This is a genomic window from Methylocystis sp. B8 (assembly GCF_005771425.1).
GTDB lineage: Bacteria > Pseudomonadota > Alphaproteobacteria > Rhizobiales > Beijerinckiaceae > Methylocystis.
The window spans coordinates 1-56834 of record NZ_VBTZ01000011.1; the positions used below are offsets into that span (position 1 = coordinate 1).

Consider the following 56834-nt stretch of genomic DNA (forward strand, 5'->3'; position numbering starts at 1 on the left):
AATCAAAATGCGGTGCCCCATCTCCGCAAGCGCCGCCAAGGTGTTCTGGGACGTCGTCGATTTGCCGATGCCCCCTTTGCCGTAAAAAGCTATCTGACGTAGTGACATCTTCGTCTCCTGTTGTTCCTTCACCCGCGCCCACTCTCGTGGCGCGCCATTCCTAGATTTTTGGAAACTGGTCGCGGGCTATGGGAAGGAACACATCGCTCGGCGTGGCGTAGGCGTGCGTTCAGCCCTCACTCGCAAGCGCCAACGAAGCAACCGGTGTGCCAAAAGGTCGCGAGCGAGGCCTTATCTCTGTTTTTAAAGAATTATATCGCCATCTTTCCAAGCTGCTGGCGCGTCGCTTCGCGCTCTGGCGCGCCTTCCTGTTTTCGTTGTCCGCGCGGGATCGAACAATTGTTGCGTAGTTTGCGACAATGGACATGCGGCTTCGCATGTTCGCCCCCGGGACAGCCGCCGAATGGAACGCCGATTGCTTGTCAAACGCGCATTCACAACCGTTGCTTCCTTCAGGAGGACGCCGCATGCAGATTGGTGTCGAGACGTCGAAGGCTGTCGATCAGCGCCGCGTTTTCGTCGTGGACGAAGACGAAATCACCCGCGCTGCGCTGCAATTCATGCTCCACGACGAGATCGAGACGCACGAACTTGCCGACATCGAGGAAGCTTACGAGAAGGGCGTGGATTGGCTGAAGCCCGACGTTATCCTTCTGGGCGTAAGCTTCATAAAGAGCAGAGGCGTCGAGCTGCTGCGGGAAATCTCCGACCGCTTTGCGGGCGTGAGGGTTCTCGTCGTGTGCGATCCGGCGGATGAAAAGCTGGCCGTCGAGGGTATGAAGGCCGGCGCTCATGGCGCTCTGGTCAAGCCGCTCAAGATCGAGGCTGTTCGGGAAAAGGTCGATACGGTGCTTGGGCGCGGCGGCGCCAAGCCGCTCGTGCAGTTGAGCCTGCTCTGACATTCGGCGCGATCCGCCCTTGCTTCCGATGGGCCCATGGCGAGACCGCGGAGTCTGCGTCTGGACGTCGTGCGACTCCAGGACGTCCTAATAGCGAGAGGAGCGAATGACGCCTTTGCTGGCCGCAAGCGCAATGGGTCGGTGCGCTGAGTTGCGCACGCTGATTGCGCAAGGCGCCGATCTCAGCGCCACGACGGTAGACGGCAACAACGCTCTCTGGCTTGCCGCCGCGAATGGGAGTCTCGAGGCCATCCGGGTTCTGATCGACGCCGGAGTTGAGGTCAATCATTGCAATCCAGATGGCGCTACGGCGCCGATCTACTCGGCGTCGGCGGGCAAGGCGGAGGTCGTGGCGCTGCTGTTGCAGCACGGGGCCGATCCTGCACTGGAGACGATAGATGGATTCTCAGCCTGCGATCTCGCCGCGAACATTGAGTGTCTAGCCCTGCTACGAAAGGCGCGCCCTCGCCAGGTCGCAGGCGCGGCCGACGCTGCGGATCAAATCACCTAAGCACGGCGAGAAAGAATATGAACATCGACGAAATCATCGAAAATTTCGAGCTCCTCGACGATTGGGAGGACCGGTACCGCTATGTGATCGAGCTCGGGCGCGGGCTCACGCCACTTGAGGAGGCGCTGAAGACAGACGAAAATAAAGTGTCTGGGTGCGCGAGCCAGGTTTGGCTTTCGATGACAACCAAATTTCCGGACGGATCGGAGCCGACGCTTACTATATTCGGCGATAGCGACGCACACATCGTTCGCGGTCTAGTGGCGATTCTGATTGCGCTCTACTCGGGAAAGAACATAACCAAAATATTGGAAACGGATCCCATGGCGCTTTTTGAACGGCTGGGGTTGAAGGAGCATCTGACTCCGCAGCGATCGAATGGATTTCGGTCGATGGTCGCCCGCATCCGCTCCGAAGCCAGCGCCGCCCAGGAGACGGCGCGCGCTCTTTCATAATCCTCCGCGACGCCGTCAACCTATGGTCGTCGCGGGGGATGCTCGAAGGGCGGTTTTCGCCTTACCGCGTAAGGATCATAACCAAACGGTCGACGCGCTGGCCGCCTTTGAGGTGGGAGGTGAAAATCTCGTCGATATCCTCCTGCGTCGTCGGGCGGTACCAGATGCCTTCTGGATATACGACCATCAAAGGGCCGGCAGAACAAAACCCCATGCAGCCGGCGGCAGTGAATCCAATTTCTCCGGAGCCTTCGGTTTCAACGAGTTTTCCTAGCCGGTCCCAAAGCGGCTGCGCCCCATTCGCGCCGCAGCTGCCGCGTGGATGAGTCGGAGGCCTCTGCGTGTAACAGGCGAAGACATGGCGCTTATAGAGCTGAGGAATCTCGAATTCATCATCCGGCGTGTCCGACATTGCGCGTTTTACCTTTCGAGATCGGCCTGGCGGCCGAAAGACGCATTTCTCTCAGACGCATTCATGGAAGCGTTCACGCCGCCCAAAGCAAGTTCCAGTCCAAGGGGCTCGCGACTGGCGCCCGCCTTGCTTCAACGGAAGACAAAATGAGGCGTTGGCCGTTTCGGCGAGCTTGCTTCCGATATCGGCGGCGCGCCCCGACGAAGCTCCTTCGCAAGTGACGGAAGAATGCCGTGGAGACACAGACCGTGCTTCAATCTGTTGCCGAGCCGAGCGGTAGCGACGCACGCGCCGAGCCGCGCCCTGACGCAAAGACTCTGTACGAGGCTGTCGTTGCAGCGCTACGCACCGTGTTCGATCCGGAGATCCCAGTAAACATTTACGATCTCGGCCTCGTGTACAGAATCGACGTCATCGACCAACGTCATATTGATGTCGATATGACGTTGACGGCGCCGGGATGTCCGGTTGCCGGCGAGATGATGAACATGGCGAAACGAGCCATTGACGGAGTCGAGTTCGTCTCGAGTTCGAAGGTCAACCTGGTCTTCGACCCGCCGTGGAACCAGGACATGATGTCGGAAGAAGCCAAATTGGAGCTTGGCTTTCTTTAAATTGTAAAAAGCGCTCAGCGCCTAGGCGCCGGCTGTTGACGAAGGAAAACACGGTTCCCGGCACGAAATTCGCAGTATGGCCGTGGGCAGACGACTGCGACTTCGCTTCGCCGTGGGAAGGCATCGCCTGCATGAAGACGCGAGGCTGTCATCATGATTGAACTCACTTCTCAAGACGGACATCATTTCTCGGCCTATCGAGCCGATCCGACCGAGACGCCAAAAGGCGCTGTCGTCGTGCTCCAGGATTATTCTGGAGTGAGCCCACACATACAAAAAGAGGTCGACGCCTTCGCGGCGCGCGGCTATGTCGCGATCGCGCCGTCTCTCTTCCAAAGGGGGCAGAAGACGGAGGCCGCAAACGCTGAAGAGGGCGTCGAGATCGCCAAAGCAGTTCCAGTCGAGACGGCCTTGCTTGACGTTCAGGCCGCCGTGGACTCGGTTAAGAGCGCCGGCAAAGTCGCGCTCGTCGGCTATAGTTGGGGCGGATATATCGCCTATGTCTCCGCGAATAATCTAAACGACGTTGCTTGCGCCATCGGCTATTACGCAGCCGGTCTGACTGACGAGCACTCAGAAAAGCGCAAGATTCCAACGCTTCTGCATTTTCCTGAGGATGATCCTGCGACGCCTCTCGAAGGCATCAAGCAGTTTCGGGCGACGCGCCCCGATGTGAGCGCCTTTTCCTATCCTAACGCCAAGGACGGCTTCAATTTCAACACGGCCGACAACTTCGACGCCGAATCCGCCGAACGGGCAAAGGAGCGCACGCTCTTTTGGATTTCGCAATTCGTTGAAGGTCAGCCGCCGATCGCGCTGAAGAACGCTGGGATGTATGCGCAAGCCAAGACCGAAAAGAAGAAGAAAAAGAACGACGACATGGGTCCGCCCATGGACTGAGCGGGAAGCGAAATTTGCGGGTTCGTGACGCCGGCGGCCGCGTCACAGCCTTCATGTGCATTGCACAGCTTGCGTCGACGCATAGAGCCGATTCGGCCGAGCCTCGATGAGGCAACGTCGAACTTGAATATATGCGCGAATATATGCGCGTCAGCGCAGTTCGTGTTGCGTCACTCGCTCAGCAATGCCGCTCGATCTCGGAAGCATAGAGTCGCTCTGGACTTTCAAAGTTCAGAAATCTGATGATATAGCGCGCGAGCGGCGTGATGGCGCCGCCTGCCGCGAATAATCCCAAATTTCCGGAGCATCACGCTTTCGCGATCTGATTATGCGGGATGCTCTTCTTGTCGAGAAGCGCCGCCAATTCTCCTGTCTGAAACATTTCGCGCGTAATATCACAACCGCCGATGAACTCGCCTTTGACATAAAGCTGAGGGATGGTTGGCCAGTTCGAGAAGGCTTTGACGCCCTCACGAATGTCTCCGTCGGCCAGTACATTGATAGCCTTATAGGAGGCGCCCATCTGACTGAGAATCTGGACGACCTGCATCGAAAAACCGCATTGGGGAGCTTGCGGCGTTCCCTTCATGAAAAGGACGATGTCCGCACTCTCAATCGCTTCTTTGACTCGCGTGGTTGTATCGGACATTTGCGCGCTCCAACACGAATTGCACCTTAGTTCGGCTCGAAAATTATGGCGCTTGCGTCGTCAGCGCCAGGGCATGTAATTCGCCGCCAAGTTTGTCGCCCAAAGCGGCGTTGACCAGCTGATGCTGTCGCACGCGACTTAGTCCCTTAAACGCCGACGATGTGACGGTCGCGGACCAATGGTCGTTGTCGTCGGCGAGCGCCGTCAACGCCGCCACCGCGTCCGGCAGCGCGGTCTTGATAAGACTTTCAATATCTTTCGCAGACATCGGCATGGTTATTCCTTCCGAGTCTTCTCGCGTCAGTCCCGAACAGCTTTCAGCCGTCCAGCGCTGGCGGCCAACGGCATGCAAAATAGGCGCCCAATTGTTTGGGCGCGTCTTTAGAACTTTGCCCTGCCTGCGACTTCGACGAGCTTGACCGACTATGGTTCGCCGTTAGGATCAGCCGCCGCCGGAACGGCAAACCACATAGAAAAGAATAACAGGGGCAGGAAATGATACGCGAATTTAAATATAAGGGTGAAACCTTCAGAGTTAATGCGCATGGCATACCGGGTCATGAAGAAGTGTTCATCATTCACCTCGTGGACGGCGAGGAGTTAGGCGAAATCTCTATCGATCGGATGACCGAAGAAAACGACACGAACGCTCCGATCGAGGCGATTTGTGTGATGCTATGTGATAAGTTGATCACTGAGCAAGATATTCAATGCGCCGATCCAACAGCAGCATTCGTATGGGTCGAGGGCAGGCGTGTGCGGGACGTGCTTCCGAGCAATGACGCCGCCGCTGTCGATTGACTGTTCGCGCCATAATTCTGGTTGCTCTCTCGACTCTCATTGTAGTGTTGACGTGGGTCTCGCTTGCGGGACAGACGTGCTGCCGAGCAGCAGGAATTGACGCGCGGGGAGCGCATGCGCTGTAGGCCTCGTCTACTTGCGCTCCCCAATCAACCTGTTGACGGCTCCGCTCAAGCGTGCGGGAACGCGACTAACATCGTAGCCTCACCAGTTTGATTCTGGTCTGGTCCCCATCAATCGCACACAGCTCTGATAATTGAAGGGAGCGCGAATCCGGTGACGAAGTCCGCATGCCATTCGCGAGGTGGGAAATTTTGGAAGCGCGAATGGAGAAAGTTTGAAGGTGAAAGGATACGCGCCTTTCATTATTCTCGATTGGAACCGCCATATCGGCGGACACGAATTTGGAGGAGCAACGCCAATGGCATGGTCGCAACCCACTATCGTTGAAATCTGCGTCGGCATGGAAATCACGAGCTACGAATCGGCTGAGATCTAATCTTTCGTCTTCTCGAGGCCGGGGCCAAGGCAATCTTGGCTCTGCAACTCGGGAAACGAATGCTCAGCGCCCAGAAAAGTCAGTACGCAAAAGCGTCGCCGTCGTTAAGATGGCGACGCTTTTGTCTGTTGGACAGATTGCGACGCTCTTCGCGTCCAATCACGCGAATATTCGACCTTGGCGACGTCGCCGAATACCCAATTCCCGTTCTTCGGACTTCGGGCCGTTCCGCTGCGCGAGGGAAGGGATCAGGATCTTCCTAGGTAAAGCGCTCGGTTGCTTTGTCACTCACGGCATTGTGCTGCTAGCATATTGTTTTTGAATGTCTTTATTGTTCAGAGCGCTTGCTCTACGAAAATTTGCGCCTAATCTGGAGAGAATCGAACCGCGAGGAGAAGGGCATGGCGTGTAGCGGTTTCCGTCTGCAGCTCGAAGGCTATGGCCTCACGACGGCGAATATTCTCTATCGTCTGCCGGATTACCCGAAGATCATCCAGTCATACGTCTGGCAGGAGTATGATCTCCATCCAGACTTCCCGGAACTGCGCAAATTCCTGGATTTCTGGAGGCGTAGCCTCGATGGCCCCCTCCATTCCGTTATCGTCGCGCACGCAAATCTGATCAAACCCGCCGAGATGAAGCTGCTCGACGGCGAATTTAGCGTCCACTGAGGGGGCGCCTTGCGGAACGAGCTTCGGCGAGACAAAATCGCCGAAGGTTTGGAGCGGGGCGGGCTGTGAGGGACGAAGCTGATCGAAAGTCTTGGGCGGACGTCTTGGAAGCGGCGGCGGCGATCGCCGTCGTGGTCGCGGCTTTCCTTTTCGCGAGGCAATATCGGGAAAGCCTTTCCATCGAGGAAGACGCTGAGCCGCTCTCGCTGACTTTGCAGCGCGAAGCGGCGGAAGTGAACGCCACCCTTCCCGAAATGGTCAGCGAAGGCGTTCGCCTGGATAAGACGACGGCGGGGCCTGGCAACATCTTCAATTACAACTATACGATTGTCGACGACGAAGCGGCTCGAACGCTGATCGGGAACGCCAAAAAACTCGCCGAATTAAAGAGCCAGTTGCACGAACGCGTTTGTCTGACCATGCCGCAACATCGCACCAGCGGCGCCATTATCAGATATTTTCTGAAGGACAATAAAGGCGAGACGATTGCGGACGTCATGATTGACGCTAGCGACTGTTAAGAAGGGCGGGCTGACGCGCCGCGCCATCGAGCCACGAATTGTCCAGCTGCTGTGGATCGGCTGCGGCCAAAAACTGTTTCGCTGCGGCTTAAGCGTTGTCCGAGGATGTGTGCGCCGCGCATCGCCGATGATATAGACGAGATCGTGCAGTCCCATATCATCGAAGGAAAGCCGGTCGAAACGGCTGATTTTTGCGCCGCAGCCATAGAGACGCCGGACGCCGTCGAGGGGGCCGTAGCAGAAACTAGTTCTTAGGAGCCATGGCATGAAAATTTCCGCGCGTAACTGCCTTCCCGGAACCGTTAAACATATTCAAAAAGGCGCGACCACGGCGCATGTAACGATGGACGTCAACGGATTGACGGTCACGGCTTCAATAACCAACGAATCCGTTGAGGAGCTCGGACTTCGCGAAGGATCCAAGGTTAAGGCGGTCATCAAGTCTTCCGACGTGATGATTGCGGTCGACTAAAATTCGCAGGCGGGCGATGGAAGCTATTGCGCTGGAATGCGCGACGGCTTTCCATCGGCGCCGACGAAGGGAAATAGCCCGGCCTGGAAGCATTGCGTCATGTGAGCGGCTTTGGCGATGGCCTGCTCGGCCTGCTTCTTCGGCAGCGTCTCATTGGCGCTTTCGCTAAAGAGTTCGAGCCAGCGCGCAAAATGCTGCGGCTCAATCGGAAGATTAATATGCGCGGCGAAGGGATGACCTTGGTAACGATCCGTTCCGAGCAAGGTTTTGGACCAGAAATTTGCGACGATCCCCATGTGCTCGTCGAGACCGTCTATGGCCGTAAAGATCGGCCCTAGCAACTGGTCGTCGGCGCCCTTGGCATAGAAGCGGCGCACGCAGTCGTCGATCGCAATCTCCAACTTCGCACATTCAGTTGCGTCTCCTATCGGGGCAATGTCGGGTTCCATGGCGTTCTCCCTCAACGACTAGCGCTTGCCGCCGTCTCGCTCAGCGAGTCGACCTTGTCGCGCACGAATTCAGCCCGCAATGGCTTCGCCATAAATCCGTGCGCGCCAGCGGCGACGCATTCCTGGCCGAACCCGCTTGAAATCTGATCGACGATGACCAGGATTTTCGCTTCGGGGATGCGCGTCAAATATTCCTGAATGAGATCCAGGCCGTTGGCGCGTATGACGCCTTCGGCGAGCACCAGCAGGCCCGGTCTTATTTCCTTCACCTTTGCGAGCGCGCCGGTTGCGCTCTCTAGTTCATGCGCCTCATATCCATCGCGGAGCATGAATCGGATGGCCGCGCGCGAGTTTTCGTTGTCGTCGACGACGAAAACACGCGTACTTTCAGAAACTTGTATCGCGCTCCGCACGAAAAGTCTCGCTCGGCGTTGACCAAGAATATTCAACGAGCAAGTTACATGCCGCGTGAAGCTGGGCTCAAAAGGTCAAAGCGTGAACGCAATGGACTCGACGCCTCTGTGGGCGTCGCCGCCAGCCTTCACCTCGTCTGCTCTATTCGCCGTGCGCAGCCGCCCGCGTGCAACAAAACGCTCTACAGTGCAGCGTTCCAAGCGCGAGCATATTTTCGCGAGTTCTAAACACTGTCGGCGTGTAGCTTCTTGGTGTTCTGTATCGCCGCCGCCGCCTCTATTTCAATCCACCAATCCTGAGCCTAGTTTGGAATTAAAACGTTTCCAAACTAGATCTGTGGTAGAAAAGTGACAATCAAATACAAAATACATTTGCATGTGACTGAAACTATACAGATTACAATGCTTCCATTCAGCTGTTTCTTCGATTGACCGCCGCCGTACCGAAATTTAGCTTCGGTCAAGTCTTCGCAGACGCGGAAGATGATAACGCATAATCCTCCCCGGCGGTTCCAAATGAGCGACGTAAAGTCTCCAATTTCTCTTCGAATGTTGACTCAATCGCTTCCGAGGACACGCGCCGGTGATTTGTCGTCGGTAAAGGCGCTGAGCGTCGCAGCGGCGCTTGCATCAAGCGTGAGCGCTTCAGCTTTGGCGCAATCCGCCGCGACGACGTTGCCTCCCGTCAAAGTCGACGCGCCGCAAGAAAAGCCGCGCGCGGCCATGCCGTCGAAACCCAAGCCAGTTCTTGCTCAGCCGCGTCAAGCGCGACAGCCGGGCGCCAATTCTGCAGCGGCGGGCAATCAGCAAGGCGCGCCCGGCGCTTCGAGCGCAGCCGGTCAGGGCGCAGGCGCGGGAGGCGTTCCGATCTTTGTCACGGCGCCGAACGCCAATCCTTACGCCGATCCGGTCGCGCCTTATAAGGTCGACCGCCTGGCGTCGACGAAGTTCACTGAGCCGGTGCTCAATACGCCGCGCACGATCACGGTGCTGAGCAAGGAAGTGCTCGACGACAAGAATGCGTTCACTTTGCGCGAAATCGGCCGCAGCACGGCGGGCGTGACGCTGGGCACGGGCGAAGGCGGCAACGCCTTCGGCGACCGCTTCTTCATTCGAGGCTTCGACGTTCGCAACGACATTTTCGTCGACGGCATTCGCGATCCTGGCGTCAGCATTCGCGAGAACTTTTACACTGAGCAGGTTGAAATTCTGCGCGGTCCCGGGTCGACATTCGCCGGCCGCGGCACCGCAGGCGGCGCGATCAACATCGTCACTAAACAGGCGACCGATCGCGATTTTGTCGATCTCAACACGATCGGCGGCTTCTCCGATCACATGAAGCGGGTGACGCTCGACGTCAACAAGGCGATCAGCCCGATCCTCGCGGTGCGCGTCAACGCGCTTTGGCATGACTCGAATGTCGCTGGACGCGGATTTATCACCGACTACCGCGACGGCGTCGCCGGCTCGGTGGTGTTCAAGCCGCTGCCCGACCTGACGCTCACGGGACAATATACGCACGTTTATCAGAAGGGTTTGCCAGACTTTGGCGTGCCGTACAACAGGGTTTGGAATCGGCCATTCCCCGAAGGCGTTATCCCACGCTACAACTGGTATGGTTTTGTCGACCGCGACTTCCAGGCGGCGGTGCAAGACTTCGGCACCTTTACGGCCCATTACCGCTATAATGACAATCTCGTCATTGATAATCGGTTCCGACAGGGCCGGTCCGTTCTCGATTACATCGGGTCCTTGGCTGGAAGCGCCAACCTTTTTGCCGGGACCGTGAATATCGGCGCGCAAAGCCGCTATCAGGTCGTCAACATACTCGACAACCAGACCGAGGCGACCATTAGGCTCGAAACCGGCCCCATTAAACACGCGCTTGTCGCTGGCGTCGAATTTGCGCGAGAGGGCGTGACGCGCACCAATTACCAGGGCCTTTCTTCGGAGCTGAACGGAATCCCTTCTGGCAACACCATTACTTGCAACCTCTATCTGCCGTGCACCTATCTACCGTTCCTGAACACGCCCTATCGCAATCCGAATCCGACGCGCATCGCCGTCGACACCAAATCGGGCTATCTGATCGAGACTGCGAACTATCAAGATGTCGTGCTCGTGAACGGCGGCGCGCGCTTTGATGCATACGACATCACGAGCCGCACTGAGACTCTTTCGACTTTCGCCGAGAATCATTCGGGGCTGTTCAATTGGAACGCCGGCGTCGTCTTCAAGCCGTTCCCCAACGTCAGCGCTTATGCCGCCTACGCCACCTCGGCGACTCCTGTCGGCGCGGAGCTCGACGGCAGCGCCGCGAATTACGGCGGCTTGAATACAGCGGCGCAAATCTTTCCTCCCCAAATCAACAAGGCTGGAGAGGTTGGTCTGAAATGGGAGCTGTTCGACAGGCATCTGCTTGCGACCGCCGCTTTCTTTCGGACGGATGTGACTGGCGCGCGAGAAGTGAATTCTGGCGTCACTACCGGCAATGCCGCTTATTTCGTCGATGGCATCGATCTCGAAGCTGCAGGCAATATCACAGATAGGTGGATGATCCTTGGCGGTATCGTGCTGATGGAGTCGCAAGTGACCAGCTCCTATGCGCGAACGAACATCGGTCTTAAACTTGCCAATATCGCGCATGAATCCTTCAGCCTGCTGTCGAAGTATAAGGCCGGCGAATTGCTTGGCCTTGCGCCAGACGTGCTCGAAATCGGCGGCCAGGCGATTTATCGTTCCAGGATCTATGGCGGCAACAATATCGTCGCCAACGGCGGCTCAGCGTTCAACGCCTACGGCTGGCCCGCGCCGACCGCGGCAAATCCCTTCCTGAACGTGCCCACTGTTCTGCCTTCATACTGGCGCTTCGACCTCTTTGCGGAAGGAAAGATTGGTCCCAACATCACCATGAAGCTCTCCGTCAACAATCTCTTCGACCGCACGATCTATGACGCCTTCTATCAGACCGCGACGCCCTTCGTGCAGATGTCGCCCGGCCGCGCCGTTTATTTCGAAACGCGCGTCTTGTTCTAGGAGCCGCATCGATGCTTGCGCACATACGAGGAGCGCTCGAAAAGGATGACGTCGCCGCCATTCGCGAGGCGATGAGGCAGGCGAAGTGGGAGGGCGGCGACTCGACCGCGGGCGCGAACGCTGGCGAGATGAAGCGCAATCAGCAGCTTCCGCCAGACTCCGAACTCTCACGCACGCTTGGAAGTCGGCTACTCTCCGCGCTCCTCGCCAATCCCGCCTTTGTTTCGGCGGCTGTCCCGCTTCGCGTATATCCGCCGCTCTTTAATCGTTACGGCGTCGGTGATCACTTCGATCCCCATGTCGACAACGCCATACGGGGCGACGCCGTGACGGGCGCCCGCATTCGCGTCGACCTCGCTGCAACCTTGCTGCTCTCAGAGCCTGAAGAATATGATGGCGGCGAACTGATCGTCGAAGACATTTACGGGTCGAGAAGATTTAAGCCGCCTGCTGGCGATCTCATCCTCTATTCGGCCGGCAGCCTTCATATGGTGACGCCGGTCACGAGCGGCCTGCGTTTTGGCTCATTTTTGTGGCTGCAAAGCATGATCCGTGCTGATGAAGCGCGCAGCCTCGTTTGCGATCTCGACGAGTCGATACAGGAACTCGCGCCGCGCGTGGATTCAGACGATCCGGATCTGCGCAAGCTCGTGACCGTCTACCACAATCTCATCCGTTATTGGGGAGAAGCATAGCGCCGATGCTGATTTGCATACCAGAAGTTCTTTCCAAGCAGCAGGTGGCGTTTTTTCGCGCAGCCATGGACAAGGCGCCTTGGGAGGATGGCCGCTCGACAGCCGGCGCACAATCCTCTCTGGTGAAGAACAATCTCCAACTGCCGCAATCCGGAGAAGTCGCCCGGGAACTTGGCGAACATGTGCTCGAGGCGCTTGCGCAGTCGTCCATGTTCGTCTCGGCGGCGCTGCCGCACAAGATTTTTCCGCCGCTCTTCAATCGCTATGGCGTCGGTCAGAACTTTGGACTGCACGTCGATAATGCGATCCGCGGCATACCCGGAACGCCCATTCGCATTCGTACCGATCTTTCTTGCACGCTGTTCCTCTCTGAAGCGGAAGAATATGACGGCGGAGAGCTGGTCATAGAGGATCGAGTGGGTCAGCAGGAGGTGAAACTTCCTGCTGGCGATCTCGTGCTTTATCCTTCAACCAGTCTTCATCTTGTTCGGGGCGTTACGCGCGGCGAGCGCATCGCTTCTTTCTTTTGGCTGCAGAGCATGATTCGCGACAATGTGGCCCGCGCTTTGCTCTTCGATCTTGACCAGGCGATTCAATCACTGACGACGAAGTTTGGCGCTGGCGATCCGGCTTGCGTCAAACTCTCTGGCATCTATCACAATCTGATCCGCACATGGGCTGAAGCATGAAAAATCTTTTGCAATTTCTGGTGATCTCAAGCGCCGCGCTTCTTCTTGCGCAAAACGGCGCAGCGGCGCAGGCAAATCATCCGGCGCTTGACGCGGCGATTGCGGCCAACAAGCCTCACGATCTTTCTGTCTGGACGATGTTCGTCAACGCCGACATCGTTGTGAAGATCGTGATGATCGGTCTGCTGCTCGCCTCCGTCGCGACGTGGACGATCCTCATCGCCAAAACGATCGAGTTGAAACGCGCGCGCGAACGCGTTGTGGCGGCGATCGGCCGTCTCTCGGAAGCGCGTGGGCTTTCCGAGGCGCGGCTGGCGCTTGGCGGCGGCGATCGTCTGACTCAGTCCCTACTCGGGGAGGCGACCCGGGAAATGAAGCTGTCGTCCGACATCATCGCGGCCCCGGGCGTGAAGGAGCGCATCGCGGGCTGTTATGCGGAAATCGAGCGCGCTCAAGCGCTCGCTATCAAACGGGGCACAGGACTGCTCGCCTCTGTCGGATCGACCGCGCCATTCATCGGTCTTTTCGGCACGGTCTGGGGCATCATGAACAGCTTCATCGGCATCTCGAAAGCGCAGACGACCAACCTCGCCGTTGTTGCGCCCGGCATTGCTGAAGCGCTGCTTGCGACGGCGATCGGTCTTTTCGCCGCTATACCGGCGGTGCTGATCTACAATCATCTTGCGCGCCAGGCGACGGCCTATCTCGAACTCGTCTCCAATCTTTCCGGCGAGTTGCTTCGCATTGTCTCGCGTGATCTCGATCGCGCCGGACACGCCGCAACGAAAATTCATGCGGCGGAGTAGCACATGGCCGTTCATCTCAAGAGCGATCTTCAGGAAACGCACGAGATCAACGTCACGCCGTTCATCGACGTGATGCTCGTGCTGCTCATCATCTTCATGGTGGCGGCGCCCCTCGCCACCGTCGATCTTCCCGTCGATCTGCCGGCCTCCAACGCGGCGCCTCATGAGAAGCCCGATAAGCCCGTCTATGTGACGATTCAATCCGATCTTGCGCTCGCTCTTGGCGAAACGCCGGTCAAGCGAAAGGATCTTGTTTCAGCGCTTGACGCGCATCTCGGCGACAAATCGAAACGCATTTATCTGCGAGCGGACTCCGCTGTGCCCTACGGCGAGATGATGGCGGTGCTAGAGAGTCTGCGCGCAGGCGGCTATTTGCGCGTTGCGCTCGTTGCGCTGGACGCTGGCGGCAAGGAGCCTTCCGCGCAATGAGCGCCGCCGCCGCTCTCCAGAATCCGCAATCGAACGGCAAGCTTTGGGGCGTCGCCGTCGCTTTCGCAGTGCTTCTGCATGTCGGCGGCGCGGTCGCCGCACTGGTGACTCTGCAGGGCGATGACGAGAACGCTTCCGGCGCGCCGGCGATCGAAATATCTCTCGAGCCTGCCGCGCCGCGCGACGCCGAGGCCGCGGATCTGCCGCCCGGACCTCTCGCTCACGAAGCAGCGGCCGCGGCGCCTTCCGCCGCCGCATCCGAGGCGAAGGAGGCGAAAGAGGAGCAGATAGCGCGGACAGAAGCCGAGGACGCCGAACTCACGCACAACACCACCCCGGATAAGCCGGTCGAGGACGAAAAAAAGGTTCAGGCCCAGCCAGTTGTTTCCGCTGAGTCGGCGGCGTCCGAAGCGACGGCGCCGCCCAAGTCCGACGTTGAGCGAGAGTCCGACAAACCGGTATCGCCGGTCCAGGGCGCTGACGTCAAAGCGAACGCGATTAAGCTCACTTGGCAAAAGGCGCTGCTCTCCCATCTCAACCGCCACAAGCGCTATCCGACGGCGGGCGGCCGTCGAACGGCCGAAGCGAGCATCTCATTCACGCTCGACCGGCGAGGCCATGTCGTGAGCTACAGCATCAAGCGTTCAGCGGGACATCCGGCTTTTGACGAAGCGGCGCTCGCGATGATGAAGCGCGCCGATCCTGTCCCAGCGCCGCCGCCAGTTATCGCCGATGAAGGATTGACCTTCGAGGTTCCGGTGCAATTTCGCGCCGTCGGAAAATAAGTTGCGTATAGTCATGCTGACGCAGGCAGATTGATCGACGCTTGGCGAATGGCGAGATCGACAGTCGAACCTAAAGCTTGTGGGAGCTAACTTGAGTTCTCCACAGGGCATTTTGCCTGCCAAGCTTTTCTATTTCTTAAATAATTAAGAGCATGGTCGGAGCAGATTTTCGAATCGGCGCTTCAATAATCCGTGTGGGGGGCTGCTCATGTCGCCACATGAAAAGCGAGCGATATGGACGGAAGCGGCAATGAGACAGAATCAATTGGCATGCGAGGCGCTCGATTTGGAGCGAAGCGTCATGCGACTCGGCGAACAGCTCAGAAGGCAATTTTCTGATGTCACTTCGGAGCCTCTGCCCGAAGACATGCGCGTTCTCCTGGAAGAGCTGAGCCAGGCGGCTGAGTGAACGATGCAGATGGGCGCTCGAAGCTTAATGCGCCTTGCTTGAACGATCCGTGAAATCCAGTTTCACGAGAAGACCTTTAATATCCTCCGGCGCTGGCTTCAGGATCAAATCCAGATAAAGGAGCGAAAAGCGTTTTCCGAGCGCTTCGCTCATTGAGCGCAAAAGCAGCGCTTTCTTGCCTTGCCTCGAGCCGATTTTCGGTGAAGCGATTGTCATGGCGAACGTTCCTCTGGTTTGAAGAGCGACTGCCAGGCGGATAGCTCATCGCGCGTGTCTTTGCCTGCGAACAAGCGTTCGGCCGACTGGTCGGCAAGTCGGAAAGGCGCGCCGCCCCTAACCAATCGTGACCTGCCGCGCTTCGAGCGATATTCGATGATGAACGGGCGAACGGCTTTCTTCATAGATGAACCTTCGTCTGGAGAGCGCCGGCAAGGATCAAACTTTTGGGTGACGCCAAATGTTCCGGCTTATGACTGTCGGGTGCGAACCATTAGTGTGCGTATTTGCAAACTTCGAAAAAGAAACGCCGGCGAATTGACTCGCCGGCGTCCTGCAACGATGCGCTGCCGTTAGTGGCGCGACATCCAGTCATCGATCTGCTTTTTGGCTTTGTCCTTGGCCACGCCGTAGCGCTCCTGGATCATGCCTTCGAGCTGCTCGCGGTTGCCGTTGATCCGCGCAATATCGTCGTCCGTGAGCTTGCCCCATTGCTCCCTGACGTTGCCTTTGAATTTCTTCCAGTTGCCTTCGATCGTGTCCCAGTTCATGGATGTCTCCTAATCAGGAGGCGGCCGCAATCGCGGCGGACGCCTTCGAAAGCGAGCCCGGGCCTAGCTTTCAAGACCTTTTTAACCTTTGGCTCGCGCAAATGTTCCAACCCGACTTGCGTTCTCGCTCAAATTTAAAATCCGCCTCGCTAGAGATAAGTATTTGCGCCGCTCGCTGAGCTTAAGGGCCTTGGCTATGGCGCGCGGCCGACCCCTCAAAGGTACGCATTTGCGCTGAGCGGTCGTGAAGCGTTCGGCATATATGCGGTACGCAGTTGCGTAGAAACTGGCGTGCGCCGTCTATCCCGAAAACCTCGAAATTCGTCCATTTTGCCAATCCGTTAGGACGGCTCGGCGACAGCCAGAAGCGAATTGCGGGGACCTGTCATCAGGGCGTGAGCAAATCGCTCTACGGTCAGAATATTTATTGAAGGACTTCCCCGAGCGCGGCGGGAAGACCGCGCCCTGACCGTCGGCTTTTCGTTCAACTGACGGGCACATCAGCCGGGCGCTTTTTTAGCCTTTCGAAGAGAATGGGTCGCGAATGTCTTAATTTCGGCAGGTTCGAGCTTTGCTTTCGTTTCGCTGGACGCAAGCAGGAGGATGATGCCGTGTGCACGGTGGACAGCGCGCTGCAAGACGATTGCGTGAGAGTCGTTCAAAGGCGCGACGATGAAGGCGCCTATATGATTCGGATCGGGACGCTCGAGACCGTTGTCACCATTCGACTGCGTCGGACCTGGGGATCGCGAACGGCCTATCGCCTGAGCCACGCGATAAAAACGCCGCGCCAACCAAGCCCTTATTGGAGCTGCGCGCCAGAAGCGGAAACGCCGGGCGACGCATTGCGCAAGGCGATCAGCGGTTTCACGATGCATTATCGCAAGGCCGTCGGCGAAGGCTATGCGCCAGCCGAAGACTGGCTCGTTCCAGCCGGAAATTAGTAGACGAAATCGGGAACATCGGTGACGCGCCGCCAGGCAACGGGCTGATCGTTCTTCAGACTGTTACGCACCGGGCAAAGCAAGGCGGCGTTCGTCCAGATCTGCGAATGGCAGGTCATGGAGGTGTCGGTCGGCGGCGTTCCCGCGTTGGACGAAACTTCGACGGCGGTGTGACGATATCGACAGTCGATTCCCAATATGGTCACGTTGTGCCGGCGCTGCCGACAAGACCGGCTGCGCCTCAATGGAGTGCGTCACGGCCTAGCCTGACGTCGAGCGAGCTGTGCGAAGAGGTAGCTTGCGATCAGTCCCAGCGCCGCGAACAAGGTGACGACCAAGAACACGTGATTGTGTCCGGCTGCTCCGGGCGACCGGTCGAGTAGGTAGCCCATGAGCGGTCCCATGAAGATATCAGGCGCGTAACCGATGACCGATAGAAGCCCGACAGCGAAACCTGTCTGCTCCAGTGGAATTCCGCCATCCTGCATGATAGCGAAATAGAGGCCACGGAGCCCAAAAATTCCAACGCAGGTGAAGATTATCGTCAGAACGAATGCCCACGCCATACCGGCGCCAACAAAGCCAGAGGCGAGAACGGAACTCCCTACTGCGAGCAGCACGAAACAGATGACGGTCAAAATTGGGGCGCCAATCCGCTCGGCAAGATAACCGGCGCCGGTCGCCGCGACCGGTCGTATCCACAGCGATATGGCGCCGATGCGTATTGCGTCGACTTCATTCAGCCCAATGACCTGGTTCGCGTAGAGCGAAAAGTCGTCGATCGCTTTGAAGCCGACATAAGCGCAAAGAATAATCGCAGCCTGCAGCCAGACAGACGGCATGGCGAATAGGCGGGCGTCGCGGCATAGAGATATGGCGCTTCGCGGCGGCGCTTTGCGTTCCGGCAGCGCGAACCAGATCAGCAGGGCCGCTCCGCAGGTTATCGCGGACAGCAACAGAATGACCTGCCGTAATGAGTCAGTTCGCTGCGCAAGACTGGCTGTCGCGCTGTCTTCCGGCAGCAGCGCGGCGAACAGGAACACCATGATCGACGCCATCACGGCGGCGAGCGCGCCTCTGCCGCCCTCAAGCAAGCCAAACGCGCGACTTTGGGAAAAGTCGAGTCCCCACTCACGCGTGGCGCGGATCAAGGGCGACCAGAACAGCGCGATCGTGGTGATTCCCCAATATCCGTACAAAATCGCCAGAGTTGACGAAGAGGGAATCGCCATCATCACAAGTCCGCCGGCTGCAGTGGACGTTAGCGCAACGAACAACATCGTGCGCGTCGCAAATCGATCAGCAAGCAGGCCGCCAAAAAGATACGCAGCTATTGCAACAACGCCATAAGCCGAATAGGCGGCGCCGAGCTCAAGATTAGTTACGTGAAACACGTCAAGCAGCGTCGGCCTGAATATCCGGGCCAATCCGAAAGGCAGCAAGAAAATCGACTCCCCGGCGATAATCAGCGCTGCGATCGCCAAGTATCGCCCGGGCGCATGCTCCCGACGGGCGGAAGCGGGCGCAGGCGGCCTGGGCTGCGCCGGCGATGTAGCGTTCTTATTCAACGTGGCGCATCTCAATCGCTCCGTCCTCAATCATTAGGACCTGAAAGCGCTGATGCATCTTAGGAGCCGGACCTTCATTACAGGACTACCAGGGCGCGCCGCGCCGGATCCCTTAAGTGAGACCGTCGCGTAGATGATACACAAAGCCGCATCCGCCTTGCGACGGCTTGAACGGCTAAGTTTCACAGGCGTATGATGTCTCCCATTAAAGGCGCGTCGGCGGCGGAGCGCTTCAAAGATGAACAAGATTACGACGAGTTCGAACACGGGCGCGCCTATAGAAACGGGCGCGACTTTAGAAACGCGTCCACTGCTCAGACCCCGTTGGCTGCATCCCGTGTCGACCGTTTCGGTCGTCGGGATATTCGTCGCCTTCTTTGCTTCGGGAATCTATTGGCCACAGTCGCCAATCATTGACCTGGGCGGCATTAGCGCGGACCTCGTCCCGGAAGGCGTTTCCTTGGACGCGGGCGATGCAGCGCCTGAGGGGGATTCGCTGGACGATCCCTTGCCGATCGAAACGGCGTCTCTCACCGAGGAGGGTATGGAGGAGTTGATCTCCGATGAGCAGCCACCCCCTCTGATCATGCAGCCCGACGCGGTTCCGATACCCGCGAAAAAAGAAAAAGCGGAGAAAAAGGAAAAGTCCGAGAAGCCCAGGAAGGTTGACCAGAAGGCCCAGGAAAGACGGGAAGCTCAGAATGACAGCCGTCGCGCGGCTGAGAACAACCGGCGCTACGGCCTGCCTGGAGGCGGCGGAATGGGATCAGGATCCGCTCGGGTGGCTGGCAGGTTTGGACTGCCAGGAGGCGGCGGCGACGGTTCGGGTCAGGCGACGTGCCTTGCTCAGATCGCAGCTTCAATTCGCGGGCACACTCCCGCATCGACGAGCCTTGGACCGGGAACGGTCTACGTGACCTTTTATGTGAACGCGGGCGGCGGCATATCAGGCATTTCAGTAACCGGCGGCAGCCCGGCTCATGCAGCGCTGGCGCGGCGCATCGTCGCCTCTGCGCGCGGTCCGAGCAGCTGCGGGCCCGTGTACGCGCGACAGGGCATTACTTTTCAATAAGGCTTAGCCTCAACGCCGCAGGAGAGCATTGCAATGAATCTCGCGCCAATGTCGCCGATCGGCATGTTTATTTATGCGGCCCCCGTCAGCAAAATTGTTATGGCGCTGCTGCTCGCCGCGGCGGTCTGGACTTGGGTGCTCATTATTGACGGCGTTTTCGTTCTGTTGCGGGTGTCCAAGGCGCTCGATCGCGTGCGCGCCGGCGGCGATATTGGCGTCCTCTGGCCGATCGAGGCCGCCGCGCAGGAGGCGTCGCAAACTGAATTGCCCAACGAGACCGCTCATCAGAAGCGCGACCGCGTCTTGCAACAGATGAACCGGGCGGCGCGCGAGTTCATGCTCGACGCCGAAGGCGGGCTTCCCGTTCTCGCAGTCGTGGCTTCAGCAGGCCCGTTCGTCGGCCTTTTCGGCACCGTTTGGGGCATCATGTCGAGTTTCTCTGGAATCGCTCAGACCCAGGACACAAGTCTCGCGGTGGTCGCACCCGGCATCGCTGACGCGCTCGCTGCAACCGCCTACGGGCTTGCCGCCGCCATTCCGGCCGCCATCGGCTACAATAGAATGGGCATGGCCTTCGGCGATCTCAGAGAAAAATTAAGCCGTTACGTCAAATCCTATGCGAGTTCGGTCGCCTAGCCGCGAAGCGGCGCCCATCTTGGCCAGCGAAGCGTCCTCAATTAGAGTTTCGCCGCTTATAAATTTAGCGAGGCCAATAATGAGCGATCAGTCCAGCGAGCAGGCGGCGCTCGAAAGAGCCAATCTCGACGCGAGGATCGCCTTCGCGGCCGCGAGCTTTCTCCTGGCATACGCCTTCGCAGCGCTGCTTGACCGCGTTGGCGCGCCGGAGCGCTTTGTCGGCGGGGCGCCGCCTTATTTCACCATTCTTGGCCTCGGCGCGCTCGGCTTCCTTCTGCATTCGATGCGGGTGTCGGTTTATTACACCGCCGGCCGGGCGTTGCCCGCCGCTTACGCAGGCTTCGCTAACGCCGCCATCGTGATCGCTCTGCTGCTTCCCTTTGGCGCACGGCTTGCTGGACAGAGCTGGGCTATCGGAGCGATCGGCGGCGTGTTCATCGGCCTCGCCGCAGCGGGGCTTTATTTTGGCCCGCTGCTGCGCAAGACCGGCGTTTTTTCAATTTCGGAGCTTCTTTGCGCGCGCTTTCCGAGCGCCGCGACGCGGGTGGGCTTCATCGGCGCGGTGGCGTTGTCGTCGACGCTTCTCGCCGCCGCCGGCGGGTTGATCGCCGTCAATGCGCTCGTCGAGCTCACTGGCGCCAACCGGGCGTTTGCGGCGTTTCTTGTCGCGGCGTCGACGCTTATTATCGCTGGCCCGGGCGGGCTTTCGGGCGTCATGTGGGCGTCGGCGGCCGCCGCTGGCGTGGCGACCTTGGGGTTCGGCTGGCCCATCGCCGCCCTCAGTCTCCACGACGCCTTGCCGAGCGGCCTAATTTTTGGCGGCTCAGCTTCGACGGAGGCTGCGCAGCTACTGGTAAGCTGGCGCGTCGCGCCCGCCCCGATGGGCCTTATAGCTGAACTTGCCACGACCTTGGCGGCCGCGCTTGGCGTCGCCTCGCTTGCTCCTGTCCTGGCCGCTTCGTTGGCGACGCCGGACAGGAGGAGTGCGCGCCGCGCCGGCTATTCGGCGCTTTTCTGGAGCATCGTTATCGCCCTTCTGGCGGCGGCGGCGATGGCCGTCTCGGCGCTGTCGCTCGCCCGCGCCACCGTGGGACAGCCGCCGGAACGCCTGCCGCGAACGGTCTATCAAGCGAGCGAGCGGGGTCTGATTAGCGTTTGCGGCTACTCTGTGCGTGGACCCTCCGAGGCGCAACGGGCCTGCGCGGCGAAAGGATACGCCCCAGGCGCGCCCCTTGCCGCATCCGACATTCGCCCGATCGACGGCGACTTTCTGCTCGGCTTCCTCCCCCAGGCGGCGGAGCTTGGGGCCGCTTCTTCTGGGCTGATCGCCTCGGCGCTCGTGGCGCTGGGGCTCGCGCTCGGCGCATCGGGGCTGCAAGCCTGCGCGACGGCCTTCGGCCATGACGCGCTCTATCGGCTGCGCGGCGAGATCGACCTGACGAGCCGACGCCTCGCCGTCAATCGCATCACGCTGGTCGCCGTTTCGACCCTGGCATACGTGGCGGCGGTCGCCGGCGTCTTCACGCCAGGCGCGCTCGTCGCCGCGGCGCTTGCAGTATCCGCGTCCTGCCTGGCGCCGTCTCTTGGCCTTGCCTTTTGGCCGCGCGCCGGCGATCGCGAAGCGCTTATCGCTGTGTGCGGCGGCGCTGTCGGCCTGTTCGCCGCGCTCGCCGTGGCGGAGACGCCCAATCGATTCGAAATTTATGCGCTCTGCGCGCTTGCAGGCGCGACGATCGGCGGCGCGTTCGGCCTGATATCGGGGCTAGCATCGCGAAGCGACAAGCCGGCGGCGCGGGCCTTCATCACCCGCATGCTGCGGGGCGACGCCCAGATGCTTCAGCCCGATAAGGGCGCTTGATTCCGGTTGAATCGCTGTGGTTTGCCAAACCCCTACCGTTCGCCTCAAAACCTGCTATAAGGCCCTCGCACGCCCCGGCTCGCCGGGGCGGCTCCGTTTTCGCGCGACCCTGCTGGACGACATCCCGGCCCTGGCCGCAGAGCGCGGATCACCCCTAAAAACAAGGACTATCCGATGTCGATCACGGCGGAGCGCAAGCAGGCGCTCATCAAGGAATATTCCACCAAGGCCAACGACACGGGTTCGCCCGAAGTGCAGGTCGCGATTCTCACCGAGCGAATCGCTAACCTGACCGAACACTTCAAGACCCATGCGAAGGACAATCACTCGCGTCGCGGGCTCTTAAAGCTCGTCTCCCAGCGCCGCCAGCTGCTCGACTACGTCAAGGTGCGTGACGAAGGGCGCTACAAGACGCTGATCGAGCGACTCGGCATCCGCCGCTAACCGCAAGCGCGCAAAGGCGGCGCCGATGCGCCGCTTTTGCCATTACGGAGCGCCAGAGAGGGCGCTCGCTACGACCAACGCGTAAAGTCATGGCAGGATCGCCGGACGCTGCGTCGACGCTTTAAGAAACATCGCTGCCGCAGCTTCTCGCCGTCTTGCTCATGACGAACCGCAGGTTCATCAGAGAAAGACCAGCATGTTCCAGATTCATCGCGAAGAACTCGAATGGGCAGGGCGCAAGCTCGTGCTCGAGACCGGCAAAGTCGCACGTCAGGCCGACGGCGCCGTCATGGCGAGTTGGGGCGAAACGACCGTGCTCGCAACCGTCGTTTCCGCCAAGGCGCCAAAGCCCGGCCAAGACTTTTTCCCGCTCACCGTCAACTATCAGGAAAAAGCCTTCGCCGCGGGCCGCATTCCCGGCGGCTATTTCAAACGCGAGGGCCGTCCTTCGGAGCGTGAAACGCTGGTTTCGCGCTTGATCGACCGGCCGATCCGCCCGCTCTTTCCGGATGGTTATCGCTGCGACACGCAGGTGATCGTGACCGTTCTGTCGCATGACCTCGAAAACGATCCTGACATTCTGGCTATGGTCGCGGCGTCCGCGGCGCTAACGCTTTCGGGCGTGCCCTTCATGGGACCTGTTGGCGGCGCGCGCGTCGGCTATATCAACGGCCAGCTCAAGCTCAATCCGACGATCGAGGAGATGAAGCTCTCAGATCTCGATCTCATCGTTGCTGGCACGCAGGACGCCGTGCTGATGGTCGAGTCGGAAGCCAAGGAGCTTTCCGAAGAGACGATGCTCGAAGCGGTCATGACCGGCCATCGCGGCTTCCAGCCCGTGATCGACGCGATCATTCGCTTGGCTGAACGCGCCGCCAAGGACCCGCGTGAACTCGCTACGTCCGATACGAGCGAAATTTCGAAGGCTGTGGCGGAGATCGCCGAGGCTGATCTGCGCGAAGCCTATAAGAACACGGTAAAGCAGGAGCGCTATGCCGCGGTTGATGCGGTGAAAGCGAAGGTGATGGCGGCGCTCGCGCCGGAGGGCGGCGAGTCGAAGTTCTCCAAGGAGCAGATTGCAGAGATCTTCAAGGAGCTTCAAGCTAAAGTCGTACGCAACAATATTCTCGACACCGGCCTGCGCATCGACGGTCGCGACGTGAAGACTGTGCGTCCGATCGTCGCCGAAGTCGGCGTTCTTCCGCGCACGCATGGCTCCGCGCTGTTTACGCGCGGCGAGACTCAGGCGCTTGTCGTTGCGACGCTGGGCACCGGCGAAGACGAGCAATATGTCGATTCGCTCGAGGGCACTTATAAGGAGCGTTTCCTGCTCCACTATAACTTCCCGCCCTATAGCGTTGGCGAGACGGGGCGCATGGGTTCGCCCGGCCGTCGCGAGATCGGCCATGGCAAACTCGCATGGCGCGCCCTTCGTCCGATGCTGCCGGCGGCGGCCGAATTCCCGTACACGCTGCGTGTCGTCTCCGAGATCACCGAGTCCAATGGTTCGTCTTCGATGGCGACGGTCTGCGGCACGTCGCTCGCGCTGATGGACGCCGGCGTGCCGATCAAGGCGCCGACGGCCGGCATCGCCATGGGCCTCATTCTCGAAGGCGAGCGCTTCGCCGTGCTCTCGGACATTCTCGGCGACGAGGATCATCTCGGCGACATGGACTTCAAAGTCGCCGGCACAGGCAATGGCGTGACCTCGCTGCAGATGGACATCAAGATCGCCGGCATCACCGAGGAAATCATGAAGGTCGCGCTCGCTCAGGCGAAGGACGGCCGCATGCATATTCTCGGCGAAATGGCGAAGGCGATCGCAAGCTCGCGCGCCGAACTCGGCGAATTCGCGCCGCGTATCGAAACGATGAAGATCCCGACTGACAAAATCCGCGACGTCATCGGCTCGGGCGGCAAGGTCATCCGCGAGATCGTCGAGAAGACCGGCGCCAAGATCAACATCGAAGACGACGGCACGGTGAAGGTCGCATCCTCCGACGGCAATTCGATCAAAGCGGCGATCAACTGGATCAAGTCGATCGCCTCTGATCCAGAGGTCGGCATGATCTACGAAGGCACGGTCGTCAAGACCGCCGACTTCGGCGCCTTCGTCAATTTCTTCGGCGCCAAGGACGGTCTCGTTCACATTTCGCAGCTATCGAAGCAGCGCGTGAACAAGACGACGGATGTCGTGAAGGAAGGCGACCGCGTGAAGGTCAAACTTCTCGGCTTCGACGACCGCGGCAAGGTGCGCCTCTCGATGCGCGCCGTCGATCAAGAGACCGGCGAGGACCTCGAGGCCAAGGAAAAGGCCGAACGGGAAGCCGCAGCGGCGAGCGAAGGGTAAACCCTTAAAAGGGCGGCTTCTCAGAAGCCGCCCTTTTCTTTGGCCAAGCCAAGTCTTTGGCCAAGACAAGTCATTTTTCACAAAGCTCGTCGACGCGGCGTCGCCAGGGGTCATTCGCCACTCGGAGAAACTCGCCATTCCCGCGCCTTGCCAAGCCCGCGACGCGCCCTGTCTATAGGCGGGTAGCAACAGAGGCGAACAATGGACGATGAGCTGGAAGCGGCGGCGCTCGTTGAACAAGAGCCTGCTCTTTCGATTGACGTTTTCGTCCTCGCCCGACTCGCTGTCACGCTCGCCTTCATCTGCGCCGCGCTGCTGGTCGCCGCGCCTTTCCTGCCTGCGCTCACTTGGGCGCTTGTGCTTGCGGTTCTGTTTATTAGTCCTCACCGTCTATTGGAGCGCTTTTTGCCGCCTTCCGTCGCGGCCCTTGTCTCTATTCTGATCGTTGGCCTTGTTGTCGTGGGACCGCTGTTGCTCGTGATCGAGCGGATCGTCAGCGAGGCCGCCGCAGGCGTCGACTATGTCCAGAAAGCTGTGCAGCAAGGCGACTGGCAAACGATGCTCGATGCGCATCCTTGGCTCAGCAGTTTTCAAAGCTGGATCGAACGCAGATTTGATCTCCAGGCAATTTTCTCGCAGCTCGGGGCGTTCTTCACCAATATCGCCGCAAATGTTTTACGCGCGTCGACGGGTCAGATCATCACGACCCTGCTCGCCTTTTATCTTCTCTTCTTTCTCTTGCGCGACAGAGCGGTGGCGCTGCAGACGCTTGTGCGGTTGTCGCCCTTTTCAAATCTCGAAACCGGCAAGATTATCGTGCGCGTTCGGGATACGATTCACGCGATCATTTTCGGAACTCTGGCGGTCGCAGGTTTGCAGGGTCTCCTTGGCGGCTTCATGTTCTGGGTGCTCGGCTTGAACTCGCCGGTGCTCTGGGGCTTGATCATGGGGCTTGTATCGATCGTGCCGGTGCTCGGCTCCTTCGTCATTTGGATTCCGGCGACGATCTACCTTTTGATCGAGGGCCGGTGGGTCGCGGCCATCATTCTCGGCCTATGGGGCGGTGTGGTTATCTCCACCGTCGACAATCTTGTTCGGCCGCTGCTCATCGGCGACAGCATGCGCCTACACACGGTTCCGGCTTTCATCGCGATGCTCGGCGGCCTTCAGCTGTTCGGCGCTTCGGGCCTTGTCATTGGCCCGATCGTCATGGCGCTCAGTTCACTGTTGCTGGAATTCTGGCGTCGTCGGGTCGGACCCGATCAGCCGACCTAGTTCAACCGCTCGCCTAGTGAGCGACTCTCGCGTCTTGTTCGAACTCCTGTTCGAGCGCGGCGATCAGCGCCGATTGATCGGCTTCAAGCACGCTGGCGTTCTGAGTAAAAATTAGAAAACAGCGGAGTCGCTTGCCCGGAAACAACGGCGCGACGGCGGCGCGGTAGAGCGCGAGCTGACGCAAATGCGCGCCTTCAATCTTGGCGCGCGGCCGTCCCGTCTTGAATTCGGCGATGAACGCTTCGTTCGCCGTTTCGGCGATCCGGTCGATGCGGCCTGAAACGACGGCTCCATTGTCGAGCGTCGCGACGACATCGACCTCCGGAGTCGATTCGGGTCCAAAGAGCGGCGCGAGGCGGGGGTCGGCGAGCACCGAAAGCGCCGATTGCGCCAGCGCTTCCTGTTTGTCTTCGTCGAGCAAGTTGCCGCGCGCTTGGAGAAAACGCCGCGCCGCCTCTTGCCGATGGTCGGGCGCGCAGGCCGGCAGATGTTGCAACAGCGCGTGGATGAAACGGCCCTGCAGTAGACGTTCGGCCTCGCCGCGCTTCGCGCCGCCGCCGTCGACTTCAAAGTCGATGATGTCCGCGCCGGCGAGCGCGCTCGATGGCCGCAACGGCGGCGCCGGCGCATCTTCGCGCCGCGCTTTGGTCGTGGCGAAAGCGGGAAGTTCGGCCGCGGCCGGGGCCGGCTCGTTTCTCGGCAGATCAAGGCATCGCGGGACCGCGCCACGTTGCAGGATGGTCCGTCCAGATTCAAGCGGGTCGGGCAGAGTTTCGCAACTCGCTTCGAGCGCATTGCGGATCGCGTCATACCAGCAATCCTTGGCGCGTCCATTCACGCCATGAGCGCCGCAAATATAAAGCCGCTCCTCAGCGCGCGTCATCGCGACATAGAGCAGGCGCTGGCTTTCCTCGCGCTCGCTGCGGCGATGCGCATCGCGCGCCTCTTTGAGCGCGGCAGGATCGCTATCCTTGCCAAGCGACCAGAGAAGAATCGCATCGTCCGCCTCTCCGAGCGCATAGAGCTTTGGATCATGCTTGCCCGCAGGCGCGCCACAGGTGTCTGGCAGAAAAACGATTTTCGCCTCGAGCCCCTTCGCCGCGTGAGCAGTCATCGCCCGTACGGCGCCGCCGGCCGATTCCATGTCGCGCTTGATCGAAAGATCGAGCGACTCGGCCATCGCCAAAAACATCGTAAGCGACGGCGGTTGCTCGCGTTCGAAACTCGCCGTGAGTTTCAGGAATTCATCGATTGCGTCCTCCGCTTCGCGGCCGAGTCGCGCGACAAGCTGCGCGCGTCCGCCGTCGGGGCCAAGAACACGGCTGTAGAAATCAAAGGGGGCGAGTTCAGTGGCGTCGCGCCGCGATCGCCGCAGCCGCTCGGCCGCGTGCCTGTAGCGCGCTTTTTCCGACTGCTCGAGCGCCTCGAAGAGCGAAGCGCGGCGCGTCGGCGCTATCGAGACGAGATCGTCGTCGTCGAAGCCGAAGAACGGCGACTTCAGGACGCTCGCTAATGTCAGATCGTCTTGCGGCAGCAGCGCCGCGCGCCCGAGCGCCACGAGATCATGCACGGCGATGTGCTCAGCGAGGTTGAGGCGGTCGGCGCCGGCCACGGCGACATGCTCGCTCTTCAAGGCGCGAATGATCGCTTCAAAGAGCGGGCCACGCTTGCGTACGAGAATTAATATGTCGCCGGCCGCGACCGGACGCAGTTCGCCGCGATCTTCGACACATTCGCCGTTTTCCGGCGCGAGCAGCGCTCTGACTTTGCGCGAGAGCTTTTGCGCCAAAAGCTCATTGGGGTCGTTGGCGTCGGCATAATCGAGCGGCAGACGCCAATCGCTCGGGTCCTGCGCCTTTTCTGCGCCGATCGGCTCCCAAATTTCAATGAGCGCGGCGACATCGGATTTCCACGCCTCGTGCCTTGGCGCCGGCTCCTGCGGATCGAAGCACAGGCCAATACGATTCTCTTCGATCGCGAAAATGTCGTCGACCGCTTGCAGCACGCCAGGCGCCGAGCGGAAGGATTGGGTGAGCCTCACCTCTTCGAAGCGACGCTCCACAACTTCGAACCTCCGGCGGAAATCGCGCCGCATGGCGTCGAATCTTTCGGGCGCTGCGCCTTGAAACGAAAAGATCGACTGCTTTTCGTCGCCAACGGCGAAGAAGCTTCGCGGCGGATGATGGCCTCTCGCCTCGCGCGCGCCGGCGCCGGCGCAAAATTCGTCGGCGATCGCGGCCAATATGTCCCACTGCGCCGAACTCGTATCCTGCGCTTCATCGAGCAGAATATGGTCAATCTGCGCGTCGAGCTTATAGAGAACCCAGGATGGATTCGAACGATGGAGCAGGCGTCGCGCGCCCTCGATCAGATCATCATAGTCCAACAATCCCCGACGCCTCTTGGCGCGCTCATATTCTTCCATAATTGCGTCGCCGAGCGCATGGATCGCCAGCGCGCGATCGGCGGCGGCGGCCGCCTTGCGCTTTTCGACGAGCGGCGCGAGTCGGTCGCGCTCGGACTCCATGCGCATGAGAAGCTGCGGCTCACGCTCGGCGAGACCACGTGTAATGATTTTCGTTTTTCCGGCGCCGCGCGGTTCGCCTTCTGTAGTGAAAAAGGCCGAGAGATAGTTTTCGATACTGTCCGGATGCGGGGCAAGCGCGAAAGCGGACTCGAGCGAATTGGCGAGCTTGCAGTCATTGTCAGAACCGCTGCGCAACATTCGGGCGAGCGCCGGCCACTCTGACGGCGGTTCGCCTTTCTCGATGATTGAAGTTTCAATCCGCGCCAGAGTTTCATCTGTCGTCAGACCGAGCGCCGCGAAAACTCTGGCTTCATAATCGTCCTGCTCGCGCAGCCGCGCAATCTTCTGGCGATGATGCAGCAATTCCTCGCAGAGCGTCTTGAACCCCGCGGCGGATGTGTCGCGCGCGACAAGCTCCAGCGCCTTTCGCAGCGATCCGCAGTCCCGCATGGCGGCGTCGAGCGCGCGGCGGCGCGCCGCCTCCATCAGCTCGGCGCGCTCAAGATCGTCGACGACGCGGAAGGAAGCCGGAACGTTAGCTTCCAAGGGAAAGATGTGAAGCAGCTTCTCGCAGAAGGCGTGAATCGTCTGGATCTTGAGTCCTCCTGGCGTCTCGACGGCGCGCGCAAAAAGCCGTCGCGCGAAATCAAGATCGATGCGCGACTCGACCGTCGCGCCCATCTCAGCAATTTCCTTGGCTAGCGCCGCATCGTCGAGCGTCGCCCAGCGCGCCAGCGCCTCAAAAACCCGCGAACCCATATTGGCGGCCGCAGCCTTGGTATAGGTGAGGCAGAGAACCTGCGAAGGCCGGGCGCCCGCGAGCAGCAGCCGCAAGACGCGCTGCGCGAGCACATGCGTTTTACCGGACCCGGCATGCGCCGAAACCCACGCGGACGCGAAGGGATCGGAAGCCGTTTGCTGACGCCTGATCGTCAGGCTGCCGACGGGACGCTCGCTCATGCCGGCTCTCCACCGCCGCGCATCCATTCCCTCACGCGCGCCAGATGATCGTAATCGCCGACATCGCTCGTGAAAGCTGGATGCGGTCGCGACGCGTAAGGCATGGATTCATCGCGAAACTGCGACAAAAGCGCCTGAAGTTGCACGCGATGCGCCGCAACGACTTCGGCAAAGCGCGCGTCTGTCCACTCAAGCCATTGCGTCTTGCCGCCGTTCCGCAGCCCAATGTAAGCGGCGCAAGCGACGCTCGGAGCGCCGACTTTTTCGAACGCGCCGGCTTCGATCATCGCCGCCTCCAGGGTTAGCTGCGGCGACCAGCCGACTTTGACCTGCTTGTTGGAAGGCGGCGCGCCAGTCTTGTAATCGAAGACATAGGCTTGGCCCTGCCGATCTAACTCTATGCGATCCGCAATTGCAGTTAGATGAAATGTGCTGCCGTCGGCGAGCGTCAGCGCCATTTCGCCACGCGTTTCGACATGGATTTCACAATTGAGCGCGCGTCGCTCCTGTTCGAAGCCGAGCGCGTGACCGAGCCCGGCTTCGATACGCGGCCATTGGAAGCTCACGAAAGCGGAGTCGGACATGAAGCCGTTGAGTTTCTCGCGCGCGAGATAGAGCAGAGTGTCGCGCGCGCCACAGGGAAGCGCGCCGTGCGGATGGCGCATGACGAATTCAGCAAGCGCTTCATGTATCGCCATGCCGATTTCTCTCGTCCCGGCTTCCGTTCCCATGAGCGGCAAAGGCGTGAGTTTGAGAACATATTCGGCGAAGATCGCGTAAGGATCGCGCCGCAGTCGTTCGATGCGGGTGACGCTCAATCGCTGCGGACGCAGCGCTAGAGGAGGACGCGGCTGCGGCCGTTCGATCGCCATCGTCTCCTTTGGGCGATCGAGCGCGGCGGCGATCGTGAGCATGGCGTCGCCGCGTTTCTTGCAGTCGTCGAAAGCGTCGCCCGCAAGCGCCGAGAGACGCGCGATAAAACGCGAAGGCACGGTCGGCGCGCCGTCACGCTTAATGGCGCGGCTCAGCACGACGCGCTTTGCGCCCAGAGCCATGATGAAATCATGCGCGCTTTGGCCAATGCGTCGCTCTGGCGCCATCAGGCCGAGTTGCGCGCGCATCGAGCGATTGAGAAAGGCGCCTGTGTCGGTCTGCGGCGGCCATACGCCTTCATCAAGTCCGGCGAGCAGGATGAGGTCGGCGTCGATCAGACGCGCTTCCAAAGGGCCAAGAATCTTCAGCCGCGGATGCGCGCGTCTTGGGCCGCGCAGCATTGTCTCTGAAAGAATGCGATCGAAGAGCGCCACGTAGTTTTGCGCGTCAAAGCCTTCCGGCGCCTCGGCGTGAGTCAGCCGATCGAAGAGTTCGAACAACGCCGTTGCGCCTTCATCACCACACTCATCGGCGCCAGAGATTACGGCTTCAAACGCGACGCGATGCGCGCGCGCGCGATCGGACAGCGACGCCGTCGGCGCCAAGGCCGCCAATGGCGCGAAAGCGGCGTCTATGCGCTCAAGCGCGTCTTCGATCTTAAGCCAGTCATCGTCGCTGATGCGGCGCGCCGCCGGATGCGCATGCGGCGCGCGCGCCAATTCGCGCGCTGCCGCCACGCGAGGCGCCCAGCCGCAGTCAGGCTGCGCAAACGTCCGCAGCCTCCCGACCTCGATGAGCGGCGCGAGCGCTGAGACTCGCTCGCTCGAAAGTCCAAGCGCGGTCAGCGGATGCGCAAGCAGCGCTGCGACATTCACCGCGCCGGCGCGATCCGAGCCGATCGTCGCGACGAGCCGCGCCAAAGCGCCGATGGACGTTCGCGCGAGCGGCATGCCGCCGGAATCGTCAACTTCTATGTCGAAGCGTCGCAACTCGGCGGCGACGCGCCGCGCAATGAGTCGATCAGGCGTAACGAGCGCCGCGGTGCGGCTTGTCGTCTCCAGCGCCTCGCGCATGAAGAGCGCGAGCGACAAAGCCTCGAGTCGCTCGTCCGGGGCTTCCAGCGCAATGACGCCTTCAAGCGCCTCCGCGAAACCGCCGCTGTGCGTAACCTGATAATCGCGCCACGCTGAGGTCGCTTCAGCAGGCGCCATCGCTTGCGATACGAAGGCCCGCCGCGCCGCGAGGGCAGGGGTCAGCTGCGTGAGTTCGCAAGGCTCGTCGCGCGCAGCGCCCATGGTGGCGAGCAAGCGTTTCAACATCGTCTGCGGATGGGTGAAGGCCGACTCTCCGCCTTTCTCCGTGTGACCTACGCTCGCCCAGGCGTCCGCGCTCATAATTTGATCGAGGCCCGGCAGAACCACTGCCCCATTTTCGAGTGAAGCGATCGTGGCGAGGAGCCGCGTCGTCGTCGGCTGCGTCCCGGTGGAACCGAGCGCGATCACCGGCGTCGCCGGCGGAGACCGATTGAGTTCCGTAATCTGCGCTTCAATCAAGCGCTTCAGATAGGCGCTGGCGTCGATGCGTCCGCGTTCGGCGAGAATTTGCGGCCATTCGCGCAAGGCGATCTGCAGAAATTGCGTCGTGATCGCCCAGAAATCGCTGTAAGCGTCATCGCTAAGCGTCCCGAAGGCGTCGACCGAAACATTTTCAATGTGCAATTCGTCAATGAGGGCGCCGAGGTCGGCGGCGAGCGTGTAAGCCGCCGACGGCGTGGCGGCGACAAGAAGCGGTTCGCTCTCGTGCAGATTGGGCGCGCCGGTCGCATCGATCGAGATGATCGCGCGTCCCAACGCCTCCGCCCATTGCAGAATGAGCTGCGACAGGAGAAGACGCCGCTCCAGCTCTTCGATCGGCGCGCCGAGCGGCGCGTCGGCAACATCAAAGTCTGCGCCGAAAAGAGCGGCGTTCTCGCCCTCCTCCAGAGCGCCGAGCGGCAGTATGCGCGGCAGCAACGTTGCCCGCCGATCCAGCGCCTGCGCGAATTCGGCGGAGAGCGCACGCGCCGCCCGCTGAGTGGGCACATAGATCGTGGCGCGCGCCATCGTCAGCGGCGGCGTTTCGCGCGACAAAGCCGGAACGATTTCGCCGTTGAGCAAGGCCGAAACGAACGTCTTCAGAAATGGCGCGCCTGGCGCGATGGTGAAAAGATTGCGCCGACGAGTGAGCACTGCTCAGCCCCTGCGCGTGGCGATCGCCCGCTCGGCTTCCTCGATGGCGCCGACGGTGCCGACATGAAGCCAGAGACCGCTGGAGACGACGCCATAGAGTCGCCCCTTGCGCGCAGTTTCGAAGAAGAAGGGCGCGAGCTTGAAAACATCATCCGCGACGCCGGTAAAGAGCTGTGGCCTTATGAGTCCAACGCCGGCGTAGACATAGGGCTTCGGGCCTTCGCGCCGAATAATGCGGCCGGCGTCATCAAGATCGAAGTCGCCGTCCCAGTCGACCCCGACGCTTCCTGACGTTGGCGCGAGCAGGAGCGCCGCATCCATCTTGTCGGCGTCAAAGGCCTGGGCGAGCGCGAGGATGTTGGAGCGCGTCGCGTCGATCCAGAAGGCGTCGGTGTTGCAGACGAAAAAGGGATTGTCGCCGATCAGGGGGAGCGCCTTCTTGATTCCGCCGCCCTGATCCAGCAGCAGCGCGCGTTCGTCCGAAATGACGATGCGCGGTCGCGTGCGGTTCTTAAGATGCGCCTCGATTTGATCGGCAAGATGATGGACATTGACGATCGCAGTTTCGACGCCAGCCTGCTCAAACGCGTCAAGCGCGCGGTCGAGCAGGGTGCGGCCAGCGATCGAGACGAGCGGCTTTGGTATCTTGTCGGTGAGGGGCCGCATGCGCGTCCCAAGCCCGGCGGCGAACACCATGGCGACGCTCGGCGCATGCGCGAGCGCGCGCTCGTCAGGCGTCGCGAAACAAGCCGGGGATATTGGCCTCATACCAAGCCCTGACGTCGGCCAACGCCGGATGGCGGAGGCTCTTTCTAAGATAGGATTCTACGCGCGGAAGATGCACGAGATATTGCGGCTTGCGATCGCGCTGATCGAGCCGCGCAAAAATCCCCAGAATTTTTGTCGCGCGCTGCGCCGCCAAGATCGCGTAAGCCTTGGCGAAAGCGGCCATGTCAAACCCAGAATCAGCTTCGCGACGAAGTTTGGCGTAATAAGCGAGGAGCTTCAACTCCAATTCATTGGACACGTCGACGCGGGCGTCCTGCCCGAGCGAGGCCACGTCATAGGCGGGGTGGCCAAGCACGCAGTCCTGAAAATCGAGGATGCCGATCCGCGACACGCCCTTGCGCTGCGCGAGCCACAAGAGATTGGGAGAGTGATAGTCCCTCAGAGTCCACGTGGGCGCAGCGCTCGCCGCCTCGATGAGCGCCTGGCGCCAAAGGTTGAGAAAGATCGCGCGTGCGCCGGACGAAATGGACGCTTTCAGGTGGGGGAGATACCAATCGACCGCCAACTCCACCTCGATCAGCAGCGCGTCAAGATCATAGGGCGGGATATGGTAATTGCGGCCGTCTTCGATCGTGATCATGTCCGGCAGACGTTGCGCATGGAGATAGGCGAGCGCGCCAGCCGCCTCGAGATAGCGTTCGACGATTGGGCCTTTCTCATCGACGACGCTTTCGCCGCCAAGATCTTCGATGATCAGCAAGCCGGCGTCGAAATCCCTGCGATAGACTTCAGGGGCGGAAAGTCCCAGGCCGCGCAGCGCCTGTGACAATGCGACGAAAGGAACGACATTTTCTGCGAGGCGCGCGATAGCGCTGTATGATTTTCCGTAGCGGATCGGCGGCCCGTCTTGTCGGGCCGGCGATATCATTAGTATCGCGCGCCGCCCGTCCGGTTTTTCGAGCCGTTCATAGGCGCGCGTCGAGGCGTCGCCCTGCAAGAACGAGCGCTTGGCGTCGGACCAGTCCGACTTTTGTAGAAGTTCGCGCAGCGCCTTGTGGAATGCAAGGCGCTGAACGAAAGAGCCATAGCCGGAGATTGTGAGCCGTCGCGCCTCGCGATTGTCGCCGTCGACGAAACTCAAGCGCACTTCGAGGCGATCGGGCGAGAGCGCTTCGCGCGCCCGTTCGGCCCATTCAACGAGCACGATGGCGTCTTCAGTCGCGTCCTCCCAGCCCAATCCATCAAGTTCCACAGTGTTCTCGAGCCGATAGAAGTCGGCGTGGACGACGCGCTTGCCGGCGCCTTCATAAATTTGCATCAGCGTGAAGGTCGGGCTCGGCGCTTCAAGCTCAGGGTCGTCGACCAAGGCGCGGATCATCGCGCGGGCGAATGTGGTCTTGCCCGCGCCGAGGTCGCCCGAGAGCATGACGGCGTCGCCGCTGCGAAGAATCGTCGATAGCTCCTGCGCGAGTTCGACCGTTCCGGCTTCGCTGCCGACATCAAGGCGCCAGACTGCTTTTTGCGGTGACTCGTCGCTCATTCGGCGCCTCCTGCGCTCGCTGCGACGAGACGCTCTTCTTCATGCGCCGCAGGCGCCGGGAAGATGCAGGTGACGGTCGTGCCTTCGCCAGGCGCGGAATCAATGAAGACCTTGCCGCCATGGAGGTCCATGAAGGCGCGCACGATCGAGAGACCAAGTCCCACGCCGCGATGGCGTGAACCGGCGGTATGCGATTCGAAGCGGTCGAAGACGCGTTCTAGAATTTCCGGCGAAATCCCGCGCCCGCGATCGGTCACTTTGAAGACGATTTCGTTCTCGCGTCGCATCACGGCGAGCGTGACAGTCTGGCCCGGACGCGAGAAGCCGATGGCGTTAGAAAGCAGATTGAACAGGATTTGGCGCACCCGCTTGGCGTCGCCACGGAACGCTCCGACATCGTCCATCGCGACGATCTGGACCTCGATCGAATTCTCTATGAGTCGGTCTTGTACGCCTTCGATGGCGGCGCGCATCGTCGTCTCGACGTCGACATCGGAAAATTCGAGCTTCATCGCATCCTCGTCGATAGTCGCAAGATCGAGAATATCATCGACGATGGCGAGCAGCGCCGCCGAGGATTTGCTCACGTAGCCAAGATATTCGCGCTGGCGGGCGTTGAGCGGTCCGGTCGAGGCCTCTCCGAGGAGATGCACGAAGCCGTTGATGTTGTTGAGGGGCGACCGCAACTCGTAGCTGACGTGATGAATGAAGTCATTGCGTAGCTTTTCGGCTGCGAGCAGCGCTTTGTTGCGGTCCGTGAGCGCGCGCTCGACGCTCACGTCGGCGGAAACATCGACGAAGGTGAGGAGCGCCGCGCCCTCGAGCAGAGGTTGCGCCGCGCAATCCAAGACCACGCCATCGTTGCGCTCGATGCGCCGGGTCAAGCCTTCGCGCATTTCATTAAGGCCGGTGACGAAACCCTGTAGCGCCGCCCATGTCTCCTCTTTGGAGTGCAGCGCGCGACATTCGGCGGCGACCGCCTCGAAACGGGGTCTCTTCGCGAGTTCCTCGGGATCGAGGCGCCAGAGGCGGGCGAAGGCAGGATTGCTGAACCTCAAGCGTCCGTCGGAGCCAAAGACCGCGACGCCCTCATGGAGCGTATCCAGCGTTTCGCTCTGCATGCGGGCGAGCGCATTGAAACGCGTTTCGAGATCATAGGCCTTGGTGGCGTCGTCATAGAGATAAGTGACGCCGCCTTGGGGATTCGGATGCGCGACGACATCGACGATCCTGCCGTTCGGCAGATGCCATGTGTGGGTTACGGGCTCCGGCGAATGGTAAGCCTCGAACAGCCGTTCCTTCCAGGCTCTGTAATCCGATTCTACCGGCACGCGCTGCTCGGCGCGCAGCCGGTCGAGAATTTGTCCGTCGGTGGGCTTTTGTTCAAGAAAAGCGAGATCGAGCTGCCACAGTTTGGCGTAAGCGTCGTTGCAATACATAAGGCGTCGCGCGCGATCGAAGCTCGCGACCGCCGTCGGCAGCTGATCGAGCGTGCGCACATGCGATTGCATCTGCTCTTCGAGATCAGCGCGAACCGTCTCGACCTCGTGACGATCGATTGCAATGGCGGCGGCCGCCCCCGAGGGGGCGGCCTGCGTCACGTCGAGCGGATGACGTTCGCCTGCGACGACCGCGTTGACCCGCTCGCGCCAAACGCTGTTTTTGGCGCGCGCTTGCTCAGCCGCGCTGCGCGCCGACTGATCGAGCAATTCCAGCTTTCTGGCGACGGCGTCCTCCGGGTTCTTCGCTTCCACCGCCTGCGCGTAGGCGTCGTTGACGAAAATGAGTTCGCCTGCGTCGTCGCGTATCCAAAATGGCGCAGGCAGCGCCTTGAGCATCGCGCGCAGACCGGCAAGTTCGGATTGCGCCGCAGCGTAACGCTCGCGAAGGCCTATCAACTCCAATCTGTCGCCGGAGACTTCGCGAATGCGCAGTACGGCGCTGCCGCCAACCGCGCGACCGTCGGCGTCGAAATGCCGTCCGGCGACGCCGCCAAGCGCCAAACGAAAGCTTTCGCCGCTTTTTCGCAGACGTTCAACGGCGCCCTCAAGCTCCTGAGCGTCTTTGGGCGCAAGCCAGGCGCTAAAGTCCAATAGCCGGCGCGGCGCGACGGCAGCCCCTGTCATCATCAGCGAGGAAGAATGGATGTCCGGTTCGGCGTCGGCCGCCTTCCAGGCGAGGAAAATCTGCGGTTCGGCCGCGAGAAAGGTTTTCGCCCGGTCGAGTTGGGCGCGGGCGTCCTCGCTTTCGGCGCTTAGCGCGGCTTCGCGCCGGCGCCAGACGGCGCGTTCGCGCACATGCGTTATGACGATGGCGGCGGCGAAGATCGCCAACCCCCCGCCGAAAGCGAAACTGACGACTTGCGGATCGAACGACAGATCATCGAGAACGCCAGCGGCGCGCGCCGGCGTCGCCTCGAGCCATAAAAGCAGAGACCCGAGCGAAGCGCCGGAAAAAGGGGGAGCGCCAGAATAATGGGTCGCGCGCCGCCGTCTCTTCATTGCGAGGACGACTCCGCTTGCTGGCGATCAGCATGCTGGCGATCGGCTTGGTTGCGATCGGCTTGGCGCGTCATGAGAACCGGTCTCCACGGTCAATTGCGGGCGCTCATCACAACAACGCCGTAAGCGGTTCACGCAGGACACGGACGAAAAGCCTGCGGAGCGCAGGATCATGCGGACAGATTCCGTCGACAGGAAGACGAAAGGCCGCCCGTCGCGCCGCTTGCGAATCAGCTTCAATCTTAAGCGCAAAAGCCCAAAACGGAATCTTTGGCGCAAAACAAAACGGCCCCGCTCCAGGCGAGGAGCGGGGCCGCGTATGGCGGAACGGCTGAGCCGGATCAGTAGCGATAATGTTCCGGCTTGAAGGGGCCGTCCTTCGGCAGGTTCAGATATTTCGCCTGCTCGTCGGTCATATGGGTCAGCTTCACGCCGATCTTGTCGAGATGGAGCGAGGCGACCTTCTCATCGAGGTGCTTGGGCAGCGTGTAGACTCCCACCGGATACTGGCCCTGCTTGGTCCACAATTCAATCTGCGCCAGCGTCTGATTGGTGAAGGAGGCCGACATCACGAAGGAGGGATGGCCCGTCGCGCAGCCCAGATTCACCAGGCGCCCTTCCGCGAGCAGGATGATGCGCTTGCCGTCCTGGAACTCGATCTCGTCGACCTGCGGCTTCACATTATGCCATTTGAGATTGCGCAGGCCCGAAACCTGAATCTCCGAGTCGAAATGGCCGATGTTGCAGACGATGGCGCGGTCCTTCATCGCGCGCATATGGTCGATGGTGATGACGTCGATATTGCCGGTCGCGGTGCAGAAGATGTCGGCGCGCTGCGCCGCGTCCTCCATCGTCGTCACCTCATAGCCTTCCATCGCCGCCTGCAAAGCGCAGATCGGATCGATTTCGGTGACGAGCACGCGGCAGCCCGCGTTGCGCAGCGAGGCGGCCGAGCCTTTGCCCACGTCGCCATAGCCGGCGATGCAGGCGACCTTGCCGGCCATCATCACGTCGGTGGCGCGGCGGACGCCGTCGACGAGCGACTCGCGGCAGCCATAGAGATTGTCGAATTTCGACTTGGTGACAGAGTCGTTGACGTTGATCGCCGGCCAGAGGAGCTTGCCCTCCTTGTGCATCGTGTAAAGGCGATGCACGCCGGTCGTCGTCTCTTCGGTGACGCCTTTGATCGCCTCGGCGTTGCGCTTGTAGAAGCCGGGATTGGCCTTCAGGCGCTTCTTGATCGCGGCGTAGAGAACTTCCTCTTCTTCATTCGAGGCGGTCTCCAGAAAGGCGACGTCGCCCTGCTCGGCGCGGAGGCCAAGATGAATGAGCAGCGTCGCGTCGCCGCCGTCGTCGAGGATCATGTTCGGGCAGCCGCCGTCGCCCCATTCGAAAATCTTGTGGGTGTAGTCCCAATAATCTTCCAGCGTCTCGCCCTTCTTGGCGAAGACCGGCGTGCCGGTGGCGGCGATGGCGGCGGCGGCGTGGTCCTGCGTCGAATAGATGTTGCAGGAGGCCCAGCGCACGTCGGCGCCGAGCGCCTTCAAGGTCTCGATCAGCACCGCCGTCTGGATCGTCATGTGCAAGGAGCCCGCGACGCGCGCGCCTTTCAAGGGCTGCGCGGGGCCGAATTCGGCGCGGGTCGCCATCAGGCCCGGCATTTCCGTCTCGGCGATGGCGATCTCCTTGCGGCCCCATTCGGCGAGCGAAAGATCGGTGACGGCGAAATCGTTAAAGTGATGTGCGGTCATGCGAAATCCTTGTGTTTTCCTGCGCGGCTTAGTCTCGGATGTCATTTCCGACGTTTCGCGCGAGCCGAAGCGATCGGGAATTCAGAGCAGCACCCTGCATTTCGCGTCTGCTCTGGATTCCCGGTCGGACCTGCGGCCTGCGGGGAATGACAACCAAGCTACGGCTCAACCGAATTCGCGCCGCCAGCCCAGACTAGCGGCTCGGAGCGAGCCTATAGCAGGGGCGGCCGAGAAAGGCAATAAAGATATAAAGATTTCTTTATGTCTATCCGCTGCAGAGGCCGAGTCGCCGCAACAAAACGAAACAAACGCGCCAGAATCTCGACACGCCTATCCGGCATGTCCCGGCTGGGAACTGCTCGCTTGGAGCCGCGAATACGCGAATTAATGAGATGCTTGGCCTTGAGTGAAACCGCACCGGGCGCGGTCGAAAAGCGACGAATCCTCGTCGTGGAAGACGACGTGGAGATCAGATCGCTCGTATCGAGATACCTCAGCGATCACGGTTTCAAGGTGATGCTTGCCAGGGACGGCAAGCAGATGGACGAGGTTCTCGCTGGCGAGCAGGTCGATCTCATCGTGCTCGACATCAATCTTCCCGGCGAGGATGGGCTTTCGATCTGCATGCGTATGCGGAACACGGGAGGGCCTCCGCTAATCATGCTGACCGCGCGAGGCGAGGACACGGACCGGATACTTGGAATCGAACTCGGGGCCGACGATTATCTGGTCAAACCCTTTATTCCAAGGGAACTGCTCGCGCGCATTGGCGCCGTCCTCAGGCGGACCGCCCCGAATATCGAGCCATCTCAGAAAATCAGCGCCTATTGTTTCTCCGGTTTCCTTCTAGACCCTTCCACGCGGCGACTGTTGGAGCCGACCGGCGTAAGGGTGATCCTGACGAGCGCGGAATTCGACCTGCTCCTGACGCTCTGCCGCAATCCCGGGAAAGTCTTCTCGCGCGACGAGCTGAAGGCGGCGTCAACGACCGAACGGAGCGTGGACATTGTGATAAGCCGGCTTCGTCAAAAGATCGAGGCGGACCCGCGAGACCCAGCGCTCATCCAGACAGTCCGCTCGATGGGCTATACGTTCACGGCGAAAGTCAGCGTTCAGTGAGGACGTCTGCGTTCCGAAACATCAATGTGCAGTTGGGGCTTCTCCTCCTCTTATGCGTCGGCCTGTTCCACGCGGCGGTGACCGCGATCCTTTTCCTGACTCACCCCGCTCCTGACGATCCTCGGGACCAAAGCGCCGCCGTCATCGTGGCGTCTTTGACGGCTTTAGACGCCGCTTCCGTGACGGAAAGGCCGATGATCGCCGCCGCCCTGAACGCAAACCTTCCAGGTTTTCACGTCGAGCTTTCGGAGTCGGTAGTCGCCGCGCGCAATGGGCGTCACCCGGTCTACTTTCGATCCCGGCTGCCCGTTGGGGTCGAGATCGAAATGAAAGAGGGCCAGCAATTGTTCGGGTCGTTGCATGACGGCCAGAACTTCGTGCTCGACGCTCCCGATGCGCATCCAGGATTGCGTCGGTTCATCATCATCACCGTCGGCTTCGTCGCGCTCAGTCTGTTCGTCTTCTCACTATGGGCCGCGCTGTCGCTTACGCGTCCCCTTACGAACTTCGCCAACGCCGCCGAGTCCTTTGGGCTCGACAGCGTCCCGGCGCAACTGCCCGAGAAGGGTCCCGAAGAGGTGCGCAAGGCGACGCGAGCCTTCAATCGCATGCAGCGTCGCATTGCTGAGATGGCCTCTCAGCGAACGAGGATGTTGACGTCGGTCAGCCATGATTTGCGGACGCCGATCACGCGAATGCGTCTTCGCGCTGAATACATCGAAAACAGCGACACGAAAGCGAAACTGCTGCGGGACATCGACCAGATGGAGGCGATGGTCGGCGGCTGTCTCGACTATTTGCGCGGGGGCTTCCGCCAGGAGTTGGTGGTGCTGGATCTGGCAAGCCTGTTGCAATCGGTCGTCGACGAATTCGTCGACGTCGGCGCAGACGCCCGCTACGACGGGGTCGGTCACGCCAATGTTCTGGGCAGCCCAGATGATCTGCAACGCGCCTTTTCCAACCTTATAGACATTGCGGTGAAATACGGGGAGAGCCCGGAGATCCGCCTGTCGGGGAACGATGAAGCGGCCGTCGTCGAGGTCGTCGACAGGGGTCCGGGCATCCCAGCGGAAAAAAGGGAATTGATGCTTGAGCCTTTCGAGCGGGGAGATGCGGGCGCGTCCATGAATGCAAACGAGGGCTTCGGATTGGGCTTAGCGATCGCGCGCGCGATCGTGGAAGCCCACAGCGGACGCCTGACGTTGGACGAGCGGATTGGCGGCGGCCTCGTCGCCAAGGTGTGCCTGCCCAAGATTTGACCTCGAAACAAAACGAAACAAATCGAACAAATAAATGTCTTTGGAGAATCCGACCTAGGACCCGAAGAGGGTCATTGGGATGTCGGCACATCAATCGGTTCCCGGCTGCGTCGCGCTATCGGGCAAAACAGTCGCAGTCGTGCATCCTGCCTGGCATTCCTGCGGAACGCATCAGGTTATCGCGAGTCAAATAAGGGCCTACAAAAGTCTTGGCGCGCGTGTGCTCTCCGTGGCGATCATGGACGATGTCACGCGCTCGATCGGCGCCGGCGCACGCTGGAATGATTATCGTGCGCATAGTCGGGACCTCGCTGCCGACGGGAGATATGAATCGTCCGCAACGATCGCGGACCTCTTCAAGACGGCGCTCCTGAGAGACGGCTGGTGGCGTTTTATTCATGGCGACCATGCCAATTGGCTCGTGGAGGTGGTCAAGCGCGCGCCTCTGCCCGAAGGGCTCGATACGGACGCGATCGACCTGATCCACGCCAATCATTTCTTCGTGATGCCCTTCGTCGAGAGAATGCGCGAGCGGCGCCGCATTCCCGTAATGATCGACACTCATGACATCCAGGCGCGGCAATACGAGCTCCGCAATCGGACTGGATTCATTCTCCCGCCGTATGCCGGCTATGATGGTTTGCTCGCGGTCGAACTCGACTGGCTCAGGCGCGCCGACATCTGCATTCACTTGAATTCGGAGGAGCATGCGGCGTTCAGCCGTCTTCTGCCCCTCTCTTCTCACGAGTTGATCTATCCTTCGATCGCCCGAGTGCGTGCCGGAGCCAATGGCGCCCAGGCCATTTTTGTCGCGAGCAACAATGCGGCGAATTACATCAGCGCGCGATGGTTTTTGAAATATATTGCGCCACGCGCGCGCGAAATGTCGATCTCCATTTTTGGAAACATTGACGGGGGCGTGAAGAGCCGTGACAGGGGGTTATATGAGAATAATCGCCATCTTTTCCGGGGCGAGATCGCCGATATACAGTCCGCCTACGCCGATGCAGCTGTTGTCCTGCTTCCAACTAGAGAAGGGCATGGCCTTTCGATCAAAACCGTGGAAGCTCTGTCCAGCGGACTGCCGATCATTGCGACGTCGAAGGCTTTCAGGGGAATGGAGATCGACCCTTCGCGACTCGGGAACGTGTTTATCGCGGACGACGCCAGCGAATTCGCCGCCGCTATGGTCGAGCGCCAGTCAATGGATCGAGGAAGCGATCCGAGGGCGAGCGATACGCGTACGCTATACGAAGAGAGATACTCACTGGAACACTATGCAAGTCGGCTGGGCGACGTCGCATGCAAGTTGATTGCCCGGATGCAAACGACGTGAGCCATGCCGGCGGCGCTTTTCTGTCGCGGCAACGGGGCTTCCAGCAGGCAAAAGTTTGTTACAGGACTTGCGATAGGTTTCGCGCCGCGCAGCCATAATTGACCACAGGCCAAATGCGCCTCTAAGCAACATGCGCGGGAACCTATGAGGCCGATTCGTCGGCGCGGGGCGCTGGCGCCGATGACCTTCGACATTTATGAGCTGGGGCTGCTGCTCGCCGTCACGACCGCGGTGGCGCTCGTCTGCGAGCGGATGAGGCTGCCATATACGATCGGCCTGGTGCTCGCTGGCCTCGCTCTTGCGGCGCTGCCGCTCAAGATCGAACTGCCGCTGTCAAAGGACTTCGTCTACACCTTCCTGCTGCCGCCATTAGTGTTCGAGGCGGCGCTGCGGCTGAGCTGGCCAAGGCTGCGCCGCGATCTTCCGGTGATTCTCACGCTCGCCGGGCCAGGACTCATCGTCTCGGCGCTGCTGCTTGCAGCCGGCATGCACTGGATCGCTGGCTGGTCGTGGACCGCGGCGGGGCTGTTTGGCGCGCTGATCTCGGCAACCGATCCCGTCGCTGTCGTCGCCACCTTCGACGAAGCCAGGGTGCGGGGGCGGGTCGACCTGCTGGTGCGCGCGGAAAGTCTGATAAATGACGGAACGGCGGCGACGGCTTTCGCCATCCTGCTTGCGATCGCGCTCGGCGCGCCGGCCGCGCCCATGGAAGTGACATGGACGTTGCTTCTAACTGTTGGCGGGGGGCTCGCCAGCGGCTTCGCCGTGGCGGGAGCGCTACTCTTTTTCGTGGGTCACACCAATAATAACTTAGTCAAGATCACGCTAACGACGCTGTGCGGTTATGGCTCCTTTTTGTTGGCCCAGCGAATAGACGCTTCGGGCGTGCTAGCTGCGCTTGCGGCAGGTCTGGTCGTGGCGCAAGGAAGCCGGTGGGGGCTTTTCGGCTCTACCGGACAGGGCGCGGTCGCGGCCTTCTGGGAATATGTCGCCTTTCTCGTCAATTCGGTAATCTTCATCCTGATTGGTCTGCATGAGGCCGAGCGGCATTTTCTGCCGGTGTTCTGGCCCGCCTCCGCCGCGATATTGCTTGCCGTCGCCGGGCGCGCCATTGCCGTCTACCCCTTCTGCGCCTTGTTTCGGGGAACGCGTTACGCTGTCGAACTCAGGCACCAACATGTGCTGTTCTGGGGCGGCTTTCGTGGCGCCTTGCCGCTGGCGCTCGCGCTTGGATTGCCGATGTCGATCGCTGAACGCGAAGACCTCGTCACCGTGACCTTCGCGGTGGTGGCGTTCTCCGTCTTCGTTCAGACGCTGGTGATGATCCCGTTACTTTATCGGCTGGGAGTGATTCATCGTCCGGCAGATCAGACTTAAGCGTTACTGGAGCGATCGGGAATCCAGAACAACATTCCGCATGTCTGGGAGTCGCTCTGGCGACGCCGTCGGCTATGCCGGCAGCATGACCACTTTGGTCTTGATCGGCGTTCGTGAATAGAGGTCGAGCATGTCCTGACTGAGGAGGCCGGTGCAGCCGCTCGTGATGCCGGACCCGATCGTCTCGGGGTCGCTGGTGCTGTAGATCGTGTAGACCGTGTAGGCGCCGTTCTTATAGAGATAGAGCACGCGGGCGCCGAGCGGATTTTCCAGACCTCCAGGCATGCCGCCGGCATATTTGCGCGCCTCTGGCTGGCGCGCCATCATCTCCTTAGGCGGCGTCCAGGTGGGCCATTCGGCCTTGCGCCCGACATAAACTTCGCCGCTCCACAGGAACCCTGGGCGGCTGACATTGGCGCCGTAGCGGGTGGCCATTCCGTCGCCTTCGATGCGGTAGACATAGTAGTTGGCGGGATCGACGATAATCGTGCCGGGCGCTTCCTTGCTGTCGTAGCGCACTGTCTTGCGAAAATATTTCGGATGGAGCTTGCCGATGTCGACCGCCGGGATCGGGTATTTTTCGTTGGGCACAGCGGCGTAAAACTTGGCCGCCTCGGCGCGCCCCATGTCGTCCGACACGCAGCCGGCGAGCCCGGCCGCGCCGAGACCGGCGGCGGAGCCGACGAGAAACGACCGGCGGCTGAGACGCCCCGACCGAAGCCCGAGCAGAACACCCTCGTTGCTTTCGCCGGAATCGGCGATCCCATCGTCAATGATCATGATTTTGGAGCCCCCATGACCTGTCGCCGGACCTAAAGAATAATCCGGCGTAAACCCGCTGAACGTCTTCACTGAGCTGAGAGTGCCGTCACTTGCTTTTCGGAATGTGAAGAACGTCGAGTTTGAGGGGAAATTCCGATCATTCTGTGGCGGCGATCGCCAATGGCGACGATCCACCCTCGTGCAGCCGCCCGCCCCGTCCGCTAATGGAGCAGGAACGGCCATTCGCGGCGGTTTGTAATGCGCCAATTTCAAACCTTTGCACGAGGCTCCATCAGAGTCCGACTCGCGCGGCCCCGGAGAGCGCAATTTTTTCGAGATCCCGAGGATCGAACGTCATGTGAGCGTTGCGCCTCGTAAGAAATCCAATCATGGGGAGCTCAGCAATTGTTCAAAGCTCTCTTATGCCGCTGACAGTTCCAGTTAAAAAGTAGCAGCCGGCAATGAATGCGAACATCGAAAAAAACCCGCAAATCACAGCCGTCCAAAAAGAGAGTTTTAGGAGCCTATTATAATAATTCATGTATCCCCCAGAACGACCAAGCACTATATCGACGAGACTTTGGTTCGATTCATACGAAGGAAGCGTATTATTTATTCTGGCTAATTCAGATTCATAGGACGCGCGCACAAAACCGGCAAAATAGAGATGGTTAAGGTATGCGATAAAGGCGCAAAGCAACACTAGGACTTCCCCTAAAACAAAAGATATTCCTGGACGCCAAAAAAGTTCAACCAGGTCGTGTCCAAAGAAATATTTCTCGCCAAAGAAACCGCTAATCGCTGGAATTGCAGCAATTCCCCCAGAATTCAAAAGAAACAGATTAGAGATAATGGTATGAATTATCTCCGAAGCTGAGTGCTCTTCATCCAGCGCCTTCTCGTCCAGTCCCCGCATATAAGAAAGCTCTAAAAACTTCGCCTGATAAGAATACCAAGGAAGTTCAGTCTTTTTGTGCGGCAGGTTGTTGTCTGTCATCGATTTTCGATACCATCAATAGCAGCACCCAGATTCGTGTTCATACAGCGCCTTCACTGCATTCGGTCGTGGCGCAGTGCTTTGGCCTACATAAATTCGTAAGAGCGGCCTAATCGAATTAGTGCGCTTCTGCGACCGGTAAAGCGGTTCGCCCGATGCGCTGGAACAGCGACGACCGAAGCGCTCTCGCCTCTCGAAATTCATTGAGCTTCGAAAAATCGAGTTATGCTGCCCCGCCCTTCTTGGCGCGCCCGTTGCCCATTCGATTGACCGCTTTGAGTCATGAGCAGTTACTCAACTCGATCGGCCTAATCGGTATTTGCTACCCATCCTACCTCACCTGATCTATACGGATCGCAACGCACCCCCCAGCCGGTAGCCCCGCCGCCCATGCTTTCCGCTCTCAAGAACTTCATCAACGAACTCACGGGCGAGGCCGAGCGGCCCAAACCTTTTGAGGCCGCGGACTATCAGCTCGCCGCCGCCGCGCTTCTCGTCCATATCGCCTCGATCGACGGCGAATTCGACGATAGGGAGAAGGCCCGCATTCGACAGCTCGTCGAGGCGCGCTTTGGCCTTCAAGGCGATGAAGCGACCGAACTGATCGACTCCGCGCAGGAGAGCGAGCGCGACGCCGTCGATCTCTATCGCTTTACGAGCGTGTTGAAGCGCCGGCTCGACGAGGACGGGCGCCGCCAGATCGTCGGCATGCTCTGGGACATGGCGCATGCCGACGGCGCGGTGCATGAATTCGAGGAGAATGTCGTCTGGCGAGTCGCCGAATTGCTCGGCGTCTCGACGCGCGAACGCGTCGAGCTGCGCCGCGAATTCCGCGACGCCGCCGGCCCGGGCCCAAGCGGCCCCAGCGGCCCCTGGTCGCGCGATAAGGATAGCGGCGAGTGACGCGTCCGGTCGCGATCATCACCGGCGCATCTGAAGGCATCGGCGCGGAGCTTGCCCACATCTTCGCCGCCAAGGGACATGAGCTCGCGCTCGTCGCCCGTCGCGGCGAGCGCCTGGAAGCTCTCGCCGACGAAATCGCCGCCGCCGGCGCGGCGCGCCCGCTGCCGATCGAACTCGATCTTACCGAGCATGGCGCGGCGGATGCGCTGTCGGAGCGGTTAGGGGAGGCCGGCGTCGCGCCGCAATTCCTGGTCAACAACGCCGGCTTCGGCCTCATGGGCCGGGCGATCGAACTCGACGCCGCCGAGCAGCTCGCGATCGTCGATCTCAACATGCGCGCGCTCACCGCGCTGACCTTGCGCTTTCTGCCTTCGATCGTCGCGGCGAAGGGCGGCGTGCTCAACGTCGCCTCCGTCTCCGCCTATATGCCGGGGCCGGGCTTTGCCGTTTATTACGCCAGCAAGGCCTATGTGCTCTCGCTCAGCGAGGCGCTGTCGCAGGAATTAAAGCCCCAAGGCGTGAAGGTCGCGTGCCTTTGTCCCGGTCCTGTGCAGACCGGCTTTCAGGCCCGCGCCGGTTTCGACTTTTCTGGCGTGATGGGCGCGATGAAGCCCGCCATGCTGCCGGCCGCGGAAGTCGCGCGCCAGGGCTATGAAGGCCTGATGGCCGGCAAGCGCGTCATCGTGCCGGGCATCGTCAATCGGATGTTCGTTTGGGGCTCGGCGGTTGCGCCGCGATCGCTGCTGCTGCCATTGCTCGCAACCGCTCAGCAGCGGCGCTGAAAAGAAAAAAGCGAGCCGCAAGGGCTCGCTTCAGTCGCGTGGCCCCGGACCGCAAGTCCGGGGCTTTGCTTTCTCTGGGCTTAGAAGTCCATGCCGCCCATGCCGCCGCCGGGCATCGCCGGCGCGCTTTCCTTCTTCGGCGCTTCGGTGATCGTGGCCTCGGTGGTGATAATCAGGCCGGCGATCGAAGCGGCGTCCTGCAGCGCAGTGCGCACGACCTTGGTCGGGTCGATGATGCCGAGCTTCATCAGATCGCCATACTCGCCCTTCTGCGCGTCGAAGCCATAACCATATTCGCCGGACTCGAGCAGCTTGCCGACCACGACGGCGCCGTCGCCGCCGGCGTTGTCGACGATCTGGCGCGCCGGCGCCTGGATCGCCTTGCGGACGATGTCGACGCCCGTCTGCTGATCGGCGTTGCCGACCTTGACGCCGTCGAGCGCCTTGATCGCGCGCAGCAGAGCGACGCCGCCGCCCGGCGACACGCCTTCCTCGACCGCCGCGCGGGTGGCGTTGAGGGCGTCGTCGACGCGGTCCTTCTTCTCCTTGACTTCGACCTCGGTCGCGCCGCCGACGCGGATCACCGCGACGCCGCCCGCGAGCTTGGCGAGACGCTCCTGCAGCTTCTCGCGGTCATAGTCCGAGGTCGTCTCCTCGATCTGACCCTTGATCTGCGAGATGCGCGCCTCGATGTCTTTCTTCTCGCCGGCGCCGTCGATGATCGTCGTGTTCTCCTTCTCGATGCGCACGCGCTTTGCGCGGCCGAGCATGGCGAGCGTGACGTTCTCGAGCTTGATGCCGAGGTCCTCGGCGATCAACTGGCCGCCCGTCAGGATGGCGATGTCTTCGAGCATCGCCTTGCGACGATCGCCGAAGCCGGGCGCCTTGACGGCCGCGATCTTCAAGCCGCCGCGCAGCTTGTTGACGACGAGGGTGGCGAGCGCTTCGCCTTCGACGTCCTCGGCGACGATGAGCAGCGGCTTGCCGGTCTGCACAACGGCTTCGAGGATCGGCAGCAGCGGCTGCAGCGTCGACAGCTTCTTCTCGTTGATGAGAATGTAGGGATCGTCGAGTTCGGCGATCATCTTCTCGGCGTTGGTGATGAAGTAGGGCGAGAGATAGCCGCGATCGAACTGCATGCCTTCGACGATGTCGGTCTCGGTCTCGAGGCTCTTCGCCTCCTCGACCGTGATCACGCCCTCATTGCCGACCTTCTGCATCGCCTTGGCGATTTCTTCGCCGATGAAGCTGTCGCCATTCGCCGAGATCGTGCCGACCTGGGCGATCTCGTCGTTCGAGGTGACCTTCTTCGAATGCTGCTTGAGATCGGCGACGATGGCTTCGACGGCGAGATCGACGCCGCGCTTCAGATCCATCGGATTGAGGCCGGCGGCGACCGCCTTCGCGCCTTCGCGGGCGATCGAAGCGGCGAGAACCGTGGCGGTCGTCGTGCCGTCGCCGGCGATGTCGTTCTGCTTGGAGGCGACTTCACGGACGAGCTGAGCGCCGAGGTTTTCGAACTTGTCGGCAAGCTCGATTTCCTTGGCGACGGTGACGCCGTCCTTGCTGATGCGCGGCGCGCCGAAGGACTTTTCGATAACGACGTTACGGCCCTTGGGGCCGAGCGTCACTTTGACGGCGTTATTAAGGATTTCGACGCCGCGCAGAATGCGGTCGCGGGCGTCAGTGGCGAAACGGACGTCTTTTGCAGCCATTTAAAATTCTCCTGAGTGTTGGAAGCGAACGGCGGCGTCGAGTCAGTCGACGATGCCGAGGATGTCGCTTTCCTTCATGATGAGCAGGTCATCGCCGTCGATCTTGACCTCGGTGCCGGACCATTTGCCGAAAAGCACGCGATCGCCGGACTTGACGTCGAGCGGGTTCAGCTTGCCGTTTTCGTCGCGAGCGCCGGGGCCGACGGAGACCACCTTGCCCTCTTGCGGCTTCTCTTTCGCGGTGTCCGGGATGATGATGCCGCCTTTGGTTTTTTCCTCGCCTTCGAGTCGCTTGACCACGACGCGGTCGTGGAGGGGACGGAACGCCATTGTGAATCTTTCCTTTTCTGACCTGACGGGCTTGACCCGCCAAAAAGGGATAAGCGAACGCCTGCTGGCACTCGTCTTAGATGAGTGCCAGCAGGCGCCCCTCAGATATGGGCGAGGCGGCTAGCTGTCAAGTTGGGGATAGCGCCAAAAATTTACGCGCCTGTGGCGACGCGGCTACAGCGCCATCCAACCGTTCGTTTTAACCATAAGTCAGTGTTGAGTCGGTGGTATTTTGGCCTGAGCCGTCGACCCATTCTGGAAATTTCCGAGAATTGAATGCGCAAGTTCTTCCTCGCCTGCTCGCTCCTGGCGGCGTCGTTCAATCCCTGCGCTGTTTTCGCGGCTGATCTTCCCTCTTACAAAGCGCCGCCGCCGGTGCTCGCTGTTTCGCCGTGGCGAGTCGAAGTCGGCGTCCGCTACTGGTTCAGTTCCGGCAACCATAAATATGATTACTACCACCAGACCATCCCCGGATTGTTGATTTCACGTCTCACCTTCGGCGACCTGACCGGACATTCGGCTGAGACCTTTTTTCGCGTCGATCACGAGAGCGGCATCTTCCTAAAGGGCTTTCTTGGCGGCGGGACGCTCGCGAGCGGCAAGCTCAATGACGAGGACACTGTCGCCGCAACGAGAGGTCCCTACGCCAACACTGTCCATGTGCAGAGCGGCGGCTCGCTCAAATATGTCACCGTCGATCTGGGCTACAATGTCTTGGAGACCAGATTGCCGACCGGCCAGCCGGTCAGGATCAGTCCCTTCGTTGGCTATAATAATTTCCACGAGCGGATGAATTCATTCGGCTGCGCGCAGATTCTCGCCAACGCGGAGTTTTGTGGAACCGATCCGCCGACCAGGACGCCCTATCCGACAAATTTGGACGGGCTCGATTTCGACGTTGCGTGGAACTCGCTGCGTGTCGGCCTCGGCGGCGACATCGAATTCTGGCCGGGTCTGCGCGCATCGCTCGAAGCGGCGTGGATTCATAGCTGGTTGTGGAACACGGACTATCACAATTTTCGGCCGAACATACGCGGCGTGCAGCAGTCGGGCAAAGGCGACGGTTTTCAGCTCGAGGGCCTCATCGCCTATGATCTGACGCCGCGTTTCAGCGTCGGCGTCGGCGGCCGTTATTGGCAATTCAGCGCGCCAGGCAAAGACCATGGGGAGCGCCTTTTCAATAACGTGACCAGGCCGATTTACTCATTTTCGCAACGCTATGGTTTTTTCTTGCAAGCGGGCTACCGCTTTGGCGGGCCTGACGATCCGACCGGCGCGGGCGATTTCGGCCTATTCTTCGGCAAGGCCGAGGCGGAGCCGCATGAGTGGAGCGGCGTCTATCTCGGCGGCCATGTCGGCTATGGTTTCGCCGCCGCAAAAGACACAACGCTGGCGGCGCGTTCGCCGGAAGCGGCGACCCTCCAGACGGGCTTCCAGGCGCCTTTCGCGCAGCGTTCCGACATTGCGGGCTTCGTCGGCGGTGGGCAGATCGGCTACAATTGGCGCCTACATCCGCTTCTCGTCGCGGGTCTCGAGACGGACTTCGCCTACGCCAATATCGGCGGCTCCTTCGGCGCTTCCGCCGATTTCGTCACAGACGACAGTATTCGGAATTTCGCCACAAGCACCAAGCGCCTGCTCGAGTGGCTGGGGACCGTGCGCGGCCGGCTTGGGTTTTTGCCTCGTGACGACATCATGCTCTACGCCGCCGCAGGCTTTGCCTATGGCGAGGTTTCCACGCTCGGGGCCCTTGGCGATGGCAACAGGCTTTGCGCGCTCGAGTTCTATTGCTCCGCAGGCGCCTTTTCCGGCTTTGCTGTGGGTTGGACCGGTGGCGCAGGGTTGGAATACGCCATCGCGCGCAATTGGAGCCTTAAAGCCGAATGGCTATACGTCGATCTGGGCCGACAGAATTATGCGATCAACGCCTTCGGCGGCTCCATCGCAGGCGGGTTTCCCGCAAATTTCGCGGCGTCGAGCGCCAGCGCGACCCACCTCATCCGCACCGGATTCAATTATCGGATCGACTGGCCAGGGCCCACGGGACCGGCGGTAGCCGCCTATTGAACGCCTGATCGAGGCGCGCCCCGTGCGCGCCCTTCTTTTTCCCGCCGGCCCGGTCTAATGCTGCGGCGGCATGAAAACACCCGTGTCCGACAGACTTTCCCCTCGCGCGTTGGGCCTCGCAGCGGCGCTCGCCGCTTTGGCCTTCGATCAGGCGCATAAATTCTGGATGCTGCATATTTTCAACGTCGCCGATCGTCCGCCGATGAGCCTTGCGCCTTTCCTCGACATCGTTCTGTCCTGGAACTACGGCGTCTCCTATTCGCTGTTTCCGGCGCATGAGACGGCGGCCCGCCTGGCGTTGCTCGCGGTTCAGGGCGCGATCGTCGCAGGACTGGCGATCTGGATGGTTCGCACGCAGAGCCGCGCGACGGCCGTGGCGCTCGGGCTCATCATTGGCGGGGCGCTCGGCAACGCCGCCGACCGCATCGCGCGCGGCGCCGTGGCCGATTTCTTCTATCTCCACACCAGCCTGCCGGTGGGGCCGCTCGCCAATTACGTGTTCAATCTGGCGGACGTGTTCATCACCGCGGGAGTGGCGCTTCTGGTCTTTGAAGGGTTTTTTCTGCCACAAGAGCGTCGCGTCGAGACCTAAACCCTGCTCTTGAGGGGCCGAAACCAAGCCTTCGCCACTAAATCGCCAATAAGTCGCGGCCTTGTAGCCGATATAGAACCGGAGCCCGGAACGGAGTCCGAATAATGAAATTTGCTCAGTCGCAGCTCTATGCCCTTTGCGCCGTCGCCGGCCTCGCGTCTGTCCAAGCGGCGCCGGCTCTGGCCAGCGACGATAAATCCACGGCCTCGGCGCTGATGGAGATGGTCGGCGTATCTTCGAATGAGGGCGCCAGCCAGATCGATTATAGCGAACGCCCCAAGCTTGTTTTGCCGCCGCGCCTCGGCGAACTGCCGGCGCCCCGCGAGCGCGCCGAGCGGTCAGGAGACTGGCCCGCCCAACTCTCCGCCGAGCGGCGCCGCAACGCCGATCGCTACGCTCGGCTGCCAAACGCGCCGCCGGAAGCGCCGCGCCAAGGCGTGCTGGCGCGCGTCATGTCGTTTGGATCAGGCGCTCAGCAGGCGCCTGCCCCGGCGATTGACGAGCCGGGCCGTCGGATGCTGTCGGAGCCGCCGACCGGCTACCGCCGTCCGACGAAGGATTTAAGCAAGATCACCGATACCGACGCCAAGAAGAGCTCTTGGTGGAACCCCTTGAGTTGGGGACGCGGGAGCGCGAACAACGCCGCCAGCGCAGCGGCTGAAGAGAAGCTGCGGCCGGAGGAGCAGGGCGTGTTTTCCAGCCTGCGTAAGCTCACAGGCTTTAATTCGTCGGATTCGACAACAATCGGCACATCGCCGGCCCAGCAAACCTCTTCCAGTGATTCGGGTTCTTGGTTCCAGATGCCGAGCTTCGTCCGGGGCTCAGACGACACGAGGTAATTTTCGGCCTATATTGGAAGGGATCCCTCTCTTCTGATGCGCGGCGCGAACGCCGCGGGAAAGGCCGTTCATGTCATTTGAGACGAAGGCGTCAGCCGTCGCTTCGCTCGCGCCCGGCGCCGCCGCGCCAGAGCCTGCGCGCGCAAGCATTACGAGCTTTACGCTCAAAAACGGCATGGAGGTCGTCGTCATCCCCGACGCGCGGACGCCCGTCGTCACCCATATGGTCTGGTACAAGAATGGCGCCGCTGACGATCCGCTCGGCCAGTCCGGCATCGCGCATTTCCTTGAACATCTGATGTTCAAGGGCACTGAAGATCATCCCCAGGGCGAATTCTCCAACCTCGTCGCCGAACTCGGCGGTCAGGAGAACGCCTTCACCAGCTACGATTACACCGCTTACTTTCAACGTATCGGCAAGGAACATCTCGCGACGCTGATGGCGTTCGAGGCCGACCGCATGCGCAATCTGGTCTTAACCGACGAAGTCGTCGATCCGGAGCGCGACGTGGTGCTCGAGGAGCGGCGCATGCGCACCGACAGCGATCCCGCCGCGCAGCTCGACGAGGCCGTGCAGGCGGCGCTCTTCGCGCATCATCCTTATGGCACGCCGATCATCGGCTGGAATCACGAGATCGAAGGGCTCGATCGCGCGCATGCGCTTGCCTATTACGAGCGCTTCTACACGCCGGAGAACGCCATTCTCATCGTCGCTGGCGATGTCGAGGCGGATGAAGTGGAGCGAATCGCCAAGGACACCTACGGCAAAATCCCCGCGCGCTCGGCGCCGCCGCGCCGCGCACGCACGCAAGAGCCGCCGCATCGCGCCCACCGCCTTGTGACGCTGCGCGACGAGAAGGTCGAGCAGCCGGCGCATGAGCAGGTCTTTCTCGTGCCGTCCTACACCACGGCGGAGCCCGGCGAAGCCGAAGCGCTTGAGACGCTCGCCTATATGCTCGGCGGCGGACCGACGAGCGCGCTGTATGAAACGCTCGTTGTTGAGGAGAAGGTCGCGGTCGGCGCCGGCGCTTATTACATGGGCTCCGCCGTCGATAACACGCGTCTTTGGGTCTATGCGACGCCAGCGCCGGGCGTCGCGCTCGAAGAACTCGATGATGCGATCGGTCGCGTGCTGCGGCGCTTTGCGGAAGAGCCGATCGACGCCGAACATCTGCAGCGCGCCAAGACGCGTCTGATCGCCGACGCCGTCTATGCTCAGGATAGCCAGGCCTCGCTCGCCCGCTGGTATGGCGAGGCGCTCGCCACCGGGCTCACGATCGAAGACGTCGTCGCCTGGCCTGATCGCATGGAGAAGGTGACTGCCGCGGATGTGCAAAACGCCGCGCGCAAATGGCTCGACAAGCGCAGGGCCGTCACGGGCTTTCTGCTTCCAGCCTGAGACGATCGCATGAGGCGGCTGGCGACAGCCGACGCCTCATCCGACTGCCGAATATCGACTGCCGACCGTCATTAGGAACTCACATGACCGCTCACGCGCCCACCGTCACCATCGCCTCCCGCGCCGAACATGTGCAGCGGATCACGACGCCGGGGGGGCTTGAGGCCTGGCTCGTTGAGAGCCACGCAGTTCCGCTTGTCGCGCTTGAATTCGCCATACGCGGCGGCGCGGCGCAGGACCCCGCGGAGAAGCCCGGACTGGCGACGCTGCTCGCCGCGACTCTCGACGAAGGCGCTGGCCCCTATGATGCGCGCGGCTTCCATCGCGCCATCGACGATCTCGCGATCCATCTCGGCTTTGGCGCCGATCGCGACACGATCTCGGGCCATATGCAGACTCTCTCGCGCAATGTCGACAAGGCCTTCGGCCTCTTAAAGCTCGCGCTTAACGATGCGCGGCTTGAGGCGGGAGACGTCGCACGCGTGCGCAGCCAGCTCGCCGCTGAATTGAAGCGCGACGTCAATGAACCGGACTCCGTGGCGTCGAAAGCCTTTCGCGAAGCGGCGTTCCCAAACCATCCTTATGGGCGCCCGGTCCGCGGCGATCTTGCGTCGATCGATACGCTGTCGCGCGAAGACCTTATCGCGCTGCGCGAGCGGCTTTTCGCGCGGCGCGATCTCAAGATCGGCGTCGTCGGCGCGATCGACGCGGCGACGCTCTCTGATCTGCTCGACGCGACCTTCGGCGGCCTTGCGCTGCAAAACGATCTAACGCCTGTTCCGGAAATCGAAGTCTCCAATGTCGGGATTCGCAAAATCGTCGATCTCGACGTGCCGCAATCGACGATCCGCTTCGGGCGTCCGTCGATCCGCAAACACGATCCCGATTACTACGGCGTCGTCGTCGCCAATCACATTCTCGGCGGCGGCACGTTTACGTCGCGGCTCTTCCGCGAGGTGCGCGAGAAGCGCGGCATGGCCTATTCGGTCTATTCGCATCTCAACGAATATGATCATTGCCCGATGTTGATCGGCGCCGCCGCGACGAAGAATGAACGCGCCGGCGAAGCGATCGGCGTGATCGAGGAAGAGTTCAGGCGCTTCGCCGCCGAGGGTCCGACCGAGGAGGAATTGGACAAGGCGAAGAAATTCCTCATCGGCTCCTATGCGCTGCGCTTCGACACCTCGACGAAGATCGCGAGCCAGCTTGTCAATTTACAGCTCGACGGATTCGAGCCGAGCTTCCTCGATGAAAGGAACGGCCGGATCGCCGCAGTGACGATGGAAGATTGCCGGCGCGGCGCGAAGCGGTTGCTCGGCGATGCTGATCTGCTGGTGACGGTGGTGGGAAAACCTGCGGGCGTGTGAGATGCATTCCTCGCAAAGCAGGATGTAGCTGAAGGCGCTGACGCCTGACGCGCCATCGTCATGATTGGTCGCGCCGAAGTCGTGTTGGCAGGAACATTCTCGCCCAGATCAGCGGCGAGATAGCGCGCCGGAATATCGCTCTTTGTGACATGCATATGACAAACTACTCCAGCGCCTTGCCGCTCTTTCGGCGCATTTGGGCTGGACCGAGCCGAGCCGAAGCAATAAGAAGCCCCGGTCTTCGGCGCCCTTCCGGTCCCGTCCGCATCCGATTGCAGAGATGTTCGCGAATCTCCCGACTCCGCCCTTCGGTAAGAGTCGCGTAATTTGGGCCGCCGCCATTGCGGGCGCGGCGCTTTTCGCAGCACTCGCTTTTTTCTTGCGCTCTCCATCGAGCGACGGAGTGAAGACGCAAAAGAACGGCCATGCCGCCACGGGCGCAGTGACCGTCGATCTGACCGAGACGCAGGTCGCCTCTCTTAAGATCGAAAAGGTTTCGCAGCGCGCCTTCGCCCAGGAGAGGCAGGCCATCGGCAATATCGACTTCAATCAGAATCGTCTTGTCGCAGTCTTCGCGCCCTATCAGGGGCGCATCATGAGCATCTCCGCCAATGTCGGCGACCCGGTTGAAAAGGATCAGGCGCTCTACACGATCGACAGTCCCGATTTGCTGACGGCGGAATCGAATCTTATTACGGCCGCAGGCGCGCTCGTTCTGCAGAACCGCAATCTCTCCCGTCTGAAACCGCTGCTGAAGATCGGCGGCGCTTCCCAACAGCAGGTCGATCAGGC

Annotated in this window: 55 protein-coding genes (1 of these 55 running past the window's edge); 35 read left to right on the top strand and 20 right to left on the bottom strand. The window is 60.8% G+C overall.

Annotation, left to right across the window (positions count from 1 at the left end; all coding sequences use genetic code 11):
• A partial coding sequence (locus FEV16_RS14630; protein ID WP_281404864.1) for an ArsA-related P-loop ATPase occupies positions 1-108 on the bottom strand: 108 nt, incomplete at its 3' end.
• 419 nt (positions 109-527) lie between these two features.
• Between FEV16_RS14630 and FEV16_RS14635 the strand changes: the two genes are divergently transcribed.
• The 3 genes from FEV16_RS14635 to FEV16_RS14645 all read left to right on the top strand — a co-directional run bounded on the left by FEV16_RS14635 (position 528) and on the right by FEV16_RS14645 (position 1925).
• Positions 528-959 carry a response regulator gene (locus FEV16_RS14635; protein WP_138168360.1) on the top strand — a complete coding sequence of 144 codons (432 nt, stop codon included), beginning with the start codon at positions 528-530 and terminating at the stop codon, positions 957-959.
• A 106-nt stretch (positions 960-1065) separates the two neighbouring features.
• Positions 1066-1470: an ankyrin repeat domain-containing protein gene (locus tag FEV16_RS14640; RefSeq protein ID WP_138168361.1), complete on the top strand. Its 405-nt coding sequence runs from the start codon at positions 1066-1068 to the stop codon at positions 1468-1470.
• Between the two features lie 17 nt (positions 1471-1487).
• Positions 1488-1925, top strand: a complete 438-nt coding sequence (locus tag FEV16_RS14645) for a SufE family protein (protein ID WP_138168362.1) — start codon at positions 1488-1490, stop codon at positions 1923-1925.
• A gap of 61 nt (positions 1926-1986) precedes the next feature.
• On the opposite strand, the gene FEV16_RS14650 is transcribed toward FEV16_RS14645, so the two are convergent.
• Complete coding sequence (locus FEV16_RS14650; RefSeq protein WP_138168363.1) at positions 1987-2337, bottom strand: (2Fe-2S) ferredoxin domain-containing protein; 351 nt, start codon at positions 2335-2337, stop codon at positions 1987-1989.
• Positions 2338-2585: 248 nt separating this feature from the next.
• Between FEV16_RS14650 and FEV16_RS14655 the strand changes: the two genes are divergently transcribed.
• Complete coding sequence (locus tag FEV16_RS14655; RefSeq protein WP_246657356.1) at positions 2586-2951, top strand: DUF59 domain-containing protein; 366 nt, start codon at positions 2586-2588, stop codon at positions 2949-2951.
• A 153-nt stretch (positions 2952-3104) separates the two neighbouring features.
• Positions 3105-3851, top strand: coding sequence for a dienelactone hydrolase family protein (locus tag FEV16_RS14660; protein WP_138168365.1), 747 nt, complete (start codon positions 3105-3107; stop codon positions 3849-3851).
• A 307-nt stretch (positions 3852-4158) separates the two neighbouring features.
• On the opposite strand, the gene grxD is transcribed toward FEV16_RS14660, so the two are convergent.
• Both grxD and FEV16_RS14670 read right to left on the bottom strand, forming a co-directional pair.
• On the bottom strand, positions 4159-4500 hold the full coding sequence (grxD, locus tag FEV16_RS14665; protein WP_138168366.1) for a Grx4 family monothiol glutaredoxin: 342 nt from the start codon (positions 4498-4500) through the stop codon (positions 4159-4161).
• A 43-nt stretch (positions 4501-4543) separates the two neighbouring features.
• Positions 4544-4774 carry a BolA/IbaG family iron-sulfur metabolism protein gene (locus FEV16_RS14670; protein ID WP_171015247.1) on the bottom strand — a complete coding sequence of 77 codons (231 nt, stop codon included), beginning with the start codon at positions 4772-4774 and terminating at the stop codon, positions 4544-4546.
• Between the two features lie 221 nt (positions 4775-4995).
• On the opposite strand from FEV16_RS14670, the gene FEV16_RS14675 reads away from it, so the two are divergent.
• From FEV16_RS14675 to FEV16_RS14700, 4 genes are all read left to right on the top strand, one after another.
• Positions 4996-5301: a hypothetical protein gene (locus FEV16_RS14675; RefSeq protein ID WP_138168367.1), complete on the top strand. Its 306-nt coding sequence runs from the start codon at positions 4996-4998 to the stop codon at positions 5299-5301.
• Positions 5302-6201: 900 nt separating this feature from the next.
• Entirely contained in the window at positions 6202-6471 is a 270-nt protein-coding gene (locus FEV16_RS14685; RefSeq protein ID WP_138168368.1) for an usg protein, read from the top strand.
• Between the two features lie 65 nt (positions 6472-6536).
• Positions 6537-6992 (top strand): hypothetical protein, encoded by a 456-nt coding sequence (locus FEV16_RS14690; protein WP_138168369.1) that lies wholly within the window; start codon positions 6537-6539, stop codon positions 6990-6992.
• 265 nt (positions 6993-7257) lie between these two features.
• A complete protein-coding gene (locus tag FEV16_RS14700; RefSeq protein WP_138168370.1) occupies positions 7258-7464 on the top strand; it encodes a TOBE domain-containing protein in 207 nt (68 codons plus the stop codon).
• 23 nt (positions 7465-7487) lie between these two features.
• On the opposite strand, the gene FEV16_RS14705 is transcribed toward FEV16_RS14700, so the two are convergent.
• Both FEV16_RS14705 and FEV16_RS14710 read right to left on the bottom strand, forming a co-directional pair.
• Complete coding sequence (locus FEV16_RS14705; RefSeq protein WP_138168371.1) at positions 7488-7913, bottom strand: group III truncated hemoglobin; 426 nt, start codon at positions 7911-7913, stop codon at positions 7488-7490.
• 11 nt (positions 7914-7924) lie between these two features.
• Entirely contained in the window at positions 7925-8326 is a 402-nt protein-coding gene (locus tag FEV16_RS14710; protein ID WP_138168372.1) for a response regulator, read from the bottom strand.
• 549 nt (positions 8327-8875) lie between these two features.
• On the opposite strand from FEV16_RS14710, the gene FEV16_RS14715 reads away from it, so the two are divergent.
• The 7 genes from FEV16_RS14715 to FEV16_RS16990 all read left to right on the top strand — a co-directional run bounded on the left by FEV16_RS14715 (position 8876) and on the right by FEV16_RS16990 (position 15175).
• A complete protein-coding gene (locus FEV16_RS14715) occupies positions 8876-11362 on the top strand; it encodes a TonB-dependent receptor (protein WP_138168435.1) in 2487 nt (828 codons plus the stop codon).
• 11 nt (positions 11363-11373) lie between these two features.
• Positions 11374-12057, top strand: coding sequence for a Fe2+-dependent dioxygenase (locus FEV16_RS14720; RefSeq protein WP_138168373.1), 684 nt, complete (start codon positions 11374-11376; stop codon positions 12055-12057).
• A gap of 5 nt (positions 12058-12062) precedes the next feature.
• Entirely contained in the window at positions 12063-12746 is a 684-nt protein-coding gene (locus FEV16_RS14725; protein ID WP_138168374.1) for a Fe2+-dependent dioxygenase, read from the top strand.
• Positions 12743-13552: a tonB-system energizer ExbB gene (exbB, locus tag FEV16_RS14730; protein ID WP_138168375.1), complete on the top strand. Its 810-nt coding sequence runs from the start codon at positions 12743-12745 to the stop codon at positions 13550-13552. The genes FEV16_RS14725 and exbB overlap by 4 nt, the downstream gene beginning before the upstream one ends.
• 3 nt (positions 13553-13555) lie before the next feature.
• Positions 13556-13981: a TonB system transport protein ExbD gene (gene exbD, locus FEV16_RS14735; protein WP_138168376.1), complete on the top strand. Its 426-nt coding sequence runs from the start codon at positions 13556-13558 to the stop codon at positions 13979-13981.
• Positions 13978-14766, top strand: coding sequence for a TonB family protein (locus FEV16_RS14740; protein ID WP_138168377.1), 789 nt, complete (start codon positions 13978-13980; stop codon positions 14764-14766). Before exbD ends, FEV16_RS14740 begins: the two co-directional genes overlap by 4 nt.
• Before the next feature lie 250 nt (positions 14767-15016).
• A complete protein-coding gene (locus tag FEV16_RS16990) occupies positions 15017-15175 on the top strand; it encodes a NepR family anti-sigma factor (RefSeq protein ID WP_171015249.1) in 159 nt (52 codons plus the stop codon).
• A 24-nt stretch (positions 15176-15199) separates the two neighbouring features.
• Here the strand turns inward: FEV16_RS16990 and FEV16_RS14745 are convergent, their stop codons facing one another.
• Positions 15200-15391 (bottom strand): hypothetical protein, encoded by a 192-nt coding sequence (locus tag FEV16_RS14745; protein ID WP_138168378.1) that lies wholly within the window; start codon positions 15389-15391, stop codon positions 15200-15202.
• Between the two features lie 353 nt (positions 15392-15744).
• Positions 15745-15942, bottom strand: a complete 198-nt coding sequence (locus tag FEV16_RS14755; RefSeq protein WP_138168380.1) for a CsbD family protein — start codon at positions 15940-15942, stop codon at positions 15745-15747.
• Positions 15943-16553: 611 nt separating this feature from the next.
• Between FEV16_RS14755 and FEV16_RS14760 the strand changes: the two genes are divergently transcribed.
• Positions 16554-16886, top strand: coding sequence for a hypothetical protein (locus FEV16_RS14760; protein WP_246657358.1), 333 nt, complete (start codon positions 16554-16556; stop codon positions 16884-16886).
• Here FEV16_RS14760 and FEV16_RS14765 read toward each other — a convergent pair.
• Both FEV16_RS14765 and FEV16_RS14770 read right to left on the bottom strand, forming a co-directional pair.
• Positions 16883-17092, bottom strand: coding sequence for a hypothetical protein (locus tag FEV16_RS14765; RefSeq protein ID WP_210234903.1), 210 nt, complete (start codon positions 17090-17092; stop codon positions 16883-16885). The two genes, FEV16_RS14760 and FEV16_RS14765, sit on opposite strands and share 4 nt — an antisense overlap.
• Positions 17093-17140: 48 nt before the next feature.
• Positions 17141-18370 carry an MFS transporter gene (locus tag FEV16_RS14770; protein ID WP_246657359.1) on the bottom strand — a complete coding sequence of 410 codons (1230 nt, stop codon included), beginning with the start codon at positions 18368-18370 and terminating at the stop codon, positions 17141-17143.
• A gap of 322 nt (positions 18371-18692) precedes the next feature.
• On the opposite strand from FEV16_RS14770, the gene FEV16_RS14775 reads away from it, so the two are divergent.
• The 6 genes from FEV16_RS14775 (at position 18693) to FEV16_RS14800 (ending at position 26089) form a co-directional block, all read left to right on the top strand.
• Complete coding sequence (locus tag FEV16_RS14775; RefSeq protein ID WP_138168381.1) at positions 18693-19526, top strand: hypothetical protein; 834 nt, start codon at positions 18693-18695, stop codon at positions 19524-19526.
• A gap of 33 nt (positions 19527-19559) precedes the next feature.
• Complete coding sequence (locus tag FEV16_RS14780; protein WP_138168382.1) at positions 19560-20162, top strand: MotA/TolQ/ExbB proton channel family protein; 603 nt, start codon at positions 19560-19562, stop codon at positions 20160-20162.
• A gap of 79 nt (positions 20163-20241) precedes the next feature.
• Positions 20242-22020 carry a sodium:solute symporter gene (locus FEV16_RS14785; RefSeq protein ID WP_138168383.1) on the top strand — a complete coding sequence of 593 codons (1779 nt, stop codon included), beginning with the start codon at positions 20242-20244 and terminating at the stop codon, positions 22018-22020.
• A 174-nt stretch (positions 22021-22194) separates the two neighbouring features.
• On the top strand, positions 22195-22464 hold the full coding sequence (gene rpsO / locus FEV16_RS14790) for a 30S ribosomal protein S15 (RefSeq protein WP_138168384.1): 270 nt from the start codon (positions 22195-22197) through the stop codon (positions 22462-22464).
• A gap of 196 nt (positions 22465-22660) precedes the next feature.
• Positions 22661-24814: a polyribonucleotide nucleotidyltransferase gene (gene pnp / locus FEV16_RS14795; protein ID WP_138168385.1), complete on the top strand. Its 2154-nt coding sequence runs from the start codon at positions 22661-22663 to the stop codon at positions 24812-24814.
• A 201-nt stretch (positions 24815-25015) separates the two neighbouring features.
• The gene (locus FEV16_RS14800) at positions 25016-26089 is read left to right on the top strand and encodes an AI-2E family transporter (RefSeq protein WP_138168386.1); all 1074 of its coding nucleotides are present in this window, start codon (positions 25016-25018) and stop codon (positions 26087-26089) included.
• Positions 26090-26102: 13 nt separating this feature from the next.
• Here the strand turns inward: FEV16_RS14800 and addA are convergent, their stop codons facing one another.
• The 6 genes from addA to ahcY form a co-directional block, all read right to left on the bottom strand.
• Positions 26103-29576, bottom strand: a complete 3474-nt coding sequence (gene addA, locus FEV16_RS14805; RefSeq protein ID WP_138168387.1) for a double-strand break repair helicase AddA — start codon at positions 29574-29576, stop codon at positions 26103-26105.
• On the bottom strand, positions 29573-32677 hold the full coding sequence (gene addB, locus FEV16_RS14810) for a double-strand break repair protein AddB (protein WP_138168388.1): 3105 nt from the start codon (positions 32675-32677) through the stop codon (positions 29573-29575). The genes addA and addB overlap by 4 nt, the downstream gene beginning before the upstream one ends.
• Before the next feature lie 3 nt (positions 32678-32680).
• Positions 32681-33373 carry a nucleotidyltransferase family protein gene (locus FEV16_RS14815; protein ID WP_138168438.1) on the bottom strand — a complete coding sequence of 231 codons (693 nt, stop codon included), beginning with the start codon at positions 33371-33373 and terminating at the stop codon, positions 32681-32683.
• Between the two features lie 34 nt (positions 33374-33407).
• Positions 33408-34946 carry a tRNA (adenosine(37)-N6)-threonylcarbamoyltransferase complex ATPase subunit type 1 TsaE gene (gene tsaE, locus FEV16_RS14820; RefSeq protein WP_138168389.1) on the bottom strand — a complete coding sequence of 513 codons (1539 nt, stop codon included), beginning with the start codon at positions 34944-34946 and terminating at the stop codon, positions 33408-33410.
• Positions 34943-37447, bottom strand: coding sequence for an ATP-binding protein (locus FEV16_RS14825; RefSeq protein ID WP_138168390.1), 2505 nt, complete (start codon positions 37445-37447; stop codon positions 34943-34945). Before FEV16_RS14825 ends, tsaE begins: the two co-directional genes overlap by 4 nt.
• A gap of 341 nt (positions 37448-37788) precedes the next feature.
• Positions 37789-39198 (bottom strand): adenosylhomocysteinase, encoded by a 1410-nt coding sequence (gene ahcY / locus FEV16_RS14830; RefSeq protein ID WP_138168391.1) that lies wholly within the window; start codon positions 39196-39198, stop codon positions 37789-37791.
• A 387-nt stretch (positions 39199-39585) separates the two neighbouring features.
• On the opposite strand from ahcY, the gene FEV16_RS14835 reads away from it, so the two are divergent.
• The 4 genes from FEV16_RS14835 (at position 39586) to FEV16_RS14850 (ending at position 44289) form a co-directional block, all read left to right on the top strand.
• Positions 39586-40317 carry a response regulator gene (locus tag FEV16_RS14835; protein ID WP_138168392.1) on the top strand — a complete coding sequence of 244 codons (732 nt, stop codon included), beginning with the start codon at positions 39586-39588 and terminating at the stop codon, positions 40315-40317.
• The gene (locus FEV16_RS14840) at positions 40314-41576 is read left to right on the top strand and encodes an ATP-binding protein (protein WP_246657360.1); all 1263 of its coding nucleotides are present in this window, start codon (positions 40314-40316) and stop codon (positions 41574-41576) included. The genes FEV16_RS14835 and FEV16_RS14840 overlap by 4 nt, the downstream gene beginning before the upstream one ends.
• Before the next feature lie 79 nt (positions 41577-41655).
• Positions 41656-42912 carry a glycosyltransferase gene (locus FEV16_RS14845; RefSeq protein WP_138168393.1) on the top strand — a complete coding sequence of 419 codons (1257 nt, stop codon included), beginning with the start codon at positions 41656-41658 and terminating at the stop codon, positions 42910-42912.
• 180 nt (positions 42913-43092) lie between these two features.
• Complete coding sequence (locus FEV16_RS14850) at positions 43093-44289, top strand: sodium:proton antiporter (RefSeq protein WP_138168394.1); 1197 nt, start codon at positions 43093-43095, stop codon at positions 44287-44289.
• A 72-nt stretch (positions 44290-44361) separates the two neighbouring features.
• On the opposite strand, the gene FEV16_RS14855 is transcribed toward FEV16_RS14850, so the two are convergent.
• Together FEV16_RS14855 and FEV16_RS14860 are read right to left on the bottom strand one after the other, a co-directional pair.
• The gene (locus FEV16_RS14855) at positions 44362-45069 is read right to left on the bottom strand and encodes a L,D-transpeptidase (RefSeq protein ID WP_138168395.1); all 708 of its coding nucleotides are present in this window, start codon (positions 45067-45069) and stop codon (positions 44362-44364) included.
• Between the two features lie 391 nt (positions 45070-45460).
• The gene (locus tag FEV16_RS14860; RefSeq protein WP_138168396.1) at positions 45461-46048 is read right to left on the bottom strand and encodes a hypothetical protein; all 588 of its coding nucleotides are present in this window, start codon (positions 46046-46048) and stop codon (positions 45461-45463) included.
• Positions 46049-46438: 390 nt separating this feature from the next.
• Here FEV16_RS14860 and FEV16_RS14865 point away from each other — a divergent pair, with 390 nt between their 5' ends.
• Together FEV16_RS14865 and FEV16_RS14870 are read left to right on the top strand one after the other, a co-directional pair.
• On the top strand, positions 46439-46951 hold the full coding sequence (locus FEV16_RS14865) for a TerB family tellurite resistance protein (protein ID WP_138168397.1): 513 nt from the start codon (positions 46439-46441) through the stop codon (positions 46949-46951).
• Positions 46948-47733: an SDR family oxidoreductase gene (locus tag FEV16_RS14870; RefSeq protein ID WP_138168398.1), complete on the top strand. Its 786-nt coding sequence runs from the start codon at positions 46948-46950 to the stop codon at positions 47731-47733. Before FEV16_RS14865 ends, FEV16_RS14870 begins: the two co-directional genes overlap by 4 nt.
• An 80-nt stretch (positions 47734-47813) precedes the next feature.
• Here the strand turns inward: FEV16_RS14870 and groL are convergent, their stop codons facing one another.
• Complete coding sequence (groL, locus tag FEV16_RS14875) at positions 47814-49448, bottom strand: chaperonin GroEL (protein WP_138168399.1); 1635 nt, start codon at positions 49446-49448, stop codon at positions 47814-47816.
• 42 nt (positions 49449-49490) lie between these two features.
• Entirely contained in the window at positions 49491-49778 is a 288-nt protein-coding gene (gene groES, locus FEV16_RS14880) for a co-chaperone GroES (protein ID WP_138168400.1), read from the bottom strand.
• Between the two features lie 276 nt (positions 49779-50054).
• Between groES and FEV16_RS14885 the strand changes: the two genes are divergently transcribed.
• The 6 genes from FEV16_RS14885 to FEV16_RS14910 all read left to right on the top strand — a co-directional run.
• On the top strand, positions 50055-51845 hold the full coding sequence (locus FEV16_RS14885; protein WP_138168401.1) for an outer membrane beta-barrel protein: 1791 nt from the start codon (positions 50055-50057) through the stop codon (positions 51843-51845).
• Positions 51846-51927: 82 nt separating this feature from the next.
• The gene (gene lspA / locus FEV16_RS14890; protein WP_246657361.1) at positions 51928-52437 is read left to right on the top strand and encodes a signal peptidase II; all 510 of its coding nucleotides are present in this window, start codon (positions 51928-51930) and stop codon (positions 52435-52437) included.
• Between the two features lie 104 nt (positions 52438-52541).
• Complete coding sequence (locus FEV16_RS14895; RefSeq protein WP_210234904.1) at positions 52542-53276, top strand: hypothetical protein; 735 nt, start codon at positions 52542-52544, stop codon at positions 53274-53276.
• Between the two features lie 70 nt (positions 53277-53346).
• Positions 53347-54675 (top strand): pitrilysin family protein, encoded by a 1329-nt coding sequence (locus FEV16_RS14900; protein WP_138168403.1) that lies wholly within the window; start codon positions 53347-53349, stop codon positions 54673-54675.
• Between the two features lie 83 nt (positions 54676-54758).
• Positions 54759-56042, top strand: a complete 1284-nt coding sequence (locus FEV16_RS14905; RefSeq protein ID WP_138168404.1) for a pitrilysin family protein — start codon at positions 54759-54761, stop codon at positions 56040-56042.
• Positions 56043-56445: 403 nt separating this feature from the next.
• Positions 56446-56834, top strand: partial view of an efflux RND transporter periplasmic adaptor subunit gene (locus tag FEV16_RS14910; RefSeq protein ID WP_246657362.1) — the start only. Its footprint extends 700 nt past the window's final position; the window shows 389 of its 1089 coding nt (coding positions 1-389); its start codon is at positions 56446-56448; its stop codon lies off the right edge, out of view.

Bases quoted from the DNA above. Each gene is read 5' to 3' on its own strand.
- FEV16_RS14635 (WP_138168360.1), top strand. From the start codon at position 528: ATGCAGATTGGTGTCGAGACGTCGAAGGCTGTCGATCAGCGCCGCGTT.
- FEV16_RS14640 (WP_138168361.1), top strand. From the start codon at position 1,066: ATGACGCCTTTGCTGGCCGCAAGCGCAATGGGTCGGTGCGCTGAGTTG.
- FEV16_RS14645 (WP_138168362.1), top strand. From the start codon at position 1,488: ATGAACATCGACGAAATCATCGAAAATTTCGAGCTCCTCGACGATTGG.
- FEV16_RS14650 (WP_138168363.1), bottom strand. From the start codon at position 2,337: ATGTCGGACACGCCGGATGATGAATTCGAGATTCCTCAGCTCTATAAG.
- FEV16_RS14660 (WP_138168365.1), top strand. From the start codon at position 3,105: ATGATTGAACTCACTTCTCAAGACGGACATCATTTCTCGGCCTATCGA.
- grxD (WP_138168366.1), bottom strand. From the start codon at position 4,500: ATGTCCGATACAACCACGCGAGTCAAAGAAGCGATTGAGAGTGCGGAC.
- FEV16_RS14670 (WP_171015247.1), bottom strand. From the start codon at position 4,774: ATGCCGATGTCTGCGAAAGATATTGAAAGTCTTATCAAGACCGCGCTG.
- FEV16_RS14675 (WP_138168367.1), top strand. From the start codon at position 4,996: ATGATACGCGAATTTAAATATAAGGGTGAAACCTTCAGAGTTAATGCG.
- FEV16_RS14685 (WP_138168368.1), top strand. From the start codon at position 6,202: ATGGCGTGTAGCGGTTTCCGTCTGCAGCTCGAAGGCTATGGCCTCACG.
- FEV16_RS14700 (WP_138168370.1), top strand. From the start codon at position 7,258: ATGAAAATTTCCGCGCGTAACTGCCTTCCCGGAACCGTTAAACATATT.
- FEV16_RS14705 (WP_138168371.1), bottom strand. From the start codon at position 7,913: ATGGAACCCGACATTGCCCCGATAGGAGACGCAACTGAATGTGCGAAG.
- FEV16_RS14715 (WP_138168435.1), top strand. From the start codon at position 8,876: ATGTTGACTCAATCGCTTCCGAGGACACGCGCCGGTGATTTGTCGTCG.
- FEV16_RS14720 (WP_138168373.1), top strand. From the start codon at position 11,374: ATGCTTGCGCACATACGAGGAGCGCTCGAAAAGGATGACGTCGCCGCC.
- FEV16_RS14725 (WP_138168374.1), top strand. From the start codon at position 12,063: ATGCTGATTTGCATACCAGAAGTTCTTTCCAAGCAGCAGGTGGCGTTT.
- exbB (WP_138168375.1), top strand. From the start codon at position 12,743: ATGAAAAATCTTTTGCAATTTCTGGTGATCTCAAGCGCCGCGCTTCTT.
- exbD (WP_138168376.1), top strand. From the start codon at position 13,556: ATGGCCGTTCATCTCAAGAGCGATCTTCAGGAAACGCACGAGATCAAC.
- FEV16_RS14740 (WP_138168377.1), top strand. From the start codon at position 13,978: ATGAGCGCCGCCGCCGCTCTCCAGAATCCGCAATCGAACGGCAAGCTT.
- FEV16_RS16990 (WP_171015249.1), top strand. From the start codon at position 15,017: ATGAGACAGAATCAATTGGCATGCGAGGCGCTCGATTTGGAGCGAAGC.
- FEV16_RS14745 (WP_138168378.1), bottom strand. From the start codon at position 15,391: ATGACAATCGCTTCACCGAAAATCGGCTCGAGGCAAGGCAAGAAAGCG.
- FEV16_RS14755 (WP_138168380.1), bottom strand. From the start codon at position 15,942: ATGAACTGGGACACGATCGAAGGCAACTGGAAGAAATTCAAAGGCAAC.
- FEV16_RS14775 (WP_138168381.1), top strand. From the start codon at position 18,693: ATGAACAAGATTACGACGAGTTCGAACACGGGCGCGCCTATAGAAACG.
- FEV16_RS14780 (WP_138168382.1), top strand. From the start codon at position 19,560: ATGAATCTCGCGCCAATGTCGCCGATCGGCATGTTTATTTATGCGGCC.
- FEV16_RS14785 (WP_138168383.1), top strand. From the start codon at position 20,242: ATGAGCGATCAGTCCAGCGAGCAGGCGGCGCTCGAAAGAGCCAATCTC.
- rpsO (WP_138168384.1), top strand. From the start codon at position 22,195: ATGTCGATCACGGCGGAGCGCAAGCAGGCGCTCATCAAGGAATATTCC.
- pnp (WP_138168385.1), top strand. From the start codon at position 22,661: ATGTTCCAGATTCATCGCGAAGAACTCGAATGGGCAGGGCGCAAGCTC.
- FEV16_RS14800 (WP_138168386.1), top strand. From the start codon at position 25,016: ATGGACGATGAGCTGGAAGCGGCGGCGCTCGTTGAACAAGAGCCTGCT.
- addA (WP_138168387.1), bottom strand. From the start codon at position 29,576: ATGAGCGAGCGTCCCGTCGGCAGCCTGACGATCAGGCGTCAGCAAACG.
- FEV16_RS14815 (WP_138168438.1), bottom strand. From the start codon at position 33,373: ATGGTGTTCGCCGCCGGGCTTGGGACGCGCATGCGGCCCCTCACCGAC.
- tsaE (WP_138168389.1), bottom strand. From the start codon at position 34,946: ATGAGCGACGAGTCACCGCAAAAAGCAGTCTGGCGCCTTGATGTCGGC.
- FEV16_RS14825 (WP_138168390.1), bottom strand. From the start codon at position 37,447: ATGAAGAGACGGCGGCGCGCGACCCATTATTCTGGCGCTCCCCCTTTT.
- ahcY (WP_138168391.1), bottom strand. From the start codon at position 39,198: ATGACCGCACATCACTTTAACGATTTCGCCGTCACCGATCTTTCGCTC.
- FEV16_RS14835 (WP_138168392.1), top strand. From the start codon at position 39,586: ATGAGATGCTTGGCCTTGAGTGAAACCGCACCGGGCGCGGTCGAAAAG.
- FEV16_RS14845 (WP_138168393.1), top strand. From the start codon at position 41,656: ATGTCGGCACATCAATCGGTTCCCGGCTGCGTCGCGCTATCGGGCAAA.
- FEV16_RS14850 (WP_138168394.1), top strand. From the start codon at position 43,093: ATGACCTTCGACATTTATGAGCTGGGGCTGCTGCTCGCCGTCACGACC.
- FEV16_RS14855 (WP_138168395.1), bottom strand. From the start codon at position 45,069: ATGATCATTGACGATGGGATCGCCGATTCCGGCGAAAGCAACGAGGGT.
- FEV16_RS14860 (WP_138168396.1), bottom strand. From the start codon at position 46,048: ATGACAGACAACAACCTGCCGCACAAAAAGACTGAACTTCCTTGGTAT.
- FEV16_RS14865 (WP_138168397.1), top strand. From the start codon at position 46,439: ATGCTTTCCGCTCTCAAGAACTTCATCAACGAACTCACGGGCGAGGCC.
- groL (WP_138168399.1), bottom strand. From the start codon at position 49,448: ATGGCTGCAAAAGACGTCCGTTTCGCCACTGACGCCCGCGACCGCATT.
- groES (WP_138168400.1), bottom strand. From the start codon at position 49,778: ATGGCGTTCCGTCCCCTCCACGACCGCGTCGTGGTCAAGCGACTCGAA.
- FEV16_RS14885 (WP_138168401.1), top strand. From the start codon at position 50,055: ATGCGCAAGTTCTTCCTCGCCTGCTCGCTCCTGGCGGCGTCGTTCAAT.
- FEV16_RS14895 (WP_210234904.1), top strand. From the start codon at position 52,542: ATGAAATTTGCTCAGTCGCAGCTCTATGCCCTTTGCGCCGTCGCCGGC.
- FEV16_RS14900 (WP_138168403.1), top strand. From the start codon at position 53,347: ATGTCATTTGAGACGAAGGCGTCAGCCGTCGCTTCGCTCGCGCCCGGC.
- FEV16_RS14905 (WP_138168404.1), top strand. From the start codon at position 54,759: ATGACCGCTCACGCGCCCACCGTCACCATCGCCTCCCGCGCCGAACAT.